Consider the following 57,068-nt stretch of genomic DNA (forward strand, 5'->3'; position numbering starts at 1 on the left):
TCACCTTGCTGCTCGTACTGGCGCTTCCATTTGCCCAGCAGGCTTTCAGCGATGCCGAGCGTCTCGGCTACATGACGAAGCGGCGTGCCGGCAAGTACCTGGTCTACCGCCTCGCGTTTGAAGGATTCGGGAAAACGTCGTCTGGTCTGGGTCATGAACACTCCTTGCGGTGGACATTATCCACCTTAAGTCAGTGTCCACTCAGCCCGGGACAGACCAGACTTCATGTCAAAATTGCTCCTCGGTGGTCTGCGTGATCGAGGCCATCATCGTCTGTACGCAATTCACAGCCAAGAACCACGCCACAAAATCGAACCTCGCCATTTTGTAGCGCGCCAGGAACGATCCGCGTGCTGGACAGCTTAATCTCTGGCGCTCCGGATATTAACTCAAGAATAAATACCCTGACCAAATGGTTTAAGACTAATCAAACGTGAGGCGGTACAAGCTGTTCACTGCGTCGATTACGACAAAGCCACAACGTTAATTTAATTGGAATTATACGACTTTAGGGTTATTGATAAAAACACATACTTCCGATCAATAAAACCATCTAAGCCAGGATAGCCCTGATTTGACCTCAGTGAGACTGGGTGAATTTAAAACTTTTAAACAGGTACTCATACCTATTCGATACTTTCACCTCAAGATCGCCAACGGCCAAATATATCATACAGCTTTCTAAAATCTGTTTAACTAGAGACTTAAACTCCAAAGTATCGACCATAGTAATATGGCTTGATAAGTTTTCTTTGAACACCCCATCCCACTTTTCATCAGGGTGCTTTATCAGAAAACCTAAATTCTTTTTACAAACAAATAGAGCGTGATGCTTGCAATACCTATCTTTAGACACAAAGCTTCCGTCGTGAAAAACACTGTTCCGCAGACTGTAGAGGGATTTTATGTCTAGGCTCGACAGATCGGTAAAGCTGTGTAGTGCTGATTTAACCCCGGATGAAACATCATTTTTTTTAGATTTCCTCCCATAAAATGTCCCTATCTGATCGAGAATCGCAAAACCACACATCAGGGGGGTAAAGACTTCTGTTCTATAGTTATTAAAAGAGCATAAGAGATTTTCATACAAGTCGTGCAAGTTTGATACGAGAATTGCATCCTTAACAATATGCCGAGACTTTGAATAGCTTAAATGAAGATAAGCAAAATCTTCTCCAGTCAGCTTGAAAAGTGTTTTCTCAATCAAATTAGAATCTTCATACTCAGGGCGCACAAAAGGAACTATACAATCCATCACCTTACTCTTTTATATTTTACAGAGGGTTGTTTTACTATAGTCCGCCTCAGCCAAAAGCATTTAACCAATCATCAAACTCGTCAGCTGGCCAGATTGTTTTAGCCAGAAAAATCCCTATTATTTTGGCTCTAACACCTGAGTGCTGGAGCATCATCTTGGCTGCTTTAAAAGAAGCTCCCATCGTAATGACGTCATCGACAATTATCAGGTGCTGCTTAATTGGCAAAGCTAATAGATTAGTATCTACTAACATTGACTGAGAGAGTTCAGTCGGCGTTAGCCGATCACCTACATGTTGACTGGCCCTTAGGTTCCCCTGGACCAGTAACTCACGAATGTCCATATTTGGAGTTTGGCGTGCCATGCGCCTTAAAACTTTAGTCATGCGATCATCATAGTCAACATGTCCACGTGGTTTAGAGCACGGCATAGGAACGAAGGTCGAATTTTCCGAAACTATCGTTAGGTTAAGTTCTGAAGCTAGCAAGTCCCCCCAGAAATTTATTGCTTTGGCTTTATAGTAAAGCTCATTCTCAGAAGACGTTGGTCTTTTTTTCAGATTTAAAATTTGTTGATTCCCCTGGCTTACGTTGAACCCCCCGCCTGAAGTGTACTCCAAAAAGTGATAGCAACTATCATCATCATCCAAGTAGCGATAAGAATCATTGTCTAAGCGTATTGGCCTGGTCATCCGTGAGTAATCCGATAATGTCAGAGACGTTTTGCACCCGAACAGCACCTAGACTTTCAAATTTTTTAGGCCAGTTCAGATCGGGATTTCTAAAGCAGCTTTCCAAAATAAACAACTTTCTTTTTTGTGCCAAGGCAGCTCTAGCTTGGACTAAGGTGCCAGATGTGTTTCCTGCCTCAACAATAATCGTCGCCTTGGTCAAGGCAGACATTGTTACGTTCCTAGCAGGAAAAAAAAGTCGATTTGTTTTATAATTTTGATCTCGATATCGCAAGAAAGGGACTTGCGATATAACCAGGTGCCTTTGAGCAATATATTCTTGAAGTGATTTGTTTTCCTTAGGATAGTAATCATCAAGTGGTGTGCCTAGTACACCGATTGTGTTCCCTCCAGCAGCTAATGCGGCATTGTGCGCAGCTGTATCAATTCCTTTAGCTAATCCGGATACTACTGTAAAACCACTCTTTACAAGTTTGTGAGCTATAAGACCTGCGTGAAAAGAACCTTCCTCTGTTGGGTTGCGAGTACCAACAATAGCTACGCAGTCTGTCTCGACGAGTTCCCAATTCCCAAGGTAATACAAAACTTCGACCGGGTGGTCTGCATCGCGAAGCTTCTGAGGGTAGTCACCTGCGCCATTGACCCTGATCCCGATTTTTGAAAAAAACTCCTCACCTAAGGCGGACTTGAGATTTTGTAGAGCCTCCTCTATACGACTTTGATCGACTAAGTCTGACGGAATGGCTCCTGGGTTTTTTCTGAAAAGCTCTGCAAGATTTGCGAACCACGCGCCTTGGTTTTGCCAGAGCGACTCATAAGCGCACATTTCCTCTACAGGAGAAATAGGTCGTGAGTTGAATAGCGTCGGGTGGGTAAAGCTTGTGGTCATAAATTGGCTTTCTATCGCTATGTGTAGCATGGGCACTCCTTCGCCAGATTCTACTCTGGTGCTGGTCGATACTCACTCAGAGCTTCCTGAGTGCAAATCGTTTCCGGCTCTTAGGACTGTACGCGAGGCCTGCGCTCGCGTCATCCCACAGAGTTTTTTGCATAGCAGCGCCTGTACTTGAGTACGACCCCGGTCTCTTGATGCAGCAAAAACCTTAGGCTATGAACCACATAGGGCCATAGCGATCTGTCAGGTTGAGTGGCAAAAGGCCTCAGCTGGATTCTTCAAAATCAATCGATTCCCTGCATCAGCTTCCAGTCAGGTCAAACTTGGACCATGTGAACTTTTGACGAGCATCAAGCGCCAGCGCGCCATTTTTCACACTGACGGCAGTGTCTCTCTTGAGCTGCGGGCAGTTTAGACGAGATCCGTCAGCGAAAATCCGTCCGGGACACCGTCTAGTGTTGCTTGATGCGCAAAGAATTTATCTGGCCCGGTATTTCATCACCCCATCCGGCCAGCGTGGGCCTGGATATTGACCGGGCAGTGAGCTTGACGACTACCTCTTGAGTTCTTGACGAGGCTGGCGTTGGCCAAGCTACGCGAATGCCCGCAAAGCGTTGCCCTGCGTTGTTTTCAGCGTTCCCAGCGCTGGTGGCACCAGAAAAATCCGTCAAGACCTGTCCAAAACTTCGTCAAGGCCTGGTCAAGGTTCTAGCCATTTTAGACGGAGTGCATCTCTCTGATCCGTCCCAACCGCCCGCACACCAGGCCTGCAGCTGATTTCCCGGCGTTCGGCCTGCGGGTGCTGGCGCTGATCCGTCCAGAGCCTGTCCAGAATCCACGCCTCGAATTCTTGACGGGGTGAGGGCCTAAATTGAGCCACAGGCAGCGGCCCGGCTAGGCTCAGGTCCATATCACACCTCCCGACCCGTATAGTACCTGTCTAGAATCCGTCAGGGGTCTGTCATGGGTACGACATGGTCAAGACCTTTACTTAGACGGCCTTCAGCCCTGGGAAAACCTCAGACGCCCGGCCATAGGCGCTGCGGCTATCTGCCTGGCCTACATTCCGTCAAAGCGTGGTCAAACAAGCGCCCAGCACCACCGGCAATGTGAGACGGTGCCGGCCATCAGCTTTTACCAGCACGGCATGACATATAGTCTATGGTGCCCAAACTACGCGGGTTCCGTCTCATGCCTGTCTCACATTTCGTAAAGGCATGGTCAAAGTAGCTGGAACTATCATGCTGGATTTGGCTGTCGCCCATAGTGCCTTTCTCGGTGACAGTTTGGACACAAAGCAAGGGCGTTCTCTACAGTATCGTGCCCCCCATCAGCTAAGCGCGTTATGTGATGAACCTCCAGGTAAAGACTGCCATCCGGACGCTGAAATGGAGCGGGTAAACGACACCCTTCACAAGCTCCCTTGGCGCGAAGCAGTACCTCTGCCACGACATCGGGATTACGGCGAAATGTTTTTACGATCTGGTGCCTCACCTGAGGCACTGGATTGACATGGGCAAGACGTTTGGCCCGGTCAAAAGCAGAGTCAGCAATTGCGTCAGCGACCTGTTGAGCAAAAATCTCGTCTTCATCCACAGCCTTCGCCACAGGCGACAGTTCTGGAAGCAACTCCTCATAGAGGCTCCGGAGTGACGATTGCTTGGCCAGCTTTGTAGATTGGAAAGAATCAAGGTACTCGATATGGCCACCCAGCGATTGCAAAGCGGGGAGTAACGCAGAGTGGCCGACATCATTTTTCAATTGATTAATCATGTACCTCAACGCGTCCACCTTGGGCGTCAACTTGAGGGTTCTCCCCCTACGTAGCCCATCATACGCACCGAGATATGCACTGGCCGTCTTTGCGTTCAAACCGTACTCATTCTCCAGCGCTCTCCGCGCTTCGGAGGGAGTAATACTGCGACTCCAGATATTTGCACCAAGGCGATAAGCCTCCTGATACATCTGTTCAGTTACTGCCATCCTCGCCATATCGGCTCTCCTTGAGAAAAGTGGTCAGATATTATTCGCAGAGGCACATGGTGGCACTCTTACCATCATCGGCTGGCGCTGACCGGTGAGATTCGTGGTTTTCATGTGGTCATTCGCGGCAGGCCCACTGGCAGACTGCAATACCGTGGAAACCAGTGTGGGAACCAGGGCCTGGCAACCTCAACATTTCTCAACAGGCATAACGCCTAGGTTCGCGCCATGGGGGTTGCGAACCTAGCGTGCGAACCACCGGTGCGAACTGGCCCAGCACAAGCGCCGGAGTGCGTACCAACAGTGCGTACCTGGCTGCGTACCGCGGCAGGATCGCGCACGCCGACTGCGTGACGATCGTGTGTGAAGCGCTGCGCGAACTGGGCCCAGCACTGCCTGCTGGAACTGCCCATTTCGTGGATACCAGGGTGGATACTCACTATGCCCGGGAAGGCCTACAGGCGCTCATGCTTCCATTTGTAGCTGCTATACAGGAATGGGTGGCTGTCCTCCTTGGTAGTCTCCACAACTCGCAGCCTCACCTTAGTGCCGACCGGATAGGCCCTGATCTCCCTTGCGCACTCGATCTTCATGCCTCGCGGGAACGGCTCTTCACTCGCTGTGACGTACGCCATTCTTGCGGCGCGCAGGATCGTAAAAGACCTCAGCAACGATCGAGATGTATTCGTCTGGGTCATGCCTAAGTTCCCAAACCATGGTCGCGCTCCCTGTCTCCGTATGTGCGCTTACCGGAGTGAAGGCCTAGGTCAGCGACTTGTCAAAACCCGAGATGAGGGACAGCACCGCGGCTAGGCCAGACGTTGACAAATGTTGACATCGAAACGCCTCAGCACCGCGGTCCTGGCACCTGCCCTGTTAGCAAATGTTAGTGCCTGGCCCTGGCTGGTCACCCCCTCAACCTGTTAAGAATTGTCAAGGATGGCCTTACGTAGGAGTGACCGTGGAGTGCCTCCCGGAAACCATGCCCGGCTGGTTACCAGCACTGGTTGCCACCTCGCTCCCACAACCTGGCGCCAGTTCTGCGAGACAGACAACATGGCCCGATTCAGACGTTTTGGTCTGTCTCGTGGCACAAAACGGTGAGGTCGCATTTCGTGGCGCGATGTAGAGGAAGGCCATGGCAGGCTAGAACGCTGTAGGTGAGAGATCCATGCTCATGCTGGTATCGATCGAGATACGGTATTTCTTGATGGCGCCAGCATCCAATACGAATGAACGCTCTTTGAGGCCGCCACCGCATAAGGTAGTGGAGTTGACTCCCACGATTCTCTCGCCCGGCTCAAGGTAGAACTTGGCACTTTCCCCCGAAGCAATTTCAGCTGACTTCTTTCCGTCAATGTAGAGGATGGTGTTGCAAGCGCTGCCGGTGAAGCCTGAATCGCGAGTTACGACGAGCGTCCCGTAAGGACTGGGTGGTGTTACTTGAAACGCCAACAGGCGGCCTACTGGAACAGGGTCTGCCTGAGAGGAATGAATAGGGGATGTAGCACAGCCGGATAGCAACGCCATCCCGGCAGCGACGATATAGGCAATACGCATACGATCATCCATTTGTTGCGCAATGGGGCGCTGAAAGTAACACGCCCCAGTGCCTACGCTAAATCGTCCTTAGGCCTTGTCTTCGGCGTAGATCGAAGCCGAAATGATCGCCCCGCCCCAACGACGTTCGCCGATACAGATCGGGACAGGGTTACCACTGGCGGTGGTGTTTCGGGCTGAGCCGAAGGCGTAACTCGGCAGGTTCTCTGGCGCTCCGCTCTGGGACAGACCTTTAGCCTGGGGGCTAAGCATCTGGATGACTCCCCCGATAGCCATAGCAACTCCGGTCTGAACCATCCAAGGCTGCTGAGCAACTACACCAACCACGATCAAAACCGCTGCCAGCACAGTCTGCAGAACACCGCCGCGTTTACTGCCGGCGATGACAGGCACGATGCGTACCTCTCTAGCCCCTCCGCGCTCGAACTCATCCGCCCCAACGTTCTTCCGGTTCCTGAAAATGGCGAACCTCATACCCAGCGTCTCTAGTCGCTTGATCTCCTGTTCAAAGCCTTCCAGCGTTGCCTTCAAGGCACGGAACACCTCCCAGGTGTTTCGACTGTCCAGCAGGTAGTCCTTCTTGCGGAAGAACTTCCGAATCAGCGGGCCAGACAAGTACACAATGGTCATCTCTGGGGCATTGCGAACAATAGCGGCCATCGTTATTTCTCCTCTGCGCCAGCAACGCTTGATTTGGGAACATCCGCGCCGATCAGTTCGGCAAGAATCATGCGAGCGGCCATCGCATCCTCTCGGATGGTCTTTTCACGTTTCGGATCAAGGTTCCAGGCCGCACAGTGGCAGGTCACCTCAGCACAGGCGCACTTGCGCTCCGGTGTTGCTTGCCAAAGCTCCGCCGCGATCCTTGCCTCTTCCTCGGTGAAGTACGGGCCATCGAAGTCCTTACGCCCACCCTTCACGATGTCGCTCACTACCCAGACCTTGTAACCGCCCACCGCTGTGGGGTGTTCCTCAAAGTCAGTAATCTTGCATGCTTCGGCAAAACGCTCGCGGTGGGTTAGCTGTGAAGCCTTGCTGTTGCTTGGTTCTGTCATGCGTACCTCTGTGCGCCGCTGGCGCTGGTCATGGGCTGGTGCCCGGTAGTGTTGCTCTGTGTTGCGCCACGTTTTGCGAATCACGAAAACGTGGCGCGCAAAATGCTCACTTGCCGACGATGCTCAGGCTGGGCGGTAGCTTCGGGCCGAACGGCGCACCAGGTGCAAAGGGATCGGGTAGCAGGTGCTCAGGGCACTCCTTGATGAACTGGATCATGGCGGCGTGGCAGGCTCGATATAGCGGGCCACCGGCGCCCCATTCATCGCACTTACGGTCGGAGCTGTCCTCCAATCGGGCCAGGTAGGCCACTCCACGGAGGCTGGTGTCACCGTCTGCGCTGGCTTGCTGGCGATGTACTGGGTTGACGGCCAGTAGGTCGCACATCCGGTCGAAGCCCAGCGCTTGCGCCAGCCCCTCACGGTCGAACATCAGCGATTGGCCAAACCCGGCAAGCGCGCTCCACGCTCCGCAGCGGGTGGCCTCTTGGTGTTCCTGGGCTCGCAGCTCCAATTCAGCAATGGTTTGCCGGGTGAAGGGGAGGAATGCTTTCAACTTGCCCGCCTGCCTGCGTAGGGCTCGCCGTTCACTGCGGATAACGTCGAGCTGGTCGGCAATGGCGCGACAGATTCTCCGGGTGGTGATGAGCTGCGTGGTGGCGCTGACGCCAGGCTTCAAAGCGATGTTGCACAAGCGAGTGATAAGGCTGGGCGTCATTGGTGCGCCTCCATAGGTGTGGCGTCGTAGCTGGTGCGCAGGTGGGAGCCAGCCGTGCAATGGCGGCCTGTAGGCGCGTAGCAGGATCGACAAGCCATGATGTGGTTGAGGTATTGGTCGCGTGCCTGTCGCCATTCCAGCGTGGCGGTGGCGGCACTTGCGTGCGGGCTGGTGCAGAACTGGGGGGCACGCTCGGCGTAGTTGACCAACACCAGGCGCGGGCGAGGTTCAGGATTGCTCCGCAGTTTTGTGGGGTAGGCAGCGGTAACGATGGGTGGCATGTGATCGAGCAGCGCAGAAAGCAGGCTCATACCGCCACCTCGCCGCAATTACTCGTAATCCAATGTTCCTCTGATTTCAAAAACACCGGCAACAGCGGCAACAAAGGCAACAGCCTCGTAAACCGTGGCCTCCAGACGTTGCCGATGCTTCCAAATCGTTGCCACCAGTTTTGAACCGGCAACAGTGATAACCAAATGAGAGGGACGATGCCGTCTCTTATGTTGAAAATCAGGTGTGCGTTGCCAGTTGTTGCCACTCTTTTTATAGGGTGGCAACGGCTGTAAGCCACGTCCTGTAAGGCCGTTGCCGGTGTTGCCACTGTTGCCAGCGATTCAAGGTTCCTGTGAACTTGGGCAATTCGAGTAAATAGTGTTTGAGGGCTGGTCATGCGCCACCCCCTTCACGGTCAATGACCTCCGGATCGATCACATAGAGGCGTGCCTGGCCACCCCCAGGGAGGCGGTAGTTTTTGGTTTTGCGCTCGTTGTCGCGGCGGGCAATTACGTTCGCACCCTCGAGTGCTTTGACGATGCGAGACAGGCCGTAGCCGTGGGCTGCTTCAATCAGTGCCGGCTTGTTGAACAAGTACAGGCGGTTGTTTCCCACTAGCTCCCAGTAGCCAGCCCGGTTGAATACCTTGGTGTCGGGCGTTTGGTCGTCGATGTCGGAGAAGCGGCTGCTGCCGTGGCGGTCGATAAAGTCCAGGATGCCGGCGAGGATCTGGCGGTCTTCGGCGTTTCCGCTACCAACCCGACTGAGCCACTCCCCATAGAGCAAACGGCAGTCAGCTAGGGCGGTGCCGGGCTCCCAGGGCAGCAGGCCATAGGCGATGGCCATTTCCCCCGCCAGCGCAATGACGGCAAACCGATCTGCCACTCGACCGGCCTGGGCGTTGTCCTCCACGAAGGTGGCACGTATCCCGGCGAAGTCTTCTAGCAGTCCGGCGCGGTCATCACTGGCGAGCAGCTTCTCGACGAACGCTGGCCCAAGGTGGCCATGGTGAGCGCCGACGGCCACGGTGAGTTGGCGGTGGAAGTCCGCGCCCTCCAGACCGTGCAGTTCATCGAAGGCCCTATGGGTACGGGTGCCGGCGTTCACGTCGACCATGCGCAACTCGGCGCCAGCGTGGGCGGCATTGCCGGATATGGCCGCGTGTTCGGAGAGGGAGCGCTCGCCGCTGGAAAGTGTCAGCAAGCGCCAGCTCAGTTTGGCGCGGCCCTCACGCTCGCGGGTCATGGTGCCTTTGCCCTGACCGTTGGCGAGGGAGTAAGCCATTTCCTGTACGCGCTTGGGGTCTGCGCGCTTGATTTCGTCCAGGGGCAAGATGGTGTCGTTACGGCTTGAGGCTTCGATCTCCAGCCCGCCCTTGGTCATATCCCAACTGGCGGCGAACACCCCGGGGTCACCCCATACCGACGATCCGATCAGTTGCGCCAGGGACTTGCCGCTCGAGCTGTCGCCCACCAGGTGAACACCACCACCCAGTACACCGACCAGGCTGAGAAGTGGGCCGGCCAGTGAGCAGCCGATCGCCAAGGTGAGCACCGGGTTGCCGGCGCACTTTGCGGCGACCGCCGACTGCCACAGCGCCAACTCGCCGCGGCGGCTGAACAACACCTGGGCCTTGTTGCTGGCCTGGTAACGGACCTTGTCGCTGCCTATGGTGCGCCCAGGCAGCACGAACGCCCCCGACTCATGCCAGCCTGGCCGGCTGGTGGTGGCAAACACTTCTGCAGGATGCTGGTCGAGCAGGTATTCCATGAAAGTGCCGCGCTTCTTGAGGGCAATAATTACTCCCATGCCGAACAAGGCGCGGCGGGCATCCTCGCCACTGCCTCCGAACACCTCCATGGCGATGATCCATTCCTTTATGCCGCTTTCGGTCACCAGGCGCAGTAAACGTCCCTCGCTGCCATCGTCGCTGTTGGTCGTTCGAGCGACCACGGTTACAGGGCTGGCGATCCACTCATCAGTGATAGGGCGGTCGCCGGTATCGCTCTCGGCGTCGTCCTGGTCTGGAACACGCTTAAAGCCGTGCCAGTAGACGCCAGGGCGAAGCTTGCGCCCCTTCTCATTGGTGACCCAGTGCTCGTACACGGCCCAGCAGGGACGATCAGGCGCAATGGTCGCCGCATCTAGCCGAAGGTTGATCACGTTGATGTCAGGCTTGGACATTGGCGAGCTTCCAGTTGGCGAGGTCGTTGAAGTCGGTGAGGTCGCCGGGGGAGCCTTCTGGCCACTCAGGGAAAGCGACCTGGGCGCCGACGGCGGCCGCGGCGGCGTTCGCTGCTTTGCGCCCTGGGTTTCCATCGGTGAGCCGATCGTCGTCGCCGGCGATGACGATTGGTTGGCCCGGGTAGCGAGCGCGAAGGGCCATAGCTGCAGGGATCAAGTTGCCCGCGTTCATGGCGGCGGCAACGACGTAGCCGCCGTGCTGGTGGAGGCTGGCGGCCGTCGCCCACCCTTCGCAGATGCAGAGCACAGAGTCGGGTTTAATGATGCCCAGCGGCGAATAGGTGCCCTTGATCCGGCCGCCGAACAGGAAGCGCTTGCTGCCGTCCGGAGCAATTCGCTGCAGGTTGACCAAGCGGCCATCCAGGTACAGCGGGATCAGAAGGTCAGCACCACGCTGGCGTAAGCTGTAGGGGCGAACAGCCTTGGCGACCAAATACGGGTGGTCTGGCGAGGCGCGCCGCGCGTTGCGCCACCAGTGATTGGCCTTCTCTGCCGCTCGTTGTTGGCGCCGGTGCTGTTCGGCTTCGCGCTGGCGCCGGGCCTGATCCACTCGCTCACGGATCTGCGCGGCTTCATGGGCGTCTACTGGTTCACGGCTACACCAAGTGTTGGCGCCGCCGGACTTCCAGCTGCCGAACGCGCCGGACGCATTACCATCCAGGTAAAGCACATACCAACCGTTGAGGCTGCCGGGCTTGTCATCCGGGACGCGGAAACGATGGATGGCGCCGTCGGCCACGGGAAGCCAGTCGAGCTGGCCATAGACGACTTGGAGTGCATCACGAAATTGGATCGTTGCGTCAGTCATGCGGCCCCCTTCGGCGGGGTAAACCGCTTGGCCAAGCGTTCCAGTTCTTGGGTGAGGCGTTCCAGCTCATTGCAGTGCCGGCCTTGGTCGCCCTCCGAGATTCGCAGCTCCAGGAAGCCGACCAGGGTTTCCACCAGCAGCGCATAGCTGGCGCTGTCGATGTGCGCGCCAGTAGTGGGCGGCACGCCGCTACCCTTGCGCTTGATCGGAGTCACGTTACTCATGCTCCACCTCCAGGTGCTTAGCACTACGCAAAACTACGCCGCCGCACCGGGCAAACAGCTCTGTGGCTTTTTTCAGGCAAGCCGATCCCGCCAGCGCAAAAATGCGCTGTTGAAAAGTCGTCATGGTTTAGGCCCTGTTTGCTTTGAGGCGCTGCTTGATCAAGGATTCTTTCAGCGAATCAACTACAGCTCGCGCTGAATCCAAGGTGTGTTTCACCAGCCACGCCTCGTTGCCTACGAGTGAACGCTCGCCCATCGCTGCGGCGTAAATCGAGTCGTCGATCGTGCTGAGAAGGTCGGACACGCTTTCCATTGCATCCTCGATCGGAACGCCGGGGTTAACGATGAAAAGTGCCTGGTGCTTGGCGGCTTCGCCGGTTGGGTGGAAGCGGTGGCCTTCTACGGTGCTGATGTTCGCCAGGTTCATTGGTTGCCCTCCAATGCATCGAGCTTTTCCTGCAGCTCGGTAGTCTGGCAATCGAGGTAGTTCGCCCAGTCGTCTCCGAGGTACTGACCAAGACCAGTTAGGGCTTTGACGTTGTGTCCCTTGCCATAGGTGACGTCGGCGCTGACGGCATTGAGCAGCGCGGTCAGCCAGGTGATGTGCTCACGGCTGGAGTGGATCAGATCGATGGCTTCACCGCCGATCAAGGATGCGCTACGAGGCGAGCTGATCATTTCGCCTCTCCTTGTGCTTCCAGGGTGCGGACGATGGCCATGTGGCTGTTGTAGCGAGCGAGACGAACGGAAAGAGATGAGTTTGCGCGAAGGGCACTCAGGGCCAAACGGCGATGAGCAAAGGCGCGAATTGCGGACGGACTGAGAGCGTGCATGGATGTAGCCCCTTTTCTGAGTAGGAGCTGCCACTGATCGTCGCCAAACGAATTAGGGTGGCAGCTGTGCGCAGGTTGGCGAACCGGGGAAAAGGAACCCGGCAGACCCGAAGGTCTCCCACGCACAGCCACCATAAAACGGGAATGCGAGCACAAAAAAAGCGCCTGCAATCGTAATGGGGGCGCCTGTGCGCCTTTTCTATCCGAGTCGCCAAACCCGGTCGCTGATTTTGCAGCGACGACAAAACCATACCGGCCCTTACGATTGCATGCAAGGGACGTTATCGACCTGTCATCGGCAATCCTAAGAAGGCTGGTCATGCGGCATCACTCCGAAGGTGCTTGGCCGTCAGGCTCTGGATGTAGCGAAGTAGCGATGCCTTGCGGGCCGCGAAGTCCTTGCCCTGGCCGATCAGCAGCACGTCACGAATCTCGATCAGGGTGACCAGCAACAGCTCATGCGCGGTGAGCTCGTCGCGATTACGGCCGGCAAACTGGCCGGTGATCACCTGATTGATGAGCTTGGCCTCGTTGATGAAATGATGGCGCTGTGGAGTCTTTCCGTTCTCCTCGTAAGCGATCGCTAGAGCATCACACAGGCCGCGATAGCCCACTGCCGACTGTTGGCGCGCTTGCTGCCAGTTGGCCTGGTCACCGCGTACCAGTGCGTCGATCTGTTCGTCGCACCAGATTTCAAAATCCACAGAGAGCCAGCGGGCGAACTTCACTGCGAGTTTGGGGTGGAGCCAAGTTCCGCTGTTGGCTGTGTTGCCTCGACGGGTCGTCACCAGAGTAATACGGGGTTTTCCCGTATTACTCTGGTTCATCCTGCTCGCCAGCTTTTCGATGTACTCCTCGGTGGAGACAAGGCGAAGCCAGTCATTAGGCGCCTTGTCGAAGCGGGCGGCTGCAATGGTTGCATTGATCCAGCCGTCGGCATTGAAGGTGACAGCTTGGCCCTGGTAGTTGAAGGGAATGATGCGAGTCTTCATGGTGTCCCTCTGACCGATGGGTTGGTGCTGAGGTAGTACAAAGCCATGCCGCGGTGGGTACGACCTTGATCGTCGGTCAGCGTGAGGCGTTCCGTCATGATCCTGTAGCCCATGTCGCGCAGCTCGTTGATGCGTGCCCCTGGGCGAACGATGTTCAGTTCGCGGATGGCGGTGAAGGTGTCGATAGGGCCGGTTTGCAGACGTTCCAAAAGGCGAGCGCGCTGTGCCGTTCCGCTGGTATTCTCGACGTGAGTATTTTTGTGGCTGGCCTGTTGGTCGGCCTTTTTTTTGTTCATTAGGCCACCTCCCCACGAAGGGCGATGCGCTGGCGCACCCAGGCTTGGGCTTCAGCCAAAACCCAACCGACAGGTGCCCCCCGCGACTTGCTATCACTCAGCGGAACTGGGCGAGGAAAGGTCGGATCGTCTTTGAGGCGCTTGTAGATTGTCGGACGGGCATAGCCGGTGATCGCCGACAGTTCGCTGATACGGATTATTACCGTAGCCGGGTCGAACTGGTGAATAGGTGCAGCGCCTGGCGGCGCATAAGCTAGAGGTGTTTGCATGTTCTGTATCCCGATAGAGATTGTTGTGTTCTCAGGATCAGATTTAAAGTTGCTCTAACAGCGAATTGAAGTCATCGATACTTGCTATTTTCGTTCCGGACCGGCGATGGCCAAAAACTCATCCGGAATGTAGATGCGAGTTTCTGATTCCGGAATGGCTTCGCCGATTTTCAATTCCTACTTCAGTATCTCTCTAGTATTTTTTTCGTCCTCTATGACTTGTCCCAAATACTTTTCAAGCCTGGTAGTAGCCCTGATTAGGCGCACGGTTTCAAAGGTAATCGTTTGATCCATAAGGGGTTTTGTTACTTTCCTGATGCGTTCCCCCATGTCAACGTCTCTATCTTCAATGGATACGGATGCCGGAGGAAACAAGGCGTTGGCCATCTGACTATTGGTAAATCGCGTACCTGTGATGTCTGCTAATTGGTATAGGTCGAAGGCAGCCAAGATTCGGTACTTGTGCCACTTTTGAAAGTCGTCCTCACTGATTGGTTTTTTGAATCTTTCATTCATATCGCTTCTGACCCCGGCTAGCCATACGCTGAATGCTAACTTGAGTGTTTCATCGTCACTATTCAGATCTACCGTTATAGGAACGCCATGGCAAAACTCCGGCGCAAGCCACCCTACGTTTTCTAGCGCCTCCTTTTTCATAGAAGGAGCCTCTTGATAGATTGCCACCACTTCGTCTAAGAGCGTTGCTGGAGCATCCTTCCCTACCACAGAGCACACTTTTTGAAACAGCATTTGCCAAGCTGGATCGTTTGACCAAGAGGCCGATATGACTGCTAGATCCGCGGCGTTCATTGATCTAACTGGGAACGGATCAGTGTGATGCTCGACGGCGAAGTCCTCTGGTAAGCGCCCGGCGAATACTTTGAAGAAGTCAATTTGCTCTTTTTTTGATAGTAAGGGCTTCACATCAAGATACATGGCTCGCATATCTATGCTGACGCCCCATTGGTCATGCGAAAGGGGTATCTGATAGGTTTCCAAATTGAACCATTTTGGAATTTCGGCTTTTGCCATGTTCGCCTCCCAGGCGGTTCCGTAACTAGATAGATCGGCCAACAATACGAATGGGAAGTCCGCTTTTCGCTCCGTCGAGCTAGGCCAGCCGAAAACCGTTGTCTGCTCGAATACTGGCTATCCGCACAGTAATGGTATTCAGTCTATATCTGTCTACGCAAATTATGGAAGGCCCGCTTCAGGCCCTTTTGATCGGAACCACATTGGCATTCAGCTCAGCACGATGCGCATAGTCGTATGGGGTAACGTGCTTCTCGCGGTTCGCATCGAGGTAGTCCGCCCACCACTGAACCATCAGCCGGCGCTCCTCGATGTACTCAGCCTTGTGGATGTAGGCGGCTCGCACGCTGTTGCGCTCTTGGTGGCTCATCTGGCGCTCTACCGCATCCTTGCCCCACAGCCCCGATTCGACCAGTGCAGAACAGGCTATGGCTCTGAACCCATGGCCACACACTTCGGTTTTGGTGTCATAGCCCATGCGCCGCAGAGCCTTGTTCACCGTGTTCTCGCTCATGGGCTTCCAGTGGTTGCTATCGCCGGCAAACACCAGGTCGAAGCGTCCAGTTAGCTGGCGCACCTGCTCGAGCGTAGCCAGGGCCTGGCGACTCAATGGCACCAGGTGGGGAGTGCTCATCTTGGAACCTCGATGGGAGTTCTTCACACCCTCGATCTGCTGGCGCTCGCCAGGGATCTCCCACATGGAGCGGCCGGTGTCGATCTCTGGCCAGCGAGCGAACCGCAGTTCACTGGACCGGATGAAGACCAGCAGGGTGAGCTGTGTTGCTAGCCGGGTCAGCGGGCGACCGGTGTCGCTATCGATTCTTTGCAGCAACTCAGGCAGACGATCCAGCGCCAGCGCAGGTCGGTGGATTGTTTTGCGCGTTGCAGTGGCGCCCTGCAGGTCCACTGCCGGATTCGTGTCTATATGGCCATGCTGGACGGCCATGCGCATGATCCCTGTCATGTACTGCCGCAGCCGGCTGGCAGTATCCAGAACTTCACGCTTCTCCACGGCCTTGAGCGGCGCCAGAAGGTCGCGGGTCTTCAATCCAGCCACCGGGCGCTGGCCCAGGGCTGGGAGCAGGTAAGTTTCGATCCGCCGCCAAATCGTCGCGGCATGGCCTGGAGACCATTTCTTCGAACATGCCTCGTGCCAATCCTTGGCCAGCACGCCAAAGGTGTTGGCCCTGGCATTCGCCGCCTCGATCTTTCCTTGCCTGGCGTTCTCGATCGGGTCTCTACCATGCGCCAGCAACTCCAGAGCTTCGGCACGGCGCTCCCGTGCTGCCTTTAGGGTCAACGCTGGATAGTTGCCGAAGGTGGCCAACCCTTCCCTGCCATCAGGCCGCTTGAACTTCATGCGCCAGATTTTGCTGCCGTTCTTCTTGACCAGCAGGAACAGGCCCTGCCCGTCGAACAGGGTGTAGTCCTTGTCTCGCGGCTTGGCGGCCTCGCATTTGGGGTCTGACAGGGGGGTAACGGTGCGTGCCATAGGTATACGTTTTCTCGTCGAACCGGTGTATACCCTAACGTATACCTAAAACAGGTATATACCTAGAGACAGAACGAAATAGGCAGAAACAAGAAAACCCTTACTAGGCTGGATTTTCAGGGGGTTCCGTATACAGGGAGAGACGTATCGGAACAGCTGGATGGTGCCGGAGACAGGAATCGAACCTGCGACCTTCGCGTTACGAGTGCGCTGCTCTACCGACTGAGCTACACCGGCGTGGGCTTAACCTAGCACCGGCGCCCGGGGCGCGCCAGGCAAGAGGGCAAAGAGATATCAAGCGCAGATAGCAAAACGCCCCGAACCAGTCGGGGCGTTTGCTTGTTCAGCGTGAGGCTAGCGGGTGATCAAACGCCCGAAGCCTTGGCTGCCGCCACGTCCTTGATGGACAGCTTGATACGGCCGCGGTTGTCCACGTCCAGTACCAGCACTTCCACTTCCTGGCCTTCTTTCAGGATGTCGGTGACTTTCTCTACGCGAGCGTCGCTCAGCATGGAGATGTGCACCAGACCGTCCTTGCCCGGCAGGATGTTGACGAAGGCACCGAAGTCGACGATGCGCTCAACCTTGCCCAGGTAGATCTTGCCGATCTCGGCTTCTGCGGTGATGCCCAGGACGCGCTGGCGAGCTGCCTCTGCCGCTTCCTTGGTTTCGCCGAAGATCTTGATCGAACCGTCGTCTTCGATGTCGATCGAAGCCTTGGTTTCTTCGCAGATCGCGCGGATGGTGGCGCCGCCTTTACCGATGACGTCACGGATCTTGTCGGTGTCGATCTTCATCGCGATCATGGTCGGAGCGTTGGCCGACAGCTCGGTACGCGACTGGCCGATCACCTGGTTCATCTGGCCGAGGATATTCAGGCGAGCTTCCAGGGCCTGGCCCAGGGCGATCTCCATGATTTCTTCGGTGATGCCCTTGATCTTGATGTCCATCTGCAGCGCGGTTACGCCTTTGGCGGTACCGGCTACCTTGAAGTCCATGTCGCCCAGGTGGTCTTCGTCACCCAGGATGTCGGTCAGGACGGCGAACTTCTCGCCTTCCTTCACCAGACCCATGGCGATACCGGCAACCGGAGCCTTCATTGGTACACCGGCGTCCATCAGGGCCAGGGAAGCACCGCAGACCGAAGCCATGGAGCTGGAGCCGTTGGACTCGGTGATTTCCGATACCACACGGATGGTGTACGGGAACACGTCGGTGTCCGGCAGCATGGCCTGGACGGAACGACGGGCCAGGCGACCGTGGCCGATTTCACGACGACCAGCACCGCCCATGCGGCCACACTCGCCCACCGAGAACGGCGGGAAGTTGTAGTGCAGCATGAAGGGGTCTTTCTTTTCGCCTTCGAGGGTGTCCAGCAGCTGGGCGTCACGGGCAGTACCCAGGGTCGCGACGACCAGGGCCTGGGTTTCGCCACGGGTGAACAGGGCCGAACCGTGGGTCTTGGCCAGAACGCCGACTTCGATATTCAGCGGACGTACGGTGCGAGTGTCGCGGCCGTCGATACGTGGCTTGCCGTTGACGATGTTCTCGCGAACGGTGCGGTATTCGATCTCGCCGAAAGCGGCCTTGACGTCGGCAGCCGATGGCTGGCCTTCTTCGCCGGAGAGCTTGGCGACCACTTGGTCCTTCAGCTCGCCCAGGCGGGCATAACGGTCGGCCTTGACGGTGATGGTGTAGGCCTGGGAGATGGCGTCGCCGAACTCGGCGCGGATGGCACCCAGCAGCTCGGTAGCTTCGGCGGCAGGCGCCCAGTCCCAAGTTGGCTTGGCAGCTTCGGCGGCCAGTTCCTTGACGGCCTTGATCACCGACTGGAATTCGTCGTGGGCGAACAGCACGGCGCCCAGCATCTGGTCTTCGGTCAGTTCCTTGGCTTCGGACTCAACCATCAGTACCGCTTCTTCGGTACCGGCTACGACCATGTCCAGGCTCGAAGCAGCCAGTTGCTCGTAGGTTGGGTTCAGCAGGTAGCCGGTGCTTTCGTGGAAAGCGACGCGAGCAGCGCCGATCGGGCCATCGAAAGGAATGCCGGAGATGGCCAGGGCAGCGGAGGTACCGATCATCGCAGCGATGTCCGGATCGGTCTTCTTGCTGGTGGAAACCACGGTGCAGACAACCTGCACTTCGTTCATGAAGCCTTCTGGGAACAGTGGGCGGATCGGACGGTCGATCAGACGCGAGGTCAGGGTTTCTTTCTCGGAAGGACGGCCTTCACGCTTGAAGAAACCACCAGGGATCTTGCCGGCGGCGTAGGTTTTTTCCTGGTAGTGGACAGACAGAGGGAAGAAGCCTTTGCCTGGATCGGCTTGCTTGGCACCCACTACGGTCACCAATACGCTGACGTCGTCGTCAACGGTGACCAATACTGCGCCGGAGGCCTGACGGGCGATACGGCCAGTCTCGAGGGTTACGGTCGACTGACCGAACTGGAATTTCTTGATTACCGGGTTCACGGTGTCCTACCTTCTTTGTGGCTCTTGGGGAAACTTGTGTTCTTGCGAAATTCTTGGGCAACAGCGGGAATCGGCCCAGCCTTTATTGTCCAGGTAAAACTACAGCCCAGATAAAACTTGAGGCTGGAAGCCTGCCATACGCCGGCGGAAAAACCGCTGACGCATGGCAAGCAACCAACCTCATAGCGCAATCGCTGATTAGCGACGCAGACCCAGACGACCGATCAGGGTGCTGTAACGGCTCAGGTCCTTGCCCTTCAGGTAGTCCAGCAGCTTACGACGCTGGTTTACCATGCGGATCAGGCCACGACGGGAGTGGTGGTCTTTACCGTTGGCCTTGAAGTGACCTTGCAGTTTGTTGATGTTGGCGGTCAGCAGTGCAACTTGCACTTCTGGCGAACCAGTGTCACCAACAGCTTGCTGGTAGTCGGCTACGATCTGAGCTTTTTCTTCAACGCTGAGTGCCATGTGGGCATTCCTTATATCAGGAAACTGTTCAAGAACAGTTTCAACAGGCCAGGGACAAATCCCTGTATCTAAAAAAGAGTGGTGACCGTGCCTGCTGACAGCCACACTCGCCAGCCCGCTGTTACCCGGACTGGTTTCGGTCACTCTGACCGAATCAGTCGACGCGGCGCGATGCGCCCGTCTTCGCTCACTTCACCGATACCGATGAAGCGACCGTTGTGATCTTGTACCCGCACCATGCCGAACTTCGGTGCATCGGGAGCGCGTACCGGTTGGCCATTGAGCCAGTAGAACGCACTGTGTTCCGAGAAGTGCAGCAAGGGCCAATCCTGCAGGCCGCTATCCGATGGCATCAGGAAACGATCAACCGCCTCGTTGCCACCTTCGGCATGCACTGCCTCGAGCTCTTCCAGAGTGACCGTCTGGGCCAGGCTGAAAGGGCCGGCCTGGGTCCGCCGCAGTTCCGCGACGTACGCACCACAACCGAGCTTCTCACCAATATCCTCCACCAGGGTGCGGATATAGGTGCCTTTGCTGCAATCCACCGCCAGGCGAGCGGTGTCACCTTCGCAGGCGAGCAATTCCAGGCGCGCAATAGTAACAGAACGCGGTTCGCGCTCCACCACTTCCCCTGCACGAGCCAGCTTGTAGAGAGGCTGGCCATCGCGCTTGAGGGCGGAGTACATCGGTGGTATCTGCTTGATTTCACCACGAAATTCCGGCAATACCGCTTCGATATCGGCACGACCAACGGTCACTTCGCGGGTACGCAGGACTTCGCCTTCGGCATCCGCGGTGCTGGTGGTCTTGCCCATTTGCATCAGGGTTTCGTAACCCTTGTCGGAATCGAGCAGGTATTGCGAGAACTTGGTGGCCTCGCCGAAGCACAGCGGCAGCACGCCGGTGGCCAGGGGGTCGAGGCTGCCGGTATGGCCGGCCTTCTCGGCATTGAGCAGCCAGCGAACCTTCTGCAATGCCGCGTTGGAGGTGAAGCCCAGGGGCTTGTCCAACAGGATGATGCCGCTGACGTTACGGCGGATACGCTTGACCTGGGCCACCGCTTACTCCTTGGTGTCTTCAGGAGCAGAGGCTTCGCCGTGCAGGCTGTCTTCAGCCACGGCACGCTCGATCAGCGCCGACAGGTGCGCGCCACGGGCCACACTCTCGTCGTAATGGAAGTGCAAATGCGGCACGCTGCGCAGCTTCATTTCGCGGGCCAGTTGCATGCGCAGGAAACCTGCAGCCGAGTTCAGCACCTTGATGCTCTGGGCGATGGACTCGGCGCCTTCCTGGCCCATGACGGTGATGTAGATCTTCGCGTGGCCGACATCGCGGCTGACGTCCACGGCGGTGATGGTCACCAGGCCGACACGTGGATCCTTGACTTCGCGGCGGATCAGTTGCGCCAGTTCGCGCTGCATCTGATCGCCGATGCGTTGGGTACGGCTATATTCTTTTGCCATGTCTTGTTACCTGTTACTGCCTCACGGCGAAACCCGTGTGGTCTGAAAGCGGCAAACGCCCGGCCTGGCAGAAGCCGGACCGGGCGTTGCGTTTAGAGCCCGCCAGCGATGCCGCGCATTTGCATGCGGCGATCCATCGGGGCTCTTGAAGTGCGCGAGTCAGAGGCTGCGAGCAACCTGGACCTTCTCGAAGACTTCGATCTTGTCGCCAACCTTGACGTCGTTGTAGCTCTTGACGCCGATACCGCATTCCATGCCGGCACGCACTTCGGAAGCGTCATCCTTGAAGCGGCGCAGGGATTCCAGCTCGCCTTCGAAGATAACGATGTCTTCACGCAGTACGCGGATCGGACGGTTACGGTGCACGACACCTTCGATGACCATGCAACCGGCGATCGCACCGAACTTCGGCGAACGGAACACGTCGCGGACTTCGGCGATACCCAGGATGTTCTCCCGGACGTCGCTGCCCAGCATACCGGTCAGGGCTTTCTTGACGTCTTCGATGATGTCGTAGATCACGTTGTAGTAACGCATATCCAGACCTTCCTGCTCGACGATCTTGCGCGCGCCGGCATCGGCACGCACGTTGAAGCCGAACAGTACAGCGTTGGAAGCCAGTGCCAGGTTGGCGTCGCTCTCGGTGATACCACCGACGCCGCCGCCGACCACGCGTACTTGCACTTCGTCGTTGCCCAGGCCGTTCAACGCACCTTGCAGGGCTTCCAGCGAACCACGGACGTCGGACTTGAGGACGATGTTGAGCGTCTTCTTCTCTTCCTGGCCCATGCTTTCGAAGATGTTTTCCAGCTTGCCGGCGTGGGCGCGGGCCAGCTTGACCTCGCGGAACTTGCCTTGACGGAACAGGGCCACTTCACGGGCCTTCTTCTCGTCAGCCACCACGCTCATCTCGTCGCCAGCGTCCGGGGTACCGTCCAGGCCGAGGATCTCGACCGGAATGGCCGGGCCCGCTTCCTTGATCGGCTTGCCGTTCTCGTCGAGCATGGCGCGCACGCGGCCATAGTTCGAACCAACCAGCACCATGTCGCCCTGACGCAGGGTACCGTCCTGAACCAGCACGGTAGCCACCGGACCACGACCCTTGTCGAGACGGGACTCGACCACTACGCCACGGCCAGGGGCCGAAGGCATTGCGGTGAGTTCCAGTACCTCGGCTTGCAGCAGGACGGCTTCGAGCAGGTCGTCGACGCCAGTACCCATTTTCGCGGAGACCGGTACGAACGGAGTATCGCCACCCCAGTCTTCCGGAGTCACGCCGTGCGCTGCGAGCTCGCTGCGGATACGGTCCAGGTCAGCACCCGGCTTGTCGATCTTGTTCACCGCAACCACTAGCGGAACGCCAGCAGCCTGGGCGTGCTGGACAGCTTCGATGGTCTGCGGCATCACGCCGTCGTCCGCCGCGACCACCAGGATCACGATGTCGGTCGCCTTGGCACCACGGGCACGCATTGCGGTAAACGCGGCGTGACCAGGAGTGTCGAGGAAGGTGACCATGCCACGCTCAGTTTCCACGTGGTAGGCACCGATGTGCTGGGTAATGCCACCGGCTTCGCCCGCAGCCACCTTGGCGCGGCGGATGTAGTCCAGCAGCGAGGTCTTACCGTGGTCAACGTGGCCCATTACGGTCACGACCGGCGCACGGGAAACCGCTTCACCTTCGAACTTCAGGGACTCGGCCAGGGAATCTTCCAGGGCGGTGTCGCTGATCAGGGTCACCTTGTGGCCCAGTTCCTCGGCAACCAGCTGGGCAGTTTCCTGGTCCAGTACCTGGTTGATGGTGGCTGGGGTACCCAGCTTGAACATGAACTTGATGACTTCAGCAGCCTTCACCGACATCTGCTGGGCCAGTTCGCCCACGGTGATGGTCTCGCCGATCTGCACGTCACGAATCACCGGCCCGGTAGGGTTCTGGAAACCGTGAGCGTTGCGTTTCTTCAGCTTGGCCTTGCCGCGGCCACCACGACGGAAGCCATCGCTTTCTTCGTCGGTGGTACGCGGGGCAACGCGTGGCGCAGGAGCCTTTTCCTTGACCGAGGCACGATGCGGAGCGTTCTTGCGCTCGCCATCGCCACCACGGCGGTTGTCGTCGTTGCGGGACTTGTCCGGACGACGTTGTTCATCCTTCTTGCGAGCATCCGCAACCGGAGCTGGAGCCGCCGCTGGCGCCTCCTGCACAGGCTCGACCGCCACCGGGGCTGGTTCCGCGACAGCTTCGACAACAGGCTCGGCAACCGGAGCAGGCTGACGACGCGCTTCTTCTTCGGCGCGGCGCTTGGCTTCTTCTTCAGCCTTTTGACGGGCAGCATTTTCTACTGCGCGACGTTCTTCCAGTTCACGCTGGCGCTCGGCTTCGATTTCTTCCGGGCTGCGCTGCACGAAGACTTTCTTCTTGCGCACTTCAACGCTGATGCTCTTGCTGCCAGCGACACGCAGGGTGCTGGTGGTCTTGCGCTGCAAAGTGATCTTGCGCGGTTCTTCCACTTTCGCCTTGTGGCTGCTTTTCAGGTGAGTCAGCAGCGATTGTTTCTCGCTGTCGCTCACATGTTCCTCGGCGGCGGTGTGCGGCAGACCTGCCTCACGCATCTGCTGCAGCAGGCGCTCTACCGGTGTTTTGACCTCATCGGCCAGTTGTTTCACCGTGACTTGCGTCATGCACTTCTCTCCTCAGGCCGCGCCTATTACTCGAACCAGTGGGCTCGGGCGGCCATGATCAACTTGCCGGCACGATCATCGTCGATGCCGTCGATGTCGAGCAGGTCGTCAATAGACTGCTCGGCCAGGTCTTCGCGGGTAATTACGCCGCGCACCGCCAGTTCCATCGCCAAATCCTTGTCCATACCCTCAAGCGAGAGCAGGTCTTCGGCCGGATGGGCGTCTGCCAGCTTTTCCTCAGTAGCGATGGCTTTAGTCAACAAACGGTCCTTGGCGCGAGCGCGAAGCTCGTTGACGATGTCTTCGTCAAAGCCGTCGATGTTGAGCATTTCTTCCAACGGTACGTAGGCAATCTCTTCCAGGCTGGTGAAGCCTTCATCAACCAGAACCTGCGCCAGCTCTTCATCGACTTCCAGCTCGTCGATGAAATTGCGCAGGATGTCGCCGGTTTCTGCTTGCTGCTTGGCCTGGATGTCCGATTCGGTCATCACGTTCAGGGTCCAGCCAGTCAACTGGCTAGCCAGGCGCACGTTCTGACCGCCGCGGCCAATGGCTTGGGCCAGGTTGTCAGCGCCAACGGCGATGTCCATGGCGTGGGCATCTTCGTCGACGATGATGGCCGCTACTTCGGCCGGCGACATGGCGTTGATCACGAACTGCGCCGGGTTCTCATCCCACAGGACAATATCTACGCGCTCACCACCCAATTCGCCGGAAACGGCCTGGACGCGCGAACCGCGCATACCGATGCACGCGCCCTGCGGGTCGATGCGCTTGTCCTTGGAGCGAACGGCGATCTTGGCCCGCGAACCCGGATCACGGGAAGCGGCCATGACTTCGATCAGGCCCTCGGCGATTTCCGGCACTTCGATACGGAACAGCTCGATCAGCATTTCCGGAGCGGTACGCGACAGGATCAGCTGCGGGCCGCGGTTCTCGGTGCGGATTTCCTTGAGCAGCGCGCGCAGGCGCACGCCAACCCGGAAAGTCTCACGGGAGATGATGTCTTCACGAGCCAGCAACGCCTCGGCGTTGTTGCCCAGGTCGACGATCACGTTGTCCCGGGTCACCTTCTTGACGGTGCCGGAGATGATCTCGCCCAGACGCTCGCGGTAGGCATCCACCACCTGTGCGCGCTCGGCTTCGCGGACCTTCTGCACGATGACCTGCTTGGCGGTCTGGGCAGCGATGCGGCCGAACTCGATGGATTCGATCTTTTCCTCGATCACATCACCGACCTTGGCATCGGGATGAGTCTCGCGGGCCTTGCTCGGCCAGATCTCCACCGCCGGATCATCCAGGTCGGCTTCTTCGACCACAGTCCAGCGACGGAAAGTTTCATAGGAACCGGTATGGCGGTTGATATCCACACGCAGGTCCACTTCGTCTTCAAAACGCTTCTTGGTAGCAGTGGCCAGGGCCAGCTCCAGCGCTTCAAAAATCACGCTTGCCGGTACACCCTTTTCATTGGATACCGACTCAACAACCAGCAGTACTTCTTTGCTCATCGTACGCCTCGCCTTTCGCAAGCCATTGGATCCGCGGGATCCGCGTCTCAGTCAAAACTGGGAATAATGTTGGCCTTGTCGATCATATCGATCGGCAACAGGAACTCGTGGTTATCTACCTGCACCACGACATCCTGCTCCTCCACCCCGCGGAGAAGGCCCTGGAAATTACGCCGACCTTCGAAGGGCGAGCGCAGCTTGATCTTCACTTGCTCACCGACATACTTGGCAAACTGTTCAAGGGTGAACAGCGGGCGTTCCATGCCAGGAGAGGAAACTTCAAGGGTGTATTCAACGGAAATTGGATCTTCAACGTCCAGGAGACCGCTGAGCTGGCGGCTGACGATGGCACAGTCGTCCACCAGTACACCGCCTTCTTTATCGATATAAACGCGCAACAATGAATGGCGGCCCTGAGCCGAAAACTCGATACCCCAGCATTCATAGCCAAGGGCCACGACCACCGGGGCCAACAAGGCCTGCAACTGTTCTAGCTTGCTCGACACCTGAACCCCCTCGTGCATGCTTGTGCAAATAAAAAATGGGCGAAACGCCCATCCCGGAAACGCCGTTGAACAGCGGCGCTATAAAGTGTCCAGCTAACAAAAAGCCCCTGAAAAGGGGCTCTGCTAAAACTGGTTGCGGGGGCCGGATTTGAACCGACGACCTTCGGGTTATGAGCCCGACGAGCTACCAGACTGCTCCACCCCGCGTCAAAGCTGGGGCGGAAGTATACGACTGATCCAATTTTGGGTCAATGTAACCTTCCGCCTACAAGAAAGCCCGCAACAGCGGGCTCTCCTGATAATTGGTACCGAGAAGGGGACTCGAACCCCTACACCCTATGGGCACAACCACCTCAAGGTTGCGTGTCTACCAATTCCACCACCTCGGCATAGACTACGTTACTGCTTGAAACTCTTCTTACTTCTGCTCTGGAGCTGGAGGTACGTCAGTCGCACTGTTAGCCGACTTTTGCTCTTGAAGCACCGGGACATCATCAGAAGCCGGTTTTTGCTTTGGCACTTCTAGTACCGCTGGATCCGGTAGACCTGCTTGAGTCAGCTGGTGAGCTTTCTCTTTAGCAAAGTAGCCTAACCCCAAGCTGGTTATGAAGAAACCGGCGGCAAGTATAGCAGTAAACTTACTAAGAAAGGTAGAGGAACCTTGGCTTCCGAACACAGTATTTGAAGCACCTGCACCGAAAGACGCGCCAGCTTCCGCACCTTTACCCTGCTGCAGCAAAACCAGAGCGACTACGCCCAAGGCGCCCAGCAGATGAAAAACGACTACGACTGTTTCCAGCATTTTTTCAGTTTCCCGCGGCGCGACAAATCGCACCGAACTCATCTGCATTCAGGGAAGCCCCACCAATGAGCCCCCCATCGATATCCGGCATGCCGAACAGTTCGACCGCATTGGCCGCTTTCACGCTGCCGCCGTATAGAAGCCGCACACCTCGTGCCACTTCAGAATTCTCTGCCGCCAGCTGCGCGCGGATGGCTGCATGCACATCCTGAGCTTGCTGCGGTGTTGCCGTCAGCCCGGTGCCAATGGCCCAGACCGGCTCGTAAGCGATAACGGCATTAGCAAACGCACCAACACCCAACTCTTCGATGATGCTGCCCAGCTGACGCCCGACAACCTCAAGAGTCTTCCCGGCTTCGCGCTGCTCCAGGATCTCCCCTACACACAGAACCGGCTTCAAACCACAGGCCTGCGCTGCTGCGAACTTGCGATTGAGAGTCACATCACGCTCGCCCATCATCTGACGGCGCTCGGAGTGCCCAACCAATACCAGGGAACAACCTGCATCCACTAATTGACTCGGGGCGATCTCGCCCGTCAACGCACCCTGCATCGGCTCTACCGCGGAGTTCTGCGCGCCGACCATGATCGACTTGCCTTTCAAGCCATCAATCACCTGATTGATGTACAAGCAAGGCGGGAACACCGCGACATCAACACCGCTTGGCAAGGCCAGATGACGAAGGCCATTGATCAGCTCAGCGACGCTGGCGCGGGTACCGTGCATCTTCCAGTTACCAGCTACCATAGGGCGACGCATGCTTTACCTCGTCGGTCAAAGTGGGCGCAGATGTTACCCAACCAAAACACCACTGGCAAGCTGAAATCAGGCAGAAACTTCAGCAACCAGTTTTGCCAGCTCATCGGCATAGGCACGAACCTGGATTTCATCGTCACCTTCGACCATGACCCGCACCAGAGGCTCTGTTCCGGACTTGCGCAGAAGGACCCGTCCACGCCCCGCCATCGCGGCAGTCACTCGCTCACAAGCTTCCTTCACCGCAGGGTGCTCGACGGGGCTATCACCACCACCAAAACGTACGTTGACCAGAACCTGTGGACATTTGCGCAGCCCCTGCCGGCACTGAGCCAGGCTTTCGCCACGAGCCTTGAGCGCCATCAGTACCTGCAGTGCAGCGATGATCGCATCGCCCGTGGTGGCATGACGAAAACACACGATGTGCCCGGAGTTCTCGCCACCCACCAGCCAGTTGCGCTCCAGCAACTCAGCAATCACATAGCGGTCACCAACATTGGCACGGACAAAAGGAATACCCAGGTCCGCCAGGGCCAACTCCAGGCCCAGGTTACTCATGAGGGTTCCAACCACCCCCCCGTGCAGCTTGCCGCGCTCATGCAGGTCGCGAGCGATGATGAACAGCAATTCGTCGCCGTCGACGATCGCCCCCGTCTGGTCGACCATCAGCACTCGGTCACCATCACCATCGAAGGCGATACCCAAGTCGGCATGCTCAGCCAGGACCGCAGCCTGCAACTGCGCCATATGGGTCGAGCCGCAGTTCTCGTTGATATTCAAACCATTGGGCTGTGCCGACAGCACGGTGACCTCGGCCCCCAGCTCGCGGAACACGCTCGGCGCGACCTTGTAGGTGGCACCATGGGCGCAGTCGAGAACGATCTTCAGGCCCGCAAAGCTGGTACTGGAAGGAACACTGCTCTTGCAGAATTCGATGTAGCGTCCCGAGGCATCATTGATTCGCGACACCTTGCCGAGCTTGCTGGACTCCACCACGGTCATGGGCGCATCCAACAACTCCTCGATCATCAGTTCGACTTCATCAGGCAGCTTGGTGCCCTCTCCCGAGAAGAACTTGATGCCATTGTCGTCGTGGGGGTTATGCGACGCACTGATGACGATGCCCGCTTCTGCGTGGAAAGTACGCGTCAGATAGGCAATCGCCGGGGTCGGCATAGGCCCGAGCAGCATGACATCAGCACCAGCCGCCGACAGCCCGGCCTCCAGAGCCGACTCGAACATGTAGCCGGAAATTCGCGTGTCTTTGCCCACCAGAACCCGGCAAGCGCCCATGCTGCGAAAAGCCATGCCGGCCGCCCATCCGAGCTTGAGCATGAAATCAGGAGTAATTGGGTATTCGCCCACACGGCCACGAATGCCGTCGGTGCCAAAGTATTTTTTAGTCATAGGTACTCCATCATTCTTATTCGGCGGATTCCACAGCCGTAATCATTCGCACTACATCCACGGTCTCGGCAACATCATGGACGCGGATAATTTTCGCTCCCTTGGCCACGGCCAGCGCAGCCAATGCCAGGCTGCCATGCAGCCGTTCGCCTACGGGACGCTCAAGGGCCTGGCCGATCATGCTCTTGCGCGAGACGCCCACCAATAGCGGCCGCCCCAGGGAGTGCAGGGCCTCCATGTGCTTGAACAGGCTCAGATTGTGCTGCAGGGTCTTGGCGAAACCAAAACCAGGATCGAGGATGATCCGCTGCGCATCGATTCCTGCGGCCGCACAGGCGCCCATGCGCTCAGCCAGGAATGCTCCCACTTCACGGGTCACATCCTGATAGTGCGGACTGTCCTGCATATCCCCTGGCTCACCGAGCATATGCATCAGGCATACGGGCAAGCCACTGGCGGCGGCGGCATCCAGAGCGCCATCACGACGAAGCGAGCGCACATCATTGATCAACCCAGCACCAAGCCGCGCGGTCTCTCGCATGACAGCTGGCGTCGAAGTATCAACAGAAATGATCACGTCCAGTTCGCGGCCCATTCGCTCGACCACTGGCGCCACTCGCTCCAACTCTTCCAGCGGCGATACCACCCGCGCTCCTGGGCGAGTCGACTCTCCGCCTATATCGATCAGCGTAGCACCGGCCGCAACCATGGCTTCGGCATGGCGCAAAGCCACATCCAGCTGGTTGAACCGGCCGCCGTCGGAAAAGGAATCAGGAGTGACATTCAAGATACCCATGACATGCGCACGGGCCAAATCAAGAACCCGGTTGCCGCAAGGCAACCGGGTGGAGGAAGAAACAGAAGTCATTTAGAACCTTAGTGATCGGCGGCAGGGCCACCGATAGGTGTTTCCGGACGCTCGTTCTGCACCACTGGAGGCGTAGTACCCGAGCCACCTTCCCAGTCACGAGGTTCACGTGGAGTACGCCCGGCCATGATGTCGTCGATCTGGTCGGCATCGATGGTCTCGTACTTCATCAAGGCGTCTGCCATGGCATCCAGCTTGTCGCGGTTGTCAGTAAGGATTTGCTTGGCAGTGCCATAGCACTGATCGATGATGCTGCGAACTTCGGAGTCGATCAGCTTCGCCGTTTCAGCAGACAGACTGGCATGCTGGCTAGCCGCGCTACGACCCAGGAACACCTCGCCTTCTTCTTCCGCATACATCAGCGGCCCCAGCTTCTCGGAAAGCCCCCATTTGGTCACCATGTTCCGGGCAATCTGACTGGCCCGCATGATGTCGTTCGAGGCACCGGTGGTCACGCCATCAAAGCCCAGGGTCATCTCCTCGGCGATACGACCACCGTAGAGCGAGCAAATCTGGCTGATCAGAGCGCGCTTGGACAGGCTGTAGCGATCCTCTTCCGGCAGGAACATGGTGACGCCCAGAGCCCGACCACGAGGGATGATCGAGACCTTGTAGACTGGATCATGCTCAGGCACTACTCGACCGACGATGGCATGACCAGCTTCGTGGTAGGCGGTGTTCTGCTTTTCTTTCTCGGACATGACCATCGATTTGCGCTCGGCGCCCATCATGATCTTGTCCTTGGCCAGTTCGAACTCCTTCATCTCGACAATGCGCTTGCCACCACGCGCAGCGAACAACGAAGCCTCGTTGACCAGGTTGGCCAGGTCGGCACCGGAGAAGCCCGGGGTACCGCGCGCGATCACTGCAGGAGCAACGTCGTCGCCCATCGGCACCTTGCGCATGTGAACCTTGAGGATCTGCTCACGGCCACGAATGTCCGGCAAGCCGACCACTACCTGGCGGTCGAAACGACCAGGACGCAACAGCGCAGGGTCCAGCACATCAGGACGGTTGGTGGCGGCGATCACGATGATGCCGTCATTCATTTCGAAACCATCCATCTCCACCAGCAACTGGTTGAGAGTCTGCTCGCGCTCATCATGACCGCCGCCCATGCCGGCACCACGGTGACGACCGACAGCATCGATCTCATCGATGAAAATGATGCAGGGAGCATGTTTCTTGGCCTGTTCGAACATATCGCGAACACGGCTGGCACCCACGCCGACGAACATCTCGACGAAATCGGAACCGGAAATAGTGAAGAACGGTACCTTCGCCTCACCGGCAATAGCCTTGGCCAGCAAAGTCTTACCAGTACCTGGCGGACCGACCATCAGCACGCCACGAGGAATACGACCACCCAAACGCTGGAACTTGCCCGGATCACGCAGGAATTCAACCAACTCACCAACTTCTTCCTTGGCCTCGTCGCAACCGGCAACGTCAGCCAGGGTAGTTTTCACCTGATCCTCGGACAGCAGGCGAGCCTTGCTCTTGCCGAAGCTCATCGGCCCGCCCTTGCCGCCAGCGCCACCTTGCATCTGGCGCATGAAGAACATGAAGACCGCGATGATCACCAGGATCGGGAAGCTGGCCACCAGCAACTGGGTCCAGATGCTCTGCTGCTCAGGCTGCTTGCCTTCGACCACTACATGGTTATCCACCAGGTCGCCGATCAGCCCGTTGTCCTGGATCGCGGGACGGATGGTCTTAAAGCTGTCGCCATCATTGCGCTTGCCGGTGATCACATAACCGTCAACAGCAACTCGCTCGACCTTGCCATCCTTAACTTGTTGAATAAAGTCGGAATAGTTGAGGGTCTGCGGCTCGTTAGGGCTGGAGAAGTTGTTCATCACCGTCACCAGGACAGCCGCGATGATCAACCAAAGGATCAGATTCTTTGCCATGTCGTTCAATTAACTACCCTCTGAAGCAAGCTCCGCTACTGGCGCGCGCTTCGCATGATATTCACCGGCCTAACTTACTACATTACCTACAGCTCTGGCAGGCGCCGTCTGTAACCCTATGTGAAACCTAGACTACACAATATTCGCTTAATCCAACGGGGCGAAATACGAAAATCCTATCACCCCGCCCAAAACCTTCATTTACTCGGCGCGACCACGAAAGCCACGCCCCAGCAGGTACTGTTCCCTGGAGCGATCACGGGAAGATGTCGGCTTGCGCATCTGCACTTTCTCGAACATCTGCCGGACACTCTTGTGGAACTCATCGAAACCTTCTCCCTGGAAGATCTTGATCAGGAAATCGCCACCCGGACGCAGCACCCGACCGGCAAGATCCAATGCCAGCTCACACAGGAACATCGCTCGCGGCATGTCTACGGCTGGTAATCCACTCATATTGGGGGCCATGTCGGAAATCACAAGGTCGACCTCGGAATTTCCTACAGCTTCAAGAATCCGCGCGAATACTTCGTCTTCAGTGAAGTCGCCCTGAATGAAGGTCACATCGGGGATACTGTCCATTTCCAGGATATCGGAAGCGATCAAGCGCCCCTGGCCACCAATCAGACGACTTGTCACCTGCGACCAGCCCCCAGGAGCCGCCCCCAGGTCGATAACACTCATGCCCGGGCGGATCAGGCGATCCTTTTCCTGGATTTCCAGCAACTTATAGCTGGCGCGGGAACGGTACCCATCTTTTTGCGCCATTTTGACGAATGGGTCGTTGAAATGTTCTTTCAGCCAGTTATGGCTAGTCTTGGAACGGGCCACGGGCCACCTCAAAAATAAAACGCGTCGTGATTAACTGGGCGGTCCCGGACTCGCTCGGGTAAACTGGCCGCCGCTTTTTTCAAGATCAGACGCAGGGGTCAGATTATGCCGCTCACTCAAGAGCAGAAGAAACAGTTCAAATCCATTGGCCACCATCTGAAACCAGTATTGACTGTGGCTGATAACGGTTTGACCGAAGGTGTACTAGCCGAACTTGAACGCGCCTTGAGCGATCACGAGCTGATCAAGATCAAGCTCAACATCCTCGAGCGCGAGTCGCGCCAGGAAGCCATTACCGAACTGTGCAAGGCCGGCAAGGCGGACCTGGTGCAATCCATCGGTAAAATGGCGTTGATCTACCGCAAGAACGCCAAGGTAAACAAGCAACTGTCGAACGTCCATCGCTTCAACTGACGTCGACCCGGGTCAAGGGTGTGCTTGTCGCACCCTGCCACCCCACCCCGGCACCGGTTGCAAGACCAGCAGCAAACCGGAAAATCCCAGGATCAGATAGCTGAACAGCTGCCAGCGCTGAGACTCAGGCAACAGTATGTGCACAGCGAAATACATCGCACATGCATACGTCGCCATCAATAGCAGTTGCCCCCGAATGTCCCGCCACAAGCTCTGCAACCCCTCGGACTGGATCAACACCAACGTCTGAAGGACCAGGCACACCGCTGAAAAACCCACCAGCAGCGCACTGAGCAGCGTCGAGATCTCCTCGATCAACAACGGCGCAAGGCCAATCTGCCCAAGAGCTGGCAGCAGCCCAAGATGCAGTAGCCACAAGCCGCCGACCCACAACATCTGGGTCAGCTGCCAAAGCATGGCGCCCGCATGCAGCGGGCGCCTTCTTTCAGATGTGACGAACTTCGACAATCTCATACTCGATAACGCCACCAGGCGTTGTGACCGCAACCACATCACCCTCTTCCTTGGCGATCAGGGCACGGGCGATTGGCGAAGCAACGGAGATCTTGCCGAGCTTGATATCAGCCTCGTCCTCACCAACGATCTGGTAGGTCACGCTTTCGTCGGTCTCGACGTTGGCGATCTCCACCGTAGTGCCAAAGATCACCTTGCCAGTATGAGCGATGGTCGTGACATCGATGACCACCGAGTTCTGCAGGCGGCCTTCGATATCGCGGATCCGCGCCTCGACCATACCCTGCTGCTCGCGCGCAGCATGGTATTCGGCGTTTTCCTTCAGGTCACCCAGCTCGCGGGCCGTGCCGATGTCCTGGCTAAGCTTCGGACGCACGACCTTGGTCAGGTGAGCATGCTCTTCTTCCAGGGCGCGAGCGCCCTGGACGGTCATAGGGTATTTGTTCATGCCTTCAATCCTGCGTGTAGATCCTGCAAGCGACGCACGGTTTTTTCAGGACCGAACTTCAACGCTTCGCAGATAGCTTCGCCAGCAGCGATCGTAGTGGTGCAGTAGATCTTGTGCTGCAAGGCGTTACGACGAATGGAGTAGGAGTCAGCGATTGATTGACGACCTTCAGTGGTGTTGATGATCAGGGTGACTTCGTCGTTCTTGATCATATCGACCACATGCGGACGACCTTCAGTCACCTTGTTCACACGACGCACTTTCAGACCGGCTGCCTCGATCACCTTGGCAGTGCCCGCAGTGGCCACTACTTCGAAGCCCAAGTTGATCAGATCACGAGCCACGCCTGCAACCAGGGGTTTGTCGTCATCCCGTACGCTGATGAACGCAGTACCGCCGGTAGGCAGAACCTCGCTGGCGCCCATCTGGGCCTTGGCGAAGGCTTCGCCGAAGGTATCGCCCACACCCATCACTTCGCCGGTGGACTTCATTTCCGGGCCGAGGATCGGGTCGACACCCGGGAACTTGGCAAACGGGAACACCGCTTCCTTGACGCTATAGAAGTTCGGAATGATTTCCTGAGTGAAGCCCAGTTCTTTCAGCGACTTACCAGCCATGACACGGGCCGCGATCATCGCCAGAGAGGTGCCGATGCACTTGGAAACGAACGGCACGGTACGCGAGGCGCGCGGGTTGACCTCGATCACGTAGATCTTGTCGCCCTGCAGTGCCAGCTGCACGTTCATCAGGCCGACCACGCCCAGCTCCAGGGCCATCTTCTTGACCTGTACGCGGACTTCGTCCTGCACTTCCTTGCTCAGCGAGTAAGGTGGCAACGAGCAGGCGGAGTCACCGGAGTGAACACCCGCTTGTTCGATGTGCTGCATGATCGCGCCGATTACCACGTCGGTGCCGTCGCAGACCGCATCCACGTCCATCTCGATGGCGCAGTTGAGGAAGTGGTCGAGCAGCACCGGGCTGTCGTTGGACACCTGTACCGCTTCACGCAGGTAGCGCTTGAGCTCGTCCAACTCGTAGACGATCTCCATGGCGCGACCGCCCAGCACGTAGGACGGACGAACCACCAGCGGATAGCCGATGGTACCAGCAGCACGGATGGCCTCGTCTTCGCTGCGCACGGTGGCGTTCGGCGGCTGCAGCAGGTTCAGGCGCTGAACCATCTGCTGGAAGCGCTCGCGGTCCTCCGCGCGGTCGATGGCGTCAGGGCTGGTGCCGATGATCGGCACGCCGGCCTCTTCCAGGGCACGAGCCAGCTTCAACGGAGTCTGGCCGCCGTAGTGGACGATCACGCCCTTCGGCTTCTCGACCCGCACGACTTCCAGCACGTCTTCCAGGGTCAGTGGCTCGAAGTACAGGCGATCGGAGGTGTCGTAGTCAGTGGAAACGGTTTCCGGGTTGCAGTTGACCATGATGGTCTCGTAACCGTCTTCGCGCAGGGCCAGCGCCGCGTGCACACAGCAGTAGTCGAACTCGATGCCCTGGCCGATACGGTTCGGACCGCCGCCCAGGATCATGATCTTGTCGCGGGTCGACGGATTGGCCTCGCACTCTTCCTCGTAGGTCGAGTAAAGGTATGCAGTGTCGGTGGCGAACTCGGCCGCACAGGTGTCGACACGCTTGTAGACCGGGAACACTTCCAGCTTGTGGCGGTGACGACGCAGGTTCTTGTCGGTGATACCCAGCAACTTGGCCAGCCGCTGGTCCGAGAAGCCCTTGCGCTTGAGGCGCAGCATCAGCGCCTTGTCGATGTTGGCCAGGCCCAGGGTCTTGACCTTCTCTTCTTCCTTGATCAGGTCTTCCATCTGCACCAGGAACCAGTGATCGATACCGGTCAGGGCGTAGATTTCGTCGCAGCTCATACCCGAGCGCAGGGCGTCGGCCACATACCAGATACGCTCAGCACCCGGAACGGTCAGCTCGCGCTTGAGGATGGCGGCAGCCTCGGGGCTGGCCAGGTCGACCTTGGGATCCAGGCCGCAAACACCGACCTCCAGGCCACGCAGGGCTTTCTGCAGCGATTCCTGGAAGGTACGGCCGATGGCCATGACTTCACCAACGGATTTCATCTGGGTGGTCAGGCGGGCGTCGGCTTTCGGGAACTTCTCGAAAGCGAAGCGCGGCAGCTTGGTAACCACATAGTCGATCGAAGGCTCGAAAGACGCTGGGGTACGACCACCGGTAATGTCGTTCTGCAACTCGTCGAGGGTGTAGCCGACAGCCAGCTTGGCGGCGATCTTGGCGATCGGGAAGCCGGTAGCCTTGGAAGCCAGGGCCGAGGAACGCGATACCCGCGGGTTCATCTCGATCACAACCATGCGGCCAGTGTTCGGGCAGATACCGAACTGCACGTTGGAACCGCCGGTCTCGACGCCGATTTCACGCAGCACCGCCAGCGAGGCGTTGCGCATGATCTGGTATTCCTTGTCGGTCAGGGTCTGGGCCGGAGCGACGGTGATCGAGTCGCCGGTGTGCACACCCATCGGATCGAAGTTCTCGATGGAGCAGACGATGATACAGTTGTCCTTCTTGTCACGGACCACCTCCATCTCGTATTCCTTCCAGCCGATCAGCGATTCGTCGATCAGCAGCTCCTTGGTTGGCGACAAGTCCAGGCCACGGGCGCAGATTTCTTCGAACTCTTCACGGTTGTAGGCAATGCCACCACCGGTGCCGCCCATGGTGAAGGACGGACGAATGATGCAAGGGAAGCCCAGCTTGTCGAGGACCGCATTGGCCTCCTCCATGCTGTGGGCGATACCGGAACGCGGGCACTCCAGGCCGATGGCCTTCATCGCCTTGTCAAAACGCGAGCGATCTTCGGCCTTGTCGATGGTATCGGCGTTGGCGCCGATCATTTCCACACCGAATTTCTCCAGGACGCCTTCGCGCTCCAGGTCCAGGGCGCAGTTCAGCGCGGTCTGGCCGCCCATGGTCGGCAGCAGGGCGTCAGGACGCTCCTTCTCGATGATCTTGGCCACCGATTGCCATTTGATCGGCTCGATGTAGGTGGCATCGGCCATGGCCGGGTCGGTCATGATGGTGGCGGGGTTGGAGTTCACCAGGATGACGCGGAAACCTTCTTCGCGCAGGGCCTTGCAGGCCTGGGCGCCGGAATAGTCGAACTCGCAGGCCTGGCCGATCACGATCGGGCCAGCGCCGAGAATCAGGATGCTTTTAATGTCTGTACGTTTTGGCATGGTTGTCACTCAAATCCGCAGGTCAGTCGGCAAGCCGTCTTGAACATTCTCTGAGGCGCCTGAGGGGACTCCACCGGTTCACCGGGGCCACCCTCGGGCGCGTCTCGCTACACTTTCAAGGCGAGCGCTTAGCGTCGCTTGGCCATCTCGTTGATGAAGCGGTCGAACAGTGGCGCCACATCGTTCGGGCCAGGGCTGGCCTCAGGGTGGCCCTGGAAGCTGAACGCGCTCTTGTCGGTACGCTCGATACCCTGCAGGGTGCCGTCGAACAGCGACTTGTGGATCGCCCGGACGTTATCCGGCAGGGTAGTTTCGTCCACCGCGAAACCGTGGTTCTGGCTGGTGATCATCACCACGCCGGTATCCAGGTCCTGGACCGGATGGTTGGCACCGTGGTGGCCGTGGCCCATCTTCACGGTCTTGGCACCGGAAGCCAGGGCCAGCAGTTGGTGACCCAGACAGATACCGAACACCGGAATCTCGGTCTCCAGGACTTCCTTGATCGCCTTGATCGCGTAGTCGCAAGGCTCGGGATCGCCAGGACCGTTGGACAGGAACACGCCATCAGGGTTGAGTGCGAGCACTTCGCTCGCTGGCGTCTGGGCCGGCACCACGGTGACGCGGCAACCGCGCTCTACCAGCATGCGCAGGATGTTCAGCTTGACCCCGTAGTCATAGGCGACCACGTGGTAAGGCAGTTCGGAGGCCTCGATAGTGGCATGGCTGTCGGTCTTCAGGTCCCAGACAGTCGAACGCCATTCGTAGCTCTGCTTGGTGCTGACGACTTTCGCCAGGTCCATGCCCTTCAGGCCCGGGAAGCCACGCGCTGCGGCGATGGCGGCTTCCTCGGAAATGTTGTCGCCCGCCATGATGCAGCCGTCCTGTGCACCTTTCTCACGCAGGATGCGGGTCAGGCGACGGGTATCGATACCGGCGATCGCCACCACGTTGTTGGCTTTCAGGTAATCGGACAGGGACAGGGTGTTACGCCAGTTGCTGGCCACCAGGGGCAGGTCGCGAATGACCAGGCCGGCCGACCAGACGCGATCGGACTCGGCATCTTCCGGCGTGGTGCCGGTATTGCCGATATGAGGGTAGGTCAGGGTAACGATTTGCTGGGCGTAGGAAGGATCGGTAAGGATTTCCTGATAGCCGGTCATTGCGGTGTTAAACACCACCTCACCAACGGTTTGACCGTCGGCTCCAATGGCTTCGCCGCGAAAAATGCTGCCATCAGCAAGGGCGAGTATGGCTGGCTTAGTCAAGAGACCTCCCGTATATAGAGCCTGAAGGGGCGATCGCAGGTTGCAAAAAAGCGGAATGACGTTTGGACACGTCACCCCGCTTCTTCACCGAATTATCTGCGCGCTTTTAGTGGACACACTAAAGCTGTAGCTTACAGAAAAATGCTTTTTCGGTCCACCGTTAATGAGCCTCAAAGGCTGGAGAATGCGACAGGACATCGCTTGGCGGCCTGGAGCGGAGCCGAACTCAAGGCCCGACACCGCTCCGGATACATCTCAACGCAGGTCCAGCACATCCTGCATGTCGTACAACCCAGGCTCGCGACCATCCAGCCACAAGGCCGCACGCACCGCCCCCTTGGCGAAGGTCATCCGACTGGAGGCCTTGTGGGTGATCTCCAGGCGCTCGCCCTCGGTGGCGAACAGCACGGTGTGATCGCCCACCACGTCACCACCGCGCACTGTCGCAAAGCCGATGGTTTCACGCTCGCGAGCCCCGGTGTGACCTTCACGCCCATACACCGCGACCTGCTGCAGATCGCGCCCCAGGGCGCTGGCAATCACCTCACCCATGCGCAGGGCAGTGCCCGACGGCGCATCGATCTTGTGCCGGTGATGAGCCTCGATGATCTCGATGTCCGCATCATCGCCCAGCACCCGGGCCGCCATGTCCAGCAGCTTCAGCGACAGGTTCACACCGACGCTGAAGTTGGCTGCGAAGACGATCGGGATTTCCTTGCCCGCCTCCGCCAACAGTTGCTTTTCCTTGGCTCCCAAGCCCGTGGTGCCGATCACCATGGCCTTGCCGGCCTTGCGGCAAAACGCCAGGTTCTTGAGCATCACCTCGGGCAGGGTGAAGTCGATCAGCACATCGAACTCGTCGACCACCTTGTCCAGGCTGTCGGACATCGGTACGCCCAGGCGCCCCAGGGATGCCAACTCACCAGCATCCGCCCCGACCAGCGAACTGCCCGGACGCACGATGGCGGCCGTCAGGCCGGAGAGCGGCGAGCGCAACTGCACGGCCTCGACCAGGGTCTTGCCCATGCGCCCGGCGGCGCCCATCACAGCTATACGTCGCATGCCTTACTCCTTACAGGTCGCCGAAGAAGCGCTTGACGCCCTCGAACCAGCCAGCGGTCTTGGGCGAATGCGAATTATCGCCTTCCAGCGAGCCGCGCAGCTCTTCCAGCAACTCACGCTGACGACGACTCAGGTTGACCGGGGTTTCCACCGCAACCCGGCACATCAGGTCGCCGGCACCACCACCGCGCACCGGTGCCACGCCCTTGCCACGCACCCGGAATTGCTTGCCGGTCTGGGTACCCTCGGGGATCTTCAGCTTGACCCGGCCATCCAGAGTCGGAATCTCCAGCTCGCCACCCAAGGCCGCATCGGCAAAACTGATCGGCACTTCACAGAACAGATGCTTGCCATCGCGCTGGAAGATCGCGTGCTCGCGCACATTGATCACCACATACAGGTCGCCGGTCGGACCACCCTGGGTTCCGGCTTCGCCCTCACCCGACAGGCGGATACGGTCGCCGGTATCGACACCAGCCGGCACCTTCACCGACAGGGTCTTGTACTCTTCGACCCGGCCTTCGCCGTGGCACGACTCGCACGGATCGGAAATGATCTTGCCCTGGCCATGGCAACGCGGGCAGGTTTGCTGCACCGAGAAGAAGCCCTGCTGCATGCGCACCTGGCCAATACCGCCACAGGTTGGGCAAGTGACCGGCGACGACCCCTTCTTGGCACCCGAACCATCGCACGGTTTGCAGTTGACCAGTGTCGGCACACGGATATTGACCGTGGTACCGCGCACCGCTTCTTCCAGGTTCAGCTCCAGGGTGTAGCGCAGGTCGCTGCCACGCTGGGCGCCGCCGCGCGAGCTGCCGCGGCCGCCACCGAAGAAGTCGCTGAACACATCGCCGAAGATATCGGAGAAGTTCTGTCCGCCGAAACCGGCACCGCCACCACCCATGCTCGGATCCACACCGGCATGACCATACTGATCATAGGCTGCGCGCTTGCTGGAATCGGACAGCACTTCATAGGCCTCGTTGGCCTCTTTGAACAGATCTTCCGACGCTTTGTCGCCGGGATTACGGTCCGGGTGGTGCTTCATCGCCAGGCGACGATAAGCCTTCTTCAGCTCCGCTTCGCTGGAGCCACGCTCCACACCCAACACTTCGTAATAGTCACGCTTTGCCATAAGTCTTTGCACTCTTAAGGACGTCCGGCAAACCCCTCCTGAGCTCCGCCAAACTCGCTGAGCCCCTCTACAGGCCCGGACCCAACTCACGTCAATTCAACGATCCTGGTCTTGGAAGCCGACCCGGTTGCGGATCGACCATCGCGGTCATCGCAGCTGGAAAGCAGGAGCTTTCGAAGCTGACCGCCAGCACGCAAACCAAGGTTGCATACCGTTAGAAATTCACTGACTCCAGACACGCCAACGCGGGAGCAAGCTCCCGCGCGGCGACATCCTACCAGTCACCGCCTGAAGGCAGTCAACCGGCCGACCAACAAGCCATTACTTGTTGTCTTTCACTTCTTCGAACTCGGCATCGACCACGTCATCGGCCTTTTCGGCGGACTCGGCGTGCGGGGCCGCGCCTTCAGCAGGCTGGGCCTGTTCGGCGTACATCTTCTGGGCAACCGGAGCCGAAACCTTCGACAGCTCTTCGACCTTGGCTTCGATGGCAGCCTTGTCGTCGCCCTTGACGGCGGCTTCCAGGGCAACCACGGCAGCTTCGATGGCGGTCTTCTCTTCAGCGGTCACCTTGTCACCGGCGTCAGCCACCATCTTGCGAGTCGAGTGCACCAGCGCATCGCCCTGGTTACGGGCAGTCGCCAGCTCTTCGAACTTGCGGTCCTCTTCCGAGTTGGCTTCGGCATCACGGATCATCTGCTGGATTTCTTCATCCGACAGACCCGAGTTGGCCTTGATCACGATCGACTGAGTCTTGCCGGTAGCCTTGTCCTTGGCACCTACGTGCAGGATGCCGTTGGCGTCGATGTCGAAGGTCACTTCGATCTGCGGCACGCCACGTGGAGCCGGTGGAATGTCGGCCAGGTCGAACTTGCCCAGCGACTTGTTCTGCGCGGCTTGCTTGCGCTCGCCCTGCAGTACGTGGATGGTCACGGCGCCCTGGTTGTCGTCGGCAGTCGAGAACACCTGGGACTTCTTGGTCGGAATGGTGGTGTTCTTCTCGATCAGCGCGGTCATCACGCCACCCATGGTTTCGATACCCAGGGTCAGCGGGCTGACGTCCAGCAGCAGTACGTCCTTCACGTCACCGGCCAGTACGGCACCCTGGATGGCAGCACCCATGGCAACGGCTTCGTCAGGGTTGACGTCCTTGCGAGCTTCCTTGCCGAAGAAATCGGTCACGGCTTTCTGTACCAGCGGCATACGGGTCTGGCCGCCGACCAGGATCACGTCGTTGATCGAGCCAACGTCGATACCGGCGTCTTTCAGGGCGATACGGCATGGCTCGATGGTGCGCTGAACCAGGTCTTCGACCAGCGACTCCAGCTTGGCGCGGGAGATCTTCACGTTCAGGTGCTTAGGACCGGTGGCATCTGCAGTGATGTACGGCAGGTTGACGTCGGTCTGCTGGCTCGAGGACAGCTCGATCTTGGCCTTCTCGGCAGCTTCCTTCAGACGCTGCATGGCCAGCGGGTCACCCTTGAGGTTCATGCCGCTTTCTTTCTTGAACTCGTCTACCAGGTAGTCGATCAGGCGGATGTCGAAGTCTTCGCCACCCAGGAAGGTGTCGCCGTTGGTAGCCAGCACTTCGAACTGGTGCTCGCCGTCGACTTCAGCGATCTCGATCACCGAAACGTCGAAGGTACCGCCACCCAGGTCGTAGACGATCACAGTGTGGTCGCCCTTGGCCTTGTCCATGCCGTAGGCCAGAGCCGCCGCGGTTGGTTCGTTGATGATGCGCTTCACGTCCAGACCGGCGATGCGACCGGCATCCTTGGTGGCCTGGCGCTGGCTGTCGTTGAAGTAGGCCGGAACGGTGATCACCGCTTCGGTCACGGACTCACCGAGGTAGTCTTCGGCGGTCTTCTTCATTTTCTTCAGGATTTCAGCCGAAATCTGTGGTGGAGCCATCTTCTGGCCGTTCACTTCGACCCAGGCGTCGCTGTTGTCGGCCTTGACGATCTTGTAAGGGACCATCTGGATGTCTTTCTGCACCACTTCTTCATCGAAGCGGCGACCGATCAGACGCTTTACCGCGTACAGGGTGTTGTGCGGGTTGGTTACAGCCTGACGCTTGGCCGACTGACCCACCAGGATTTCGCCATCGTTGGCGTACGCAATGATCGATGGAGTGGTACGCGCGCCTTCGGCGTTCTCGATAACTTTTACGTTGCCGTTTTCAAGAATGGAAACGCACGAGTTGGTGGTCCCCAGGTCGATACCAATGATTTTGCCCATGTTAACTCTCCCGAAACTTTGGATTTGGATGCCGCAGCTGTGGTGGCAAACTGCGGTAGCACTTAAACGCTTGACTGATAAATGGGGGCTCTACAGCCGTTTTCAAGCCTTCTCGTTGATCGAAGGCGAAACCGGTGCTGGAGCCTTGCTGACCACGACCATGGCCGGGCGCAACAGGCGACCGTTGAGCTGGTAACCCTTCTGGAACACCTTGAGAACGCTGTTGGGCTCGACGTCGGCGCTTTCCTGCATGGCCATGGCCTGGTGCTGTTCAGCGTTGAAGGGCTCGCCATGGGGGTCGATGGCTTCCAGCTGGTAGCGCTTGAGGGTGTCGTGGAACATCTTGAGGGTCAGCTCGATGCCTTCGCGCATCGGACGAATGCTCTCGTCATCCGGACTGGACAGCTCCAGGCCGCGCTCCAGGCTATCGATCACCGGCAGCAGGTCGCCGGCAAACTTCTCGAGAGCGAACTTGTGGGCCTTTTCCACGTCCTGCTCGGCACGGCGGCGGACGTTCTGCAGATCGGCAGCGACGCGCAGAGCCTGGTCCTGCGCGGTAGCCAGCTGCTCTTCGAGCACTTGTACGCGAGCTGCAAGGTCTTCACCCGCAACCTCGGGGGCCTGATTGGTATCCGGGTTTTGCGTGTCCAGGGTCTGTTCGTCAGCCATGAAATTCTCCTTTCAATATCGTCCGTGGGTCGAACCCACTCTTCTGCCCAGCTATATGGGGACGCATTTTCCGGGTTCAAGCCCGCCACCATGGCAAAAGTCGGCACGAACCGACAAATCCACGGCAACCTCATTCCCTAACGCGCTAAAGAGCAACGACAGCCAAGCGAATCGAGCTAAGGGAAGGCATTGTCAGCCAGAAACAAAACACTGTATAAATAACCAGACATCTAGTTTGGGAGCGGCCTTAATGCTGGTGCACCTGTCCGTACATAATTACGCCATCGTCGAACACCTGGACCTGGAGCTGGATCGCGGGATGAGCGTCATCACAGGCGAAACCGGCGCCGGCAAGTCGATCATGCTCGACGCGCTCGGCCTGACCCTGGGTGATCGTGCCGACAGCGGCGTGGTGCGACCGGGCGCGGACAAAGCCGACATCCTCGCCACTTTCGACCTGGGAGACATACCAGAAGCCCGCACCTGGCTGGCCGAGCGCGACCTGGACACCGACGGCCCCTGCATCCTGCGCCGGGTGATCACCACCGAAGGCCGCTCCCGCGGCTATATCAACGGCACCCCCTGCCCTCTCGGCGACCTCAAGGCCCTGGGCGAGCTGTTGATCGACATCCACAGCCAGCACGAACACCAGTCGCTGCTCAAGACCGATACCCATCGCCGCCTGCTGGATGAATATGCTGGTGCCACCGACCTGGCGCGCCAGGTGCAGCTTGCCGCACAACGCTGGCGCCAGACCCGCCTGGAGCTGGAGCGCCTGTCCAATTCCGGCGACGAACAACGAGCCCGCCACCAACTGCTCAGCTACCAGCTGGAAGAACTCGCAAACCTCGGCCTGGGCGAGAACGAACTCGAGGAACTGGAGCAGGAACACAAGAACCTGACCAACGCCGAAACCCTGCTGGGCATCTGCCGGCAAGTAGTGGAACAGTGCAGCGAAAGCGACTCGGGCAATGTACTCAACGCCCTGACCGTCAGCCTCAACCGCCTGACCAGCATCGGCAGCTCGTCAGGAGCCCTGGCGGAGGCTACCAACCTGCTGGCCAGCGCCCAGATCCAGGTGGAAGAAGCCGTGGGGGAACTGAATCGCTTCGTTGACAACTTCGACGCCGACCCGGCACGCCTGCAGCACCTGGAGGAGCGTCTCGACTCCATCTACACCCTGGCTCGCAAGCATCGCATCCAGCCCTTCGAACTGGCCGCGATGCAACAGACCTTGCTGGACGAGATCGAGACCCTGGACGCCAACGACGAATCCATCGAGCGGCTGGGCGACGAACTGCAGTCTTTCGCGCGGCATTATCACGAGAAGGCCCAGGAGTTGAGCCAACTGCGCCAGCAGGCCGCCACCGGCCTGGCCAACGCAGTGGAGCAGGAGATCCAGCGCCTGGGCATGCCCGGCGGGCGCTTCACCATCGAACTACGAGCCAATGCCGGCGACGAACTGCTGCCCCACGGCCTGGAACAGGTCGAGCTGCTGGTCAGCGCCAACCCCGGCCAGCCCCTCAAGGGCCTGGCCAAGGTCGCCTCGGGTGGCGAACTGTCACGCATCAGCCTGGCGATCCAGGTCATCACCGCCCAGACATCACGAGTCCCGACCCTAGTATTCGACGAAGTCGACGTGGGTATTGGCGGGCCGACCGCCGAGATCGTCGGCCAGTTGCTGCGTCGCCTGGGCGAGCGTGGGCAGGTACTGACCGTCACCCACTTGCCACAGGTCGCCGCGCAAGGACACCAGCATCTGTTCGTGCACAAGGTGCGCGGCAGCAACGCGACCCATACCGCGGTATCCAAGCTGGGTAAAAACGAAAGAGTCGAGGAAATCGCCCGGATGCTGGGCGGCATCGACCTGACCAAGGAATCCCTGGCTCACGCCAAAAAGATGGTGGTGACCACCAAGGCCTGAGCCCCGGCCCCTTCCTTTATATAAGAGTCTTCATACTAGAAAACACGAAGGCGACCCTAGGGTCGCCTTCGATCGTTTCACGACTATGAAAGTCGCGTAGGGAGCTTATTTCTTCTTGTTGCGCACATACAGCACAAGATTGTGATCCACCAGTTCGAAACCGTGCTTCTCGACAATCGCCTTCTGAAGCTTCTCGATTTCTTCGTCGAAGAATTCGATCACTTCGCCAGACTCCACGTTGACCATATGGTCGTGGTGGCCGCCGTCAGCCAGTTCGAATACAGCATGGCCGCCATCGAAGTTATGACGTACCACCAGTCCGGCGGCTTCGAATTGAGTCAGTACACGGTAGACCGTGGCCAACCCGACATCTTCACCAGCCTCCATCAGCGCCTTGTAGACATCTTCAGCGCTCATGTGCCGCTGCTCGGTGGAATCGAGCATTTGTAGAATCTTGACCCGTGGCAGAGTCACTTTAAGGCCGGCTTTACGTAGTTCGCTATTTTCAACCATGGTCAGCTTTCTCGCCGATGCTGCTTCGCAGCTTCTCTTAATGCGGGTATGATCGGGGTTTACGTTGTCCCAGCCAAGATAGTGGAAGTCGCCCACCGATGCAAAACACCAAGCTCTTGCTAACCAGTTTCACCTTCGTGGGACTGCTCGCACTCGCCGGTTGTTCATTCCCCGGGGTTTACAAAATCGACATCCAGCAGGGCAATGTCGTGACGCAGGACATGATAGACCAGTTGCGCCCTGGAATGACCCGGCGGCAAGTACGGTTTATCATGGGCAACCCTCTGCTGACCGACACGTTCCATGCCAATCGCTGGGATTATCTCTACAGCCTGCAACCTGGTGGTGGCGAACGCCAGCAGGAACGCATCAGCCTGATCTTCAATGAAGGCGATCAACTGGTCAGCCTGGCCGGCGACTTCATGCCTGGCGTGAGCCGCGACGAGGCCCTGCTGGGTAAAGAGAACGGCAACACCGTTACCACTCCAGCCGAAAACGCCGAGAAGCCCAAGGCCGAGAAACCGGCCAAGCCTGGCTCCTTGCTGGACCAGATCCAGAAGGACGTGGATGGTGTCGAAACCGTTCCAGTACCTACGCCAGAGCCACTGGACACCTCGCCGCAATAAATCTGCGGCCACTAAAAAGCCCGGGATTACCCGGGCTTTTTTATTGCCTGTCGCAACCTGCAGCTACCCTTCGAGCTTGCGCGCCTGGGCAGCCTTGGCCGCTCGCATACGCCGTACTTCCTTGGGGTCGGCCAGCAGCGGACGGTAGATCTCGATCCGCTCCCCATCCTGGAGCACATGCCGCTCCGGGTCGTTGACCTGCTTGCCGAAGATCCCGACCGGACAGCTTGCCAAGTCCAGCTCGGGAAAATGCTCGCCCAGCACAGAAGCCAGCAGCGCAACACGCAGGGTCGTGCCTTCAGGCACCTGCACCTCGACCAGCAATTGGCGATCGACCGCGGCATATACCACTTCGATCCGCATCATGGGCTCAGCCATGCAGTTGCTTGGCGCGCTGGCAGAAGGCATCCACCAGGGTATTCGCCGCCTGGTTGAACAACGGCCCCAGGGTGGCGCGAACCAGCGGCCCGGCGTAGTCGAACGACAGGTCGAGGCTGATCTTGCAGGCCTTTTCCCCCAGCGGCTTGAATATCCACAGGCCGTGCAGCTGGTTGAATGGCCCCTCCTCCAGATTCATCTCGATCGACTGACCCGGCACCAGGGTGTTGCGAGTGACGAAGTGCTGGCTCAGCCCCCCCTTGGCCACCTCCAGGCTGGCACGCATCTGTTCGGCGCTGCTTTCCAGCACCGTGGACGAAGAACACCAAGGAAGGAACTCCGGATACCGGGCCACATCGTTGACCAGGTCATACAGAAACTGCGCTGGATAGGGCAAAAGGGCCGAACGTTGAATATGGGTCGTCATGTGAGCTTCATTTCCACAACTGGGCGGCAAACACCACAAGAATGCCGACGGGCGCCACATAGCGCATCAAAAACAAGGCCAGGGCGAACAACAAGGGGCTACGCAGCGACAGCTCATCACGCACCGCCTCACGGCCCATCACCCAACCTGCAAATACCACGAAGCACAAACCGCCTAGAGGCAACATGATCCGCGAGGTGAAGAAGTCGATCACGCCGAAGAAGTCCAGGCCGCCAGCCGCCCCCCATTGGTAGAGGTGGAAAGCGCCGCCTTCGTTCACGAAAAACTTGGCCTGCTGCCAGATGTTGAAGGAAAACACCGTTCCCAACCCCACGAACCAGCAGCTGAACGCCAGCCAGAATGTCACCCAGGCGCGGCGGATTTTAGTCCTCTCGACAAGATAAGCCACCATCGGCTCCAGCAGAGAGATGGCCGAACTCCATGCGGCAATGGCCACCAGGATGAAAAACACTACGCCCATGAGCTGGCCGAACGCCACATTTCCGAAGGCGAACGGCAGGCTGATGAACATCAGTCCCGGCCCCTCACTGGGGTTCAGGCCCGCCGCGAAGACGATGGGGAACAGCGCCATCCCGGCCAACAGCGAGACAAAGGTGTCCAGCAGCGCCACACCCACCACCGTTCCGGCCAGGGACGAATGCTTGGGCATGTAGGCGCCGTAGATCATGATCGACCCAACCCCCACGCTCAGGGAGAAGAAGGCATGGCCCATGGCCGGCAACAGGCCATCCAGCAGGCGCTCCAGGCTGAAGTCGAACATGAAGTGCAGGCCCTGCATGAAGTGCCCAGTAGTCATGCTGTAGCCCAGCAGCACCAGCAACATGACGAACAGCAGCGGCATCATGACCCGCAGACTACGCTCGAGCCCGGCGACCACGCCCTTGGCGATCACCAGCGCCGACAACGCCATGAACAGGGTATGCCAGAGGGTCAGGCGCCAAGGATCGGCGGTCACCGAAGCGAAGTAGGCACTGACCTGCTCGGCCGTGACGCCGCTGAAATCACCGCGACCCATGTCGATGATGTAGTCCAGCGACCAACCACCGACCACGCTATAGAAGGAAAGGATCAGCAACGCCGTGATCATTCCGGCGAAGGCACCCCAGGACCACTTGGCCGAATGCCCGGCCTCTTGGGCCAGGACTTTCAAGGCGTTGGCCGGACTCTGCCGAGCCCGGCGCCCGATCAGGGTTTCGGCCAGCATCACCGGCAAGCCGATCAGGGCGATACACGCCAGGAACACCAGGACAAAAGCACCGCCACCATAGACGCCGACCATATAGGGGAATTTCCAGATGCTCCCCAGGCCTACGGCCGAACCAGTTGCTGCGAGTATAAAGACCCAGCGGCTTGCCCAGCCGCCGTGGACAGAGACCCTGTCTGTCGACATCGTTAACGCGCCCAACCGAAAAAAAGAGCGCGCATTGTCCGGGATTCAATCAACCTGCTCAAGCACGCTGCATCACCGTAGCGGGCGACCGCGCAACTCCCTATAATGCCGCCCCTATGGCTAAACAGAAGAAACACCCAACAGGGACCATCGCGCAAAACAAAAAGGCGCGTCACGATTACTTCATCGAACATCGTTTCGAGGCTGGACTGGTCCTGGCCGGCTGGGAAGTAAAGAGCCTGCGGGCGGGCAAGGCACAACTGGTAGACAGTTACGTGCTGCTCAAGGATGGCGAGGCCTGGCTGTTCGGCAGCCATTTCACCCCGCTGACCACCGCCAGCACCCACGTCATCGCCGACCCGACGCGCACGCGCAAGCTGCTGCTCAACCAGCGCGAGCTGGAAAAGCTGTTCGCCGCGGTGCAGCAGAAGGGTTATGCCTGCGTCTGCCTTTCGCTCTACTGGAGCAAGCACCTGGTCAAGTGCGAGATCGCACTGGGCAAGGGCAAGAAGGAATATGACAAGCGGCACACCGAGCGCGAGCGCGATTCCGACCGGGAATTGCAGCGCGCCGTGCGGACCAAGGGCAAGGAAGACTGACCGTCCTACCCTGAAGTCGTCATCGCCGGTACTGCGGTTTCTGCACCATCGATGCAGGAACCGCAGTACCGGTGATTTGCATCAGATGCCCTTGCGCCGCTCGGCCCGGGCCACCCGCTGTACTTCCTGACGCACCTCCTCGAGCACCTCCTGCACATAGAGAATGTGCCGACTGGAGACTTCGCGCGCGTCCTCCGCACGCCCTTCGATAATCGCCAGGTACAGGTCACGGTGCTGGCTGATCAGCATCTCGCGGGTTTCCGTGCGCTGCTTGTACATGCCGCCGATATTGGTCACCACGTTGCGCTTGAGCAGATCGAACAGCCCGCGAATGGTGTGCAACAGCACAGCGTTATGGCTAGCCTCGGCAATCGCCAGGTGGAACCGGGCATCCGCCGCCCCCTCCTCGCTGCGGCTGTCGTCATTGGCATGGGCATAGCAATCCTGCAGTTCCTCGAAGGCCTGGGTCAGGCGCTCGCGATCCACCGGGGTCGCCCGCAGCGCCGCGTAGTAGGCGCAGGACGCTTCGAGGGTATGGCGGAACTCCAATAGATCACGCTGGGCCTCGGGATTGTTTTCCAGAAGATGCAGCAGTGGATCGCTGAAGGTCGAGCCCAGGGCTTCCACCACATAATTGCCGCCGCCCTGGCGGCTCATCAGCAACCCCTTGGCGGTCAACTTCTGGATCGCTTCACGCAGCGATGGACGTGAAACCCCGAACTGCTCGGCCAGGGCGCGCTCGGCCGGCAAGCGTTCACCCGCCTTCAAGGTACCTTCGAGAATCATCGCTTCCAGGCGCTCGACTATGTCGTCGGACAAACGGCGCTGGCGTATCTGGTCAAACCCCATCACTCACTCCCCAGCCTCCGACCCATCGTCGGGGGGCTCTATTCTGGCCTATTCACGCCGCGCCAACACCTGGCAGAAGGCAGACATTTCCAGCGATCAGATGCGCTCCCGCGCCCGCTTTCGACAAAAGTTCTAGGGCGGCAAATTGACACACCGAGCATCGGGCTTTTACCCTAGCCAACAGCGATTGTAAATTGGTCTTACCAATTAACCAACTCGCTAGCAGTGCCTGACCAACAACAATTAGGGGCCACCCCACTATGCAAACCTGGCAACAGCTCTATAGCCCGCTTGGCAGCCTCGGCCTGTCCGCTCTCGCCGCTGTCATCCCGATCGTGTTCTTCTTCCTGGCTCTGGCCGTGTTCCGCCTCAAGGGACATGTCGCCGGGAGCATCACTCTGGCCTTGTCGATCCTAGTGGCGATCTTCGCCTTCCAGATGCCCGCCGACATGGCCCTGGCTGCCGCTGGCTATGGATTTGCCTACGGTCTTTGGCCCATCGCCTGGATCATCGTCGCCGCCGTATTCCTCTACAAGCTGACCGTGAAGAGCGGCCAGTTCGAGATTATCCGCAGCTCGGTGCTGTCGATCACCGACGACCAGCGCCTGCAGGTACTGCTGATCGGCTTCTGCTTCGGCGCCTTCCTCGAAGGTGCCGCAGGCTTCGGCGCGCCAGTGGCGATCACCGCCGCCCTGCTGGTGGGCCTGGGCTTCAACCCGCTGTACGCCGCGGGCCTGTGCCTGATCGCCAACACCGCGCCAGTGGCCTTCGGCGCCCTGGGCATCCCGATCATCGTCGCCGGCCAGGTGACCGGTATCGACGCCTTCAAGATCGGCGCCATGACCGGCCGCCAATTGCCCCTGCTGTCGCTGTTCGTGCCGTTCTGGCTGGTGTTCATGATGGATGGCCTGCGCGGCGTCAGGGAGACCTGGCCAGCGGCACTGGTGGCCGGCCTGAGCTTCGCCGTGACCCAATACTTCACCTCGAACTTCATCGGTCCGGAGCTGCCGGACATCACCTCGGCCCTGGCCAGCCTGGTCGCCCTGACGCTATTCCTGAAGGTCTGGCAACCCAAGCGCAGCGCCGGCGCGCGCATTCCCGGGGTCAGCGCCGACATCGCCATCACCGCCAGCGCCGGCGGCTTCGGCCAGCCACGCAGCACCCTGGCCTCGCCCTACAGCCTGGGCCAGATCTTCAAGGCCTGGTCGCCATTCCTGATCCTCACCGTGCTGGTCACCATCTGGACCCTCAAGCCGTTCAAGGCGATGTTCGCCGCCGGTGGCGCGATGTACGCCTGGGTGTTCAACTTCGCCATCCCGCACCTGGATCAGCTGGTGATCAAGGTGGCGCCGATCGTCACCACGCCAACGGCCATTCCTGCGGTGTTCAAGTTCGACCCGATCTCGGCCACCGGCACCGCGATTTTCTTCTCGGCACTGCTGTCCATGCTGGTACTGAAGATCGACTTCAAAACTGGTCTGACCACTTTAAAGGAAACCTTTTACGAGCTGCGCTGGCCGATCCTGTCCATCGGCATGGTGCTGGCCTTCGCCTTCGTCACCAACTACTCGGGCATGTCTTCGACCATGGCCCTGGTCCTGGCGGCCACCGGCGCGGCCTTCCCGTTCTTCTCGCCGTTCCTGGGCTGGCTGGGGGTGTTCCTCACCGGTTCCGATACTTCGTCCAACGCCCTGTTCAGTTCGCTGCAGGCCACCACCGCGCATCAACTGGGGGTCAACGACACCCTGCTGGTGGCGGCCAACACCAGCGGTGGCGTGACCGGCAAGATGATCTCGCCGCAGTCGATCGCCGTGGCCTGCGCCGCCACCGGCCTGGTGGGCAAGGAGTCCGATCTGTTCCGCTTCACACTCAAGCACAGCCTGTTCTTTGCCACTATCGTCGGTCTGATCACCCTGGCCCAGGCCTACTGGTTCACCGGCATGCTGGTGCACTAGGCAATACTGATGGCGCCGCAAGGAATCGCGGCGCCAGTCATTCACCACCCGGTCTGCAAGGCTGCTGAAAGCTTGCTGGTTTATCTTTCAGCCGCCGCGACAGACGAATAACCGGGACCACCCGGAGACACGCCTGATGAGCGAGCTTTTCTACAACGCCGTGCCCAATGCGACCCGTGTCGCGCCACCCTTGGCCGAGCCCCGGCAGTACCCTGGCGCCAAGCCGGCGCGGGTCTACCTGTTCGGCACTTGTGTGGTCGATCTGTTCTATCCCGAAGCCGGGATGGATGCGATCCACCTGCTGGAGCGCGAAGGCATTCGCGTGGAATACCCACAGGGGCAAAGCTGCTGCGGACAACCGGCCTACACCAGCGGTTACACCGAGCAGGCGCGCACCGTGGCCCGCGCACAACTGGCGCTGTTCGCCGGGGACTATCCGGTGGTGGTGCCTTCGGGCTCCTGCGCCGGGATGATTCGCGAGCACTACGCGGACTTGTTCAAGGACGAGCCCGAGACCCTGGCACAGGTGCAGGCCCTGGCCGCACGCACCTATGAGCTGGCCGAGTTCCTCCTGCATGTGTGCAAGGTGCAACTCAAGGACAGCGGTGAGCCGATCAAGGTGGCGTTGCACACCTCCTGCTCGGCGCGCCGGGAAATGAACACCCACCTGCACGGGCGTGAGCTGCTGTCACAACTGGGCAACGTGGAACGGGTAGAACACAGCCACGAAAGCGAATGCTGTGGCTTTGGCGGGACTTTCAGCGTCCGAATGCCGGATATCTCTGGCGCCATGGTCGCGGACAAGACCCGCTCGCTGAAAGACTCCGGCGCGCACCAGGTGGTCAGTGCCGACTGCGGCTGCTTGATGAATATCAACGGTGCCCTGGAGAAACAAAGAGAGGCATTGCGCGGCCAGCACCTGGCGAGCTTCCTCTGGCAGCGTACCGGAGGTGCCCAATGAGCACTCCCGAGCTGATTCCGACCACGACGGTGGCGGACGATTTTCGCACCCGGGCCCACCAGGCCCTGGGTGACCAGCAACTGCGCAACAACTTTCGCAGCGCCATGGATTCACTCATGGCCAAGCGTGCGGCCTCGTTCAGCGATGCCCACGAAAGAGAACACCTGCGCGCCCTGGGCAATGCGATTCGCGCCCGGGCGTTGTCCAAGCTGCCCGACCTGCTCGAGCGCCTGGAACAGAACCTGACCCGCAACGGTGTGACAGTGCACTGGGCGGAAACGGTGGACGAGGCCAATGGCATCGTTCTTTCGATCATCCGTGCTCACGAGGCACGGCAAGTGATCAAGGGCAAATCGATGGTCAGCGAGGAAATGGAAATGAACCATGTCCTCGCTGAACAAGGCATTGAATGCCTTGAGTCGGACATGGGCGAGTTCATCGTCCAGCTCGACCACGAGAAGCCTTCACACATCATTATGCCGGCGATCCACAAGAATGCCGGTCAGGTCGCGTCCTTGTTCCACGACAAACTTGGCGTGGAGTACACCAAGGACGTCGACCAACTCATCCAGATCGGTCGCAGGGTCCTGCGGCAGAAATTCTTCGAAGCCGACATCGGCGTCTCCGGCGTCAACTTCGCCGTGGCCGAGACCGGCACCCTGCTGCTGGTGGAAAACGAAGGCAACGGGCGCATGTCCACCACCGTGCCGCCGGTGCACATCGCCGTCACCGGGATCGAGAAAGTGGTCGAGAACCTGCGCGACGTAGTACCGCTATTGTCGCTGCTGACCCGCTCGGCCCTGGGCCAGCCCATCACCACCTACGTCAACATGATCTCCGGCCCACGCAAAGAGCATGAGCTCGACGGCCCCCGGGAAGTGCACCTGGTGTTGCTGGACAACGGCCGCAGCCAGGCGTTTGCCGACAGCGAACTGCGCCAGACCCTGAACTGCATCCGCTGCGGCGCCTGCATGAACCACTGCCCGGTGTACACGAGGGTCGGCGGCCACACCTATGGCGAGGTCTACCCGGGGCCGATCGGCAAAATCATCACCCCGCACATGGTGGGCCTGGCCAAGGTCCCGGATCACCCCAGCGCTTCGTCGCTGTGCGGTGCCTGCGGCGAAGTCTGCCCGGTGAAGATCCCGATCCCCACGTTGCTGCGGCGCCTGCGCGAAGAGAACGTCAAGGCCCCGGACAGCCCGCACCCGGTAATGCGTGGCCAGGGCAGCAAGTTCTCGCGCAAGGAGCGTTTCATCTGGAACGCCTGGGCACGGCTAAACAGCTCGCCCACCCTGTATCGCCTGTTCACCCTGGCGGCCACCCGGTTGCGGGCGCTGGCCCCGAGCAACGTCGGCCCCTGGACCCAGAACCACAGTGCGCCAAAACCCGCCGCCCGGTCGCTGCACGACCTGGCCCGCGAGCACCTGGCCAAGCAGGAAGATCGCTGATGAGTGCCAAGCACAACATCCTCGCCAAGCTGCGTAACAGCCTGAGCGGCACCACGCCTATTGTGGATAACTTCGACGAGACACTGGTCACCGAGCCCTATACCTACACCGCCGAGCAGCGTATCCCGCAGTTGCGCAAGCAGATGGAAGCGGTGCACACCGAGATCCACCTGAGCTGCGCGGCCGAGTGGCCCGGATTGCTCGCCCGCCTGCTCCAGGAGCGCCAGCTGCGCAGCCTGCTGATCGCCCCGGGCACCGCCCATGGCCAGCAGGTGCAGCAGCACTGGGCCGAACATCCCGAGCTGCCCGAACTCAAGACCTACGATCGGCCAGTGGAAGAATGGAAGGCCGAGCTGTTCAACGACACCCCGGCCAGCCTCACCGGCACCCTGGGCGCCATCGCCGCCACCGGCAGCCTGATCCTCTGGCCGACCCGAGAGGAACCGCGGCTGATGAGCCTGGTGCCACCGGTGCATTTCGCCCTGCTCAAGGCCAGCGAGATCCGCGACAACTTCTACCAGGTGCAGCAACAGATGAACTGGGCCGCCGGCATGCCGACCAACGCGCTGCTGGTTTCCGGCCCGTCGAAAACCGCTGATATCGAGCAAGTCCTGGCTTACGGCGCCCACGGCCCGAAAGACCTGGTGGTGCTGATCCTGGAGGACCAATGAGCCTGCCGGCCGCTTTTCTGCGTGATGCCCAGCGCCTGATTCCCCAGGAGCGGCGCTTCGACGACCCACTCTCGACCCTGGCCTTCGGCACCGACGCCAGCTTCTACCGGCTGATCCCCAAGCTGGTGATCCGCGTCGAATCCGAGGACGAAGTGGTCGCCTTGCTGCAACTGGCCCAGCGCGACCAGGTACCGGTGACCTTCCGCGCCGCCGGCACCAGCCTTTCCGGCCAGGCCATCAGCGACTCGGTGCTGATCGTCCTCGGGGATAACTGGAACGCCCGGGAGATCCGCGACCAGGGCGCGCAGATCCGCCTGCAACCCGGGGTCATCGGTGCCCAGGCCAACGCCTGGCTGGCGCCGTTCGGACGCAAGATCGGCCCCGACCCGGCCTCGATCAACGCCTGCAAGATCGGCGGCATAGTCGCCAACAACGCCAGCGGCATGTGCTGCGGCACCGCCCAGAACAGCTACCACACCCTGGCCGGCATCCGCGTGGTCCTGGCCGATGGCACCCGCCTGGACACCGAGGACGCCGCCAGCGTCGCCGCCTTTCGCCACAGCCACGCTGCGCTGCTGCAACGTCTGGCGGAACTGGGCCGCGCCACCCGCGCCAACAGCGAGCTGGCCAGCCGCATCCGCCACAAGTACCGGCTGAAGAACACCACCGGCCTGTCCCTCAATGCCCTGGTGGACTTCGACGAGCCGCTGGAGATCCTCAGCCACCTGCTGGTGGGCTCCGAGGGCACCCTGGGGTTCATCAGCGCAGTGACCTACGACACCGTGGTCGATCATCCGCACAAGGCCTCGGCCCTGATCGTCTTCCCCGATGTGGAGACCTGCTGCAACGCGGTGACCGTGCTCAAGAGCCAGCCGGTGTCGGCGGTGGAGCTGCTGGACCGTCGTAGCCTGCGCTCGGTGCAGGACAAGCCCGGCATGCCGGCCTTCGTCCGCCAGCTCTCGGCCAACGCCTGCGCCCTGCTGATCGAGTCCCGCGCTGCCTCCTCGTCGCTGCTGCATGAGCAACTGGCGCAGGTCATGGATTCCCTGGCCGCCTTCGCGGTGGAAAAACAGGTGGACTTCAGCGAGGACCCGCAGGAAAACGCCAAGCTCTGGGCGATCCGCAAGGACACCTTCCCGGCCGTCGGCGCAGTGCGCAAGACCGGCACCACGGTGATCATCGAGGACGTGACCTTCCCGGTCGAACAACTGGCCATCGGTGTCAATCGCCTGATCGAGCTGTTCGACAAGCACCGCTACGACGAGGCGATCCTGTTCGGTCATGCCCTGGAAGGCAACCTGCACTTCGTCTTCACCCAAGGCTTCAACAGCACTGAGGAAGTGCAGCGCTACCAGGCCTTCATGGACGACGTGGCACAACTGGTGGCCGTGGAGTTCGGTGGTTCGCTCAAGGCCGAGCACGGCACCGGGCGCAACATGGCGCCCTTCGTCGAGCTGGAATGGGGCAGCGATGCCTACCAGCTGATGTGGCAGCTCAAGCGCCTGCTGGACCCCAATGGCATCCTCAACCCCGACGTAGTGCTCAGCGAGGATCCGCAGATCCACCTCAAGCACCTCAAGCCGCTACCGGCGGCTGACGAGATCGTGGACAAGTGCATCGAGTGCGGCTTCTGCGAGCCGGTGTGCCCGTCCAAGGGGCTGACCCTGAGCCCACGCCAGCGCATCGTGATCTGGCGCGATATCCAGGCCCGCAAGCGCGCCGGCATCGACACCACGGAGCTGGAGGCGGCCTACCAGTACCAGGGCGTCGACACCTGCGCCGCCACCGGCCTGTGCGCCCAGCGCTGCCCGGTGGGCATCAACACCGGCGAGCTGGTGAAGAAACTGCGCAGCGAGCAAGCCAGCCACGCCGGCACCGCCGACTGGCTCAGCACCCACTTCGCCAGCACCTTGCAAGGCGCCCGCTTTACGTTGCACGTGGCCAATGGTGCGCGCCTGCTGCTGGGCGCACCGCGCCTGGGCAAGCTGTCCGCGGGCCTGACCCGACTGTCCAAAGGGCGGGTGCCGCAATGGACCAACGCCATGCCACAACCGGAGAAAGCCATTCGCTTCAGCCCGACCGCGCAGGATTCA

Annotated in this window: 56 protein-coding genes and 3 tRNA genes (1 of these 59 running past the window's edge); 9 read left to right on the top strand and 50 right to left on the bottom strand. The window is 59.2% G+C overall.

Going from position 1 to position 57,068, the window contains the following annotated elements; all coding sequences use genetic code 11:
• The 37 genes from GDH07_RS32990 to rlmE all read right to left on the bottom strand — a co-directional run.
• Positions 1-155: transposase (locus tag GDH07_RS32990; protein WP_152899710.1), on the bottom strand; the 155-nt coding region annotated here is incomplete at its 3' end.
• A gap of 425 nt (positions 156-580) precedes the next feature.
• Positions 581-1,255: a hypothetical protein gene (locus tag GDH07_RS30390; protein WP_152899711.1), complete on the bottom strand. Its 675-nt coding sequence runs from the start codon at positions 1,253-1,255 to the stop codon at positions 581-583.
• Positions 1,256-1,304: 49 nt separating this feature from the next.
• Positions 1,305-1,907, bottom strand: a complete 603-nt coding sequence (locus GDH07_RS30395; protein WP_152899712.1) for a hypothetical protein — start codon at positions 1,905-1,907, stop codon at positions 1,305-1,307.
• A 13-nt stretch (positions 1,908-1,920) separates the two neighbouring features.
• Entirely contained in the window at positions 1,921-2,868 is a 948-nt protein-coding gene (locus GDH07_RS30400) for a DNA-processing protein DprA (RefSeq protein WP_218584755.1), read from the bottom strand.
• Positions 2,869-4,083: 1,215 nt separating this feature from the next.
• On the bottom strand, positions 4,084-4,836 hold the full coding sequence (locus tag GDH07_RS30405; protein WP_178124135.1) for an HNH endonuclease: 753 nt from the start codon (positions 4,834-4,836) through the stop codon (positions 4,084-4,086).
• A 1,137-nt stretch (positions 4,837-5,973) separates the two neighbouring features.
• Positions 5,974-6,387: a DUF2846 domain-containing protein gene (locus GDH07_RS30415; RefSeq protein WP_218584756.1), complete on the bottom strand. Its 414-nt coding sequence runs from the start codon at positions 6,385-6,387 to the stop codon at positions 5,974-5,976.
• Positions 6,388-6,456: 69 nt separating this feature from the next.
• Positions 6,457-7,047 carry a tail assembly protein gene (locus GDH07_RS30420; RefSeq protein ID WP_152899714.1) on the bottom strand — a complete coding sequence of 197 codons (591 nt, stop codon included), beginning with the start codon at positions 7,045-7,047 and terminating at the stop codon, positions 6,457-6,459.
• Between the two features lie 2 nt (positions 7,048-7,049).
• On the bottom strand, positions 7,050-7,442 hold the full coding sequence (locus GDH07_RS30425) for a hypothetical protein (RefSeq protein WP_152899715.1): 393 nt from the start codon (positions 7,440-7,442) through the stop codon (positions 7,050-7,052).
• Between the two features lie 106 nt (positions 7,443-7,548).
• Complete coding sequence (locus GDH07_RS30430; RefSeq protein ID WP_152899716.1) at positions 7,549-8,157, bottom strand: hypothetical protein; 609 nt, start codon at positions 8,155-8,157, stop codon at positions 7,549-7,551.
• Positions 8,154-8,468, bottom strand: coding sequence for a hypothetical protein (locus GDH07_RS30435; protein ID WP_152899717.1), 315 nt, complete (start codon positions 8,466-8,468; stop codon positions 8,154-8,156). Before GDH07_RS30435 ends, GDH07_RS30430 begins: the two co-directional genes overlap by 4 nt.
• Positions 8,465-8,827 (bottom strand): hypothetical protein, encoded by a 363-nt coding sequence (locus GDH07_RS30440; protein WP_152899718.1) that lies wholly within the window; start codon positions 8,825-8,827, stop codon positions 8,465-8,467. The genes GDH07_RS30435 and GDH07_RS30440 overlap by 4 nt, the downstream gene beginning before the upstream one ends.
• On the bottom strand, positions 8,824-10,614 hold the full coding sequence (locus GDH07_RS30445) for a DUF927 domain-containing protein (RefSeq protein ID WP_152899719.1): 1,791 nt from the start codon (positions 10,612-10,614) through the stop codon (positions 8,824-8,826). The genes GDH07_RS30440 and GDH07_RS30445 overlap by 4 nt, the downstream gene beginning before the upstream one ends.
• A complete protein-coding gene (locus GDH07_RS30450) occupies positions 10,601-11,482 on the bottom strand; it encodes a toprim domain-containing protein (protein WP_152899720.1) in 882 nt (293 codons plus the stop codon). Before GDH07_RS30450 ends, GDH07_RS30445 begins: the two co-directional genes overlap by 14 nt.
• The gene (locus GDH07_RS30455; RefSeq protein ID WP_152899721.1) at positions 11,479-11,706 is read right to left on the bottom strand and encodes a hypothetical protein; all 228 of its coding nucleotides are present in this window, start codon (positions 11,704-11,706) and stop codon (positions 11,479-11,481) included. Before GDH07_RS30455 ends, GDH07_RS30450 begins: the two co-directional genes overlap by 4 nt.
• A gap of 127 nt (positions 11,707-11,833) precedes the next feature.
• Complete coding sequence (locus GDH07_RS30460) at positions 11,834-12,133, bottom strand: DUF3077 domain-containing protein (protein WP_152899722.1); 300 nt, start codon at positions 12,131-12,133, stop codon at positions 11,834-11,836.
• A complete protein-coding gene (locus GDH07_RS30465; RefSeq protein ID WP_152899723.1) occupies positions 12,130-12,384 on the bottom strand; it encodes a hypothetical protein in 255 nt (84 codons plus the stop codon). The genes GDH07_RS30460 and GDH07_RS30465 overlap by 4 nt, the downstream gene beginning before the upstream one ends.
• A gap of 472 nt (positions 12,385-12,856) precedes the next feature.
• Complete coding sequence (locus GDH07_RS30470; RefSeq protein ID WP_152899724.1) at positions 12,857-13,531, bottom strand: KilA-N domain-containing protein; 675 nt, start codon at positions 13,529-13,531, stop codon at positions 12,857-12,859.
• Positions 13,528-13,827, bottom strand: a complete 300-nt coding sequence (locus tag GDH07_RS30475) for a helix-turn-helix domain-containing protein (RefSeq protein ID WP_152899725.1) — start codon at positions 13,825-13,827, stop codon at positions 13,528-13,530. The genes GDH07_RS30470 and GDH07_RS30475 overlap by 4 nt, the downstream gene beginning before the upstream one ends.
• Positions 13,827-14,096 (bottom strand): helix-turn-helix transcriptional regulator, encoded by a 270-nt coding sequence (locus tag GDH07_RS30480; RefSeq protein ID WP_152899726.1) that lies wholly within the window; start codon positions 14,094-14,096, stop codon positions 13,827-13,829. Before GDH07_RS30480 ends, GDH07_RS30475 begins: the two co-directional genes overlap by 1 nt.
• Positions 14,097-14,273: 177 nt before the next feature.
• A complete protein-coding gene (locus GDH07_RS30485) occupies positions 14,274-15,128 on the bottom strand; it encodes a DUF6387 family protein (RefSeq protein WP_152899727.1) in 855 nt (284 codons plus the stop codon).
• 178 nt (positions 15,129-15,306) lie between these two features.
• The gene (locus tag GDH07_RS30490) at positions 15,307-16,620 is read right to left on the bottom strand and encodes a tyrosine-type recombinase/integrase (protein ID WP_152899728.1); all 1,314 of its coding nucleotides are present in this window, start codon (positions 16,618-16,620) and stop codon (positions 15,307-15,309) included.
• Positions 16,621-16,781: 161 nt separating this feature from the next.
• Positions 16,782-16,857 (bottom strand) — tRNA-Thr (locus GDH07_RS30495).
• Between the two features lie 128 nt (positions 16,858-16,985).
• Positions 16,986-19,091 carry a polyribonucleotide nucleotidyltransferase gene (gene pnp / locus GDH07_RS30500; RefSeq protein WP_053136947.1) on the bottom strand — a complete coding sequence of 702 codons (2,106 nt, stop codon included), beginning with the start codon at positions 19,089-19,091 and terminating at the stop codon, positions 16,986-16,988.
• A gap of 198 nt (positions 19,092-19,289) precedes the next feature.
• Entirely contained in the window at positions 19,290-19,559 is a 270-nt protein-coding gene (gene rpsO / locus GDH07_RS30505) for a 30S ribosomal protein S15 (protein WP_022642180.1), read from the bottom strand.
• Between the two features lie 140 nt (positions 19,560-19,699).
• On the bottom strand, positions 19,700-20,617 hold the full coding sequence (truB, locus tag GDH07_RS30510) for a tRNA pseudouridine(55) synthase TruB (RefSeq protein WP_053136944.1): 918 nt from the start codon (positions 20,615-20,617) through the stop codon (positions 19,700-19,702).
• A gap of 3 nt (positions 20,618-20,620) precedes the next feature.
• Complete coding sequence (gene rbfA / locus GDH07_RS30515; RefSeq protein WP_152899729.1) at positions 20,621-21,022, bottom strand: 30S ribosome-binding factor RbfA; 402 nt, start codon at positions 21,020-21,022, stop codon at positions 20,621-20,623.
• A gap of 159 nt (positions 21,023-21,181) precedes the next feature.
• Positions 21,182-23,695 (bottom strand): translation initiation factor IF-2, encoded by a 2,514-nt coding sequence (gene infB, locus GDH07_RS30520; RefSeq protein WP_085599012.1) that lies wholly within the window; start codon positions 23,693-23,695, stop codon positions 21,182-21,184.
• 26 nt (positions 23,696-23,721) lie between these two features.
• Positions 23,722-25,203, bottom strand: a complete 1,482-nt coding sequence (gene nusA, locus GDH07_RS30525; RefSeq protein ID WP_053136934.1) for a transcription termination factor NusA — start codon at positions 25,201-25,203, stop codon at positions 23,722-23,724.
• 47 nt (positions 25,204-25,250) lie between these two features.
• Positions 25,251-25,709: a ribosome maturation factor RimP gene (rimP, locus tag GDH07_RS30530; RefSeq protein WP_343038362.1), complete on the bottom strand. Its 459-nt coding sequence runs from the start codon at positions 25,707-25,709 to the stop codon at positions 25,251-25,253.
• Between the two features lie 130 nt (positions 25,710-25,839).
• Positions 25,840-25,916 (bottom strand) — tRNA-Met (locus tag GDH07_RS30535).
• Positions 25,917-26,012: 96 nt separating this feature from the next.
• Positions 26,013-26,098: transfer RNA gene (locus tag GDH07_RS30540), tRNA-Leu, on the bottom strand.
• Between the two features lie 29 nt (positions 26,099-26,127).
• The gene (gene secG / locus GDH07_RS30545) at positions 26,128-26,511 is read right to left on the bottom strand and encodes a preprotein translocase subunit SecG (protein WP_085066035.1); all 384 of its coding nucleotides are present in this window, start codon (positions 26,509-26,511) and stop codon (positions 26,128-26,130) included.
• 4 nt (positions 26,512-26,515) lie between these two features.
• A complete protein-coding gene (tpiA, locus tag GDH07_RS30550; protein ID WP_152899731.1) occupies positions 26,516-27,271 on the bottom strand; it encodes a triose-phosphate isomerase in 756 nt (251 codons plus the stop codon).
• A gap of 66 nt (positions 27,272-27,337) precedes the next feature.
• Positions 27,338-28,675, bottom strand: coding sequence for a phosphoglucosamine mutase (gene glmM, locus GDH07_RS30555; RefSeq protein ID WP_022642165.1), 1,338 nt, complete (start codon positions 28,673-28,675; stop codon positions 27,338-27,340).
• A 16-nt stretch (positions 28,676-28,691) separates the two neighbouring features.
• Positions 28,692-29,543, bottom strand: coding sequence for a dihydropteroate synthase (folP, locus tag GDH07_RS30560; protein ID WP_152899732.1), 852 nt, complete (start codon positions 29,541-29,543; stop codon positions 28,692-28,694).
• An 8-nt stretch (positions 29,544-29,551) separates the two neighbouring features.
• Entirely contained in the window at positions 29,552-31,456 is a 1,905-nt protein-coding gene (gene ftsH / locus GDH07_RS30565; RefSeq protein ID WP_053136931.1) for an ATP-dependent zinc metalloprotease FtsH, read from the bottom strand.
• Between the two features lie 201 nt (positions 31,457-31,657).
• Positions 31,658-32,287, bottom strand: coding sequence for a 23S rRNA (uridine(2552)-2'-O)-methyltransferase RlmE (rlmE, locus tag GDH07_RS30570; RefSeq protein ID WP_031320836.1), 630 nt, complete (start codon positions 32,285-32,287; stop codon positions 31,658-31,660).
• Between the two features lie 105 nt (positions 32,288-32,392).
• On the opposite strand from rlmE, the gene GDH07_RS30575 reads away from it, so the two are divergent.
• Positions 32,393-32,701: a YhbY family RNA-binding protein gene (locus GDH07_RS30575; protein WP_022642160.1), complete on the top strand. Its 309-nt coding sequence runs from the start codon at positions 32,393-32,395 to the stop codon at positions 32,699-32,701.
• A 12-nt stretch (positions 32,702-32,713) separates the two neighbouring features.
• On the opposite strand, the gene GDH07_RS30580 is transcribed toward GDH07_RS30575, so the two are convergent.
• The 8 genes from GDH07_RS30580 to grpE all read right to left on the bottom strand — a co-directional run bounded on the left by GDH07_RS30580 (position 32,714) and on the right by grpE (position 43,210).
• Complete coding sequence (locus GDH07_RS30580; protein WP_053136928.1) at positions 32,714-33,118, bottom strand: hypothetical protein; 405 nt, start codon at positions 33,116-33,118, stop codon at positions 32,714-32,716.
• A 28-nt stretch (positions 33,119-33,146) separates the two neighbouring features.
• Positions 33,147-33,623: a transcription elongation factor GreA gene (gene greA / locus GDH07_RS30585; RefSeq protein ID WP_053136925.1), complete on the bottom strand. Its 477-nt coding sequence runs from the start codon at positions 33,621-33,623 to the stop codon at positions 33,147-33,149.
• Complete coding sequence (carB, locus tag GDH07_RS30590; RefSeq protein WP_053136922.1) at positions 33,620-36,841, bottom strand: carbamoyl-phosphate synthase large subunit; 3,222 nt, start codon at positions 36,839-36,841, stop codon at positions 33,620-33,622. Before carB ends, greA begins: the two co-directional genes overlap by 4 nt.
• A 128-nt stretch (positions 36,842-36,969) precedes the next feature.
• Positions 36,970-38,106, bottom strand: coding sequence for a glutamine-hydrolyzing carbamoyl-phosphate synthase small subunit (gene carA / locus GDH07_RS30595; RefSeq protein ID WP_031320830.1), 1,137 nt, complete (start codon positions 38,104-38,106; stop codon positions 36,970-36,972).
• A gap of 255 nt (positions 38,107-38,361) precedes the next feature.
• Positions 38,362-39,168, bottom strand: coding sequence for a 4-hydroxy-tetrahydrodipicolinate reductase (gene dapB, locus GDH07_RS30600; RefSeq protein ID WP_031320828.1), 807 nt, complete (start codon positions 39,166-39,168; stop codon positions 38,362-38,364).
• A 10-nt stretch (positions 39,169-39,178) separates the two neighbouring features.
• Complete coding sequence (dnaJ, locus tag GDH07_RS30605; protein WP_022642154.1) at positions 39,179-40,303, bottom strand: molecular chaperone DnaJ; 1,125 nt, start codon at positions 40,301-40,303, stop codon at positions 39,179-39,181.
• 321 nt (positions 40,304-40,624) lie between these two features.
• On the bottom strand, positions 40,625-42,541 hold the full coding sequence (gene dnaK / locus GDH07_RS30610; protein ID WP_022642153.1) for a molecular chaperone DnaK: 1,917 nt from the start codon (positions 42,539-42,541) through the stop codon (positions 40,625-40,627).
• A gap of 102 nt (positions 42,542-42,643) precedes the next feature.
• Positions 42,644-43,210, bottom strand: coding sequence for a nucleotide exchange factor GrpE (grpE, locus tag GDH07_RS30615; RefSeq protein ID WP_022642152.1), 567 nt, complete (start codon positions 43,208-43,210; stop codon positions 42,644-42,646).
• Positions 43,211-43,460: 250 nt separating this feature from the next.
• Here grpE and recN point away from each other — a divergent pair, with 250 nt between their 5' ends.
• Positions 43,461-45,134, top strand: a complete 1,674-nt coding sequence (recN, locus tag GDH07_RS30620; protein WP_152899734.1) for a DNA repair protein RecN — start codon at positions 43,461-43,463, stop codon at positions 45,132-45,134.
• A 105-nt stretch (positions 45,135-45,239) separates the two neighbouring features.
• Here recN and fur read toward each other — a convergent pair whose 3' ends face one another.
• Positions 45,240-45,647, bottom strand: a complete 408-nt coding sequence (fur, locus tag GDH07_RS30625) for a ferric iron uptake transcriptional regulator (RefSeq protein WP_031320826.1) — start codon at positions 45,645-45,647, stop codon at positions 45,240-45,242.
• Positions 45,648-45,745: 98 nt separating this feature from the next.
• On the opposite strand from fur, the gene GDH07_RS30630 reads away from it, so the two are divergent.
• Positions 45,746-46,273: an outer membrane protein assembly factor BamE gene (locus GDH07_RS30630; RefSeq protein ID WP_022642149.1), complete on the top strand. Its 528-nt coding sequence runs from the start codon at positions 45,746-45,748 to the stop codon at positions 46,271-46,273.
• A 63-nt stretch (positions 46,274-46,336) separates the two neighbouring features.
• On the opposite strand, the gene GDH07_RS30635 is transcribed toward GDH07_RS30630, so the two are convergent.
• The 3 genes from GDH07_RS30635 to GDH07_RS30645 are packed head-to-tail and all read right to left on the bottom strand — an operon-like array spanning position 46,337 to position 48,489.
• Complete coding sequence (locus GDH07_RS30635; RefSeq protein ID WP_152899735.1) at positions 46,337-46,651, bottom strand: RnfH family protein; 315 nt, start codon at positions 46,649-46,651, stop codon at positions 46,337-46,339.
• Positions 46,644-47,078 (bottom strand): type II toxin-antitoxin system RatA family toxin, encoded by a 435-nt coding sequence (locus GDH07_RS30640; protein ID WP_022642147.1) that lies wholly within the window; start codon positions 47,076-47,078, stop codon positions 46,644-46,646. Before GDH07_RS30640 ends, GDH07_RS30635 begins: the two co-directional genes overlap by 8 nt.
• A gap of 7 nt (positions 47,079-47,085) precedes the next feature.
• Positions 47,086-48,489: a sodium-dependent transporter gene (locus tag GDH07_RS30645; RefSeq protein WP_053136913.1), complete on the bottom strand. Its 1,404-nt coding sequence runs from the start codon at positions 48,487-48,489 to the stop codon at positions 47,086-47,088.
• 116 nt (positions 48,490-48,605) lie between these two features.
• Between GDH07_RS30645 and smpB the strand changes: the two genes are divergently transcribed.
• Positions 48,606-49,088 carry an SsrA-binding protein SmpB gene (smpB, locus tag GDH07_RS30650; RefSeq protein ID WP_022642145.1) on the top strand — a complete coding sequence of 161 codons (483 nt, stop codon included), beginning with the start codon at positions 48,606-48,608 and terminating at the stop codon, positions 49,086-49,088.
• A gap of 81 nt (positions 49,089-49,169) precedes the next feature.
• On the opposite strand, the gene GDH07_RS30655 is transcribed toward smpB, so the two are convergent.
• Complete coding sequence (locus GDH07_RS30655; RefSeq protein ID WP_022642144.1) at positions 49,170-49,937, bottom strand: GntR family transcriptional regulator; 768 nt, start codon at positions 49,935-49,937, stop codon at positions 49,170-49,172.
• A gap of 260 nt (positions 49,938-50,197) precedes the next feature.
• Here GDH07_RS30655 and GDH07_RS30660 point away from each other — a divergent pair, with 260 nt between their 5' ends.
• From GDH07_RS30660 to GDH07_RS30680, 5 genes are all read left to right on the top strand, one after another.
• Positions 50,198-51,892, top strand: a complete 1,695-nt coding sequence (locus tag GDH07_RS30660) for a lactate permease LctP family transporter (protein ID WP_152899736.1) — start codon at positions 50,198-50,200, stop codon at positions 51,890-51,892.
• Between the two features lie 136 nt (positions 51,893-52,028).
• The gene (locus tag GDH07_RS30665; protein ID WP_152899737.1) at positions 52,029-52,853 is read left to right on the top strand and encodes a (Fe-S)-binding protein; all 825 of its coding nucleotides are present in this window, start codon (positions 52,029-52,031) and stop codon (positions 52,851-52,853) included.
• On the top strand, positions 52,850-54,304 hold the full coding sequence (locus tag GDH07_RS30670; protein ID WP_152899738.1) for a LutB/LldF family L-lactate oxidation iron-sulfur protein: 1,455 nt from the start codon (positions 52,850-52,852) through the stop codon (positions 54,302-54,304). The genes GDH07_RS30665 and GDH07_RS30670 overlap by 4 nt, the downstream gene beginning before the upstream one ends.
• On the top strand, positions 54,304-54,975 hold the full coding sequence (locus GDH07_RS30675; protein ID WP_053136901.1) for a LutC/YkgG family protein: 672 nt from the start codon (positions 54,304-54,306) through the stop codon (positions 54,973-54,975). The genes GDH07_RS30670 and GDH07_RS30675 overlap by 1 nt, the downstream gene beginning before the upstream one ends.
• Positions 54,972-57,068, top strand: the 5' portion of a protein-coding gene (locus tag GDH07_RS30680; RefSeq protein ID WP_152899739.1) for an FAD-binding and (Fe-S)-binding domain-containing protein. It continues 714 nt past the right edge of the window; 2,097 of the gene's 2,811 nt are visible here — the first part of the coding sequence; it begins with the start codon at positions 54,972-54,974; its stop codon lies beyond the right edge, outside the window. Before GDH07_RS30675 ends, GDH07_RS30680 begins: the two co-directional genes overlap by 4 nt.

It is taken from the genome of Pseudomonas piscis, assembly GCF_009380155.1.
Taxonomy (GTDB): domain Bacteria; phylum Pseudomonadota; class Gammaproteobacteria; order Pseudomonadales; family Pseudomonadaceae; genus Aquipseudomonas; species Aquipseudomonas piscis.

Excerpts from the sequence above, each read along its gene's own strand:
- GDH07_RS30390 (WP_152899711.1), bottom strand. The coding sequence starts at position 1,255 with ATGGATTGTATAGTTCCTTTTGTGCGCCCTGAGTATGAAGATTCTAAT.
- GDH07_RS30400 (WP_218584755.1), bottom strand. The coding sequence starts at position 2,868 with ATGCTACACATAGCGATAGAAAGCCAATTTATGACCACAAGCTTTACC.
- GDH07_RS30405 (WP_178124135.1), bottom strand. The coding sequence starts at position 4,836 with ATGGCGAGGATGGCAGTAACTGAACAGATGTATCAGGAGGCTTATCGC.
- GDH07_RS30415 (WP_218584756.1), bottom strand. The coding sequence starts at position 6,387 with ATGCGTATTGCCTATATCGTCGCTGCCGGGATGGCGTTGCTATCCGGC.
- GDH07_RS30420 (WP_152899714.1), bottom strand. The coding sequence starts at position 7,047 with ATGGCCGCTATTGTTCGCAATGCCCCAGAGATGACCATTGTGTACTTG.
- GDH07_RS30425 (WP_152899715.1), bottom strand. The coding sequence starts at position 7,442 with ATGACAGAACCAAGCAACAGCAAGGCTTCACAGCTAACCCACCGCGAG.
- GDH07_RS30430 (WP_152899716.1), bottom strand. The coding sequence starts at position 8,157 with ATGACGCCCAGCCTTATCACTCGCTTGTGCAACATCGCTTTGAAGCCT.
- GDH07_RS30435 (WP_152899717.1), bottom strand. The coding sequence starts at position 8,468 with ATGAGCCTGCTTTCTGCGCTGCTCGATCACATGCCACCCATCGTTACC.
- GDH07_RS30440 (WP_152899718.1), bottom strand. The coding sequence starts at position 8,827 with ATGACCAGCCCTCAAACACTATTTACTCGAATTGCCCAAGTTCACAGG.
- GDH07_RS30445 (WP_152899719.1), bottom strand. The coding sequence starts at position 10,614 with ATGTCCAAGCCTGACATCAACGTGATCAACCTTCGGCTAGATGCGGCG.
- GDH07_RS30450 (WP_152899720.1), bottom strand. The coding sequence starts at position 11,482 with ATGACTGACGCAACGATCCAATTTCGTGATGCACTCCAAGTCGTCTAT.
- GDH07_RS30455 (WP_152899721.1), bottom strand. The coding sequence starts at position 11,706 with ATGAGTAACGTGACTCCGATCAAGCGCAAGGGTAGCGGCGTGCCGCCC.
- GDH07_RS30460 (WP_152899722.1), bottom strand. The coding sequence starts at position 12,133 with ATGAACCTGGCGAACATCAGCACCGTAGAAGGCCACCGCTTCCACCCA.
- GDH07_RS30465 (WP_152899723.1), bottom strand. The coding sequence starts at position 12,384 with ATGATCAGCTCGCCTCGTAGCGCATCCTTGATCGGCGGTGAAGCCATC.
- GDH07_RS30470 (WP_152899724.1), bottom strand. The coding sequence starts at position 13,531 with ATGAAGACTCGCATCATTCCCTTCAACTACCAGGGCCAAGCTGTCACC.
- GDH07_RS30475 (WP_152899725.1), bottom strand. The coding sequence starts at position 13,827 with ATGAACAAAAAAAAGGCCGACCAACAGGCCAGCCACAAAAATACTCAC.
- GDH07_RS30480 (WP_152899726.1), bottom strand. The coding sequence starts at position 14,096 with ATGCAAACACCTCTAGCTTATGCGCCGCCAGGCGCTGCACCTATTCAC.
- GDH07_RS30485 (WP_152899727.1), bottom strand. The coding sequence starts at position 15,128 with ATGGCAAAAGCCGAAATTCCAAAATGGTTCAATTTGGAAACCTATCAG.
- GDH07_RS30490 (WP_152899728.1), bottom strand. The coding sequence starts at position 16,620 with ATGGCACGCACCGTTACCCCCCTGTCAGACCCCAAATGCGAGGCCGCC.
- rpsO (WP_022642180.1), bottom strand. The coding sequence starts at position 19,559 with ATGGCACTCAGCGTTGAAGAAAAAGCTCAGATCGTAGCCGACTACCAG.
- rbfA (WP_152899729.1), bottom strand. The coding sequence starts at position 21,022 with ATGGCAAAAGAATATAGCCGTACCCAACGCATCGGCGATCAGATGCAG.
- infB (WP_085599012.1), bottom strand. The coding sequence starts at position 23,695 with ATGACGCAAGTCACGGTGAAACAACTGGCCGATGAGGTCAAAACACCG.
- nusA (WP_053136934.1), bottom strand. The coding sequence starts at position 25,203 with ATGAGCAAAGAAGTACTGCTGGTTGTTGAGTCGGTATCCAATGAAAAG.
- secG (WP_085066035.1), bottom strand. The coding sequence starts at position 26,511 with ATGCTGGAAACAGTCGTAGTCGTTTTTCATCTGCTGGGCGCCTTGGGC.
- tpiA (WP_152899731.1), bottom strand. The coding sequence starts at position 27,271 with ATGCGTCGCCCTATGGTAGCTGGTAACTGGAAGATGCACGGTACCCGC.
- glmM (WP_022642165.1), bottom strand. The coding sequence starts at position 28,675 with ATGACTAAAAAATACTTTGGCACCGACGGCATTCGTGGCCGTGTGGGC.
- folP (WP_152899732.1), bottom strand. The coding sequence starts at position 29,543 with ATGACTTCTGTTTCTTCCTCCACCCGGTTGCCTTGCGGCAACCGGGTT.
- ftsH (WP_053136931.1), bottom strand. The coding sequence starts at position 31,456 with ATGGCAAAGAATCTGATCCTTTGGTTGATCATCGCGGCTGTCCTGGTG.
- GDH07_RS30575 (WP_022642160.1), top strand. The coding sequence starts at position 32,393 with ATGCCGCTCACTCAAGAGCAGAAGAAACAGTTCAAATCCATTGGCCAC.
- GDH07_RS30580 (WP_053136928.1), bottom strand. The coding sequence starts at position 33,118 with ATGCTTTGGCAGCTGACCCAGATGTTGTGGGTCGGCGGCTTGTGGCTA.
- greA (WP_053136925.1), bottom strand. The coding sequence starts at position 33,623 with ATGAACAAATACCCTATGACCGTCCAGGGCGCTCGCGCCCTGGAAGAA.
- carB (WP_053136922.1), bottom strand. The coding sequence starts at position 36,841 with ATGCCAAAACGTACAGACATTAAAAGCATCCTGATTCTCGGCGCTGGC.
- dapB (WP_031320828.1), bottom strand. The coding sequence starts at position 39,168 with ATGCGACGTATAGCTGTGATGGGCGCCGCCGGGCGCATGGGCAAGACC.
- dnaJ (WP_022642154.1), bottom strand. The coding sequence starts at position 40,303 with ATGGCAAAGCGTGACTATTACGAAGTGTTGGGTGTGGAGCGTGGCTCC.
- dnaK (WP_022642153.1), bottom strand. The coding sequence starts at position 42,541 with ATGGGCAAAATCATTGGTATCGACCTGGGGACCACCAACTCGTGCGTT.
- grpE (WP_022642152.1), bottom strand. The coding sequence starts at position 43,210 with ATGGCTGACGAACAGACCCTGGACACGCAAAACCCGGATACCAATCAG.
- recN (WP_152899734.1), top strand. The coding sequence starts at position 43,461 with ATGCTGGTGCACCTGTCCGTACATAATTACGCCATCGTCGAACACCTG.
- fur (WP_031320826.1), bottom strand. The coding sequence starts at position 45,647 with ATGGTTGAAAATAGCGAACTACGTAAAGCCGGCCTTAAAGTGACTCTG.
- GDH07_RS30630 (WP_022642149.1), top strand. The coding sequence starts at position 45,746 with ATGCAAAACACCAAGCTCTTGCTAACCAGTTTCACCTTCGTGGGACTG.
- GDH07_RS30635 (WP_152899735.1), bottom strand. The coding sequence starts at position 46,651 with ATGGCTGAGCCCATGATGCGGATCGAAGTGGTATATGCCGCGGTCGAT.
- GDH07_RS30640 (WP_022642147.1), bottom strand. The coding sequence starts at position 47,078 with ATGACGACCCATATTCAACGTTCGGCCCTTTTGCCCTATCCAGCGCAG.
- GDH07_RS30645 (WP_053136913.1), bottom strand. The coding sequence starts at position 48,489 with ATGTCGACAGACAGGGTCTCTGTCCACGGCGGCTGGGCAAGCCGCTGG.
- smpB (WP_022642145.1), top strand. The coding sequence starts at position 48,606 with ATGGCTAAACAGAAGAAACACCCAACAGGGACCATCGCGCAAAACAAA.
- GDH07_RS30655 (WP_022642144.1), bottom strand. The coding sequence starts at position 49,937 with ATGGGGTTTGACCAGATACGCCAGCGCCGTTTGTCCGACGACATAGTC.
- GDH07_RS30660 (WP_152899736.1), top strand. The coding sequence starts at position 50,198 with ATGCAAACCTGGCAACAGCTCTATAGCCCGCTTGGCAGCCTCGGCCTG.
- GDH07_RS30665 (WP_152899737.1), top strand. The coding sequence starts at position 52,029 with ATGAGCGAGCTTTTCTACAACGCCGTGCCCAATGCGACCCGTGTCGCG.
- GDH07_RS30670 (WP_152899738.1), top strand. The coding sequence starts at position 52,850 with ATGAGCACTCCCGAGCTGATTCCGACCACGACGGTGGCGGACGATTTT.
- GDH07_RS30675 (WP_053136901.1), top strand. The coding sequence starts at position 54,304 with ATGAGTGCCAAGCACAACATCCTCGCCAAGCTGCGTAACAGCCTGAGC.